The sequence below is a fragment of the Acrocarpospora catenulata genome, from assembly GCF_018476525.1.
GTDB lineage: Bacteria > Actinomycetota > Actinomycetes > Streptosporangiales > Streptosporangiaceae > Acrocarpospora > Acrocarpospora catenulata.
The window spans coordinates 216,065-270,904 of record NZ_JAHCST010000003.1; the positions used below are offsets into that span (position 1 = coordinate 216,065).

Sequence of the window (54,840 nt, forward strand, 5' to 3'; positions counted from 1 at the left end):
CTCTATCACCGAGAGGACGCCTTAAGCGATGGAGCTCTACGCGCCCATCCTGGTGCTCGCGGTCCTCGCGGCGGGATTCGCCGTCTTCTCCGTGAGCATCGCCCCCTTCACCGGGCCAAAGCGCTGGAACCGCGCCAAGCTGGACGCCTACGAGTGCGGCATCGAGCCCACTCCGCAGCCGGTCGGCGGCGGCCGCTTCCCGCTGAAGTACATGATCACCGCGATGCTTTTCATCGTCTTCGACATTGAGATCATCTTCCTCTATCCGTGGGCGGTGGCCTTCGACAAGCTCGGCGTGTTCGGGCTTGTCGAGATGGTGCTGTTCATCGTCACCGTGCTCGTGGCGTACGCCTACGTGTGGCGCCGCCGCGGCCTGGACTGGGACTAGTCATGGGTCTTGAAGAGAAACTCCCCAGCGGGTTCGCCCTCACCACCGTGGAGAAGGTGGCCGGGTGGGCCAGGAAGCGCTCCGTCTGGCCGGCCACCTTCGGCCTGGCCTGCTGCGCCATCGAGCTGATGTCCACCGGCGGCCCCACCCACGACCTGGCCCGGTTCGGCATGGAGCGGGCCTCGGCCTCGCCCAGGCAGGCCGACCTGATGATCGTGGCCGGCCGGCTCTCCCAGAAGATGGCGCCGGTGCTCCGCCAGATCTACGACCAGATGGCCGAGCCCAAATGGGTCATCGCGATGGGCGTCTGCGCCTCCAGCGGCGGCATGTTCAACAACTACGCGGTCGTGCAGGGCGTGGACCACGTGGTGCCCGTGGACATCTACCTGCCGGGCTGCCCGCCCCGGCCGGAGATGCTCATCGACGCGATCGTGAAGCTGCACGACAAGATCCAGAACACCAAGCTCGGCGCGCAGCGCGAGAAGCAGGTCCAGGAGCTCGAACTCCAGGCGCTGCGCACGCTGCCGCTGATCGACCAGGGGGCGGCCCAGTGACCGACAACCTGCCGCAGCACACCCCGGCCCCGCAGGACGAGCCAATCGCCAGGACCGGCATGTTCGGCGTCACGGGCACCGGCGACACCTCCGGCTACGGCCGTCTGGTGGTGCGCCGCGCGCCCCAGCTGGACACCCCCCGTCCGTACGGGGGCTACTTCGACGAGCTGGTGGACGGCCTCGGCGAGGACCTGGTGACCCGGGTGGTGGTGGACCGGGGCGAGCTGACCCTGCACGTGGCCAGGGAGCGCCTGGTGGAGGCGATGCGGAAGCTCCGCGACGACCCGGCGCTCCGGTTCGAGCTCTCGCTCGGCGTCTCCGGCGTGCACTACCCGGAGGAGACCGGCGAGGAGCTGCGCGCGGTCTACCACCTCTGCTCGATCACCCACAACCGCCGGGTGCGGGTCGAGGTGGCCGCGCCGGACAGCGACCGGCACATCCCGTCGACGGTCTCGGTGTACCCGACCCACGACTGGCACGAGCGCGAGACCTACGACTTCTTCGGCATCATCTTCGACGGGCACCCGGCGCTGACCCGCATCGAGATGCCCGACGACTGGGACGGACACCCCCAGCGCAAGGACTACCCGCTGGGCGGCATCCCCGTCGAGTACCGCGGCGCGGAGATCCCGGCGCCCGACCAGAGGAGGTCGTACGCATGACATCCCAGACCGAGGAGACACAGGCTCAGGCTCAGGCGAGCGACGCCACCGAAGGCCGGGTCTACGACGTCGCGGGCCAGGACTGGGACGCCATGGTCAGCACCGTGCTGGACGCGGACGAGGAGCGGCTGGTCATCAACATGGGCCCGCAGCACCCGTCCACGCACGGCGTGCTCCGGCTGGTCCTCACCCTGGACGGCGAGACGGTCACCGAGGCCCGCACGGTCATCGGCTACCTGCACACCGGCATCGAGAAGAACATGGAGTTCCGGACGTGGACCCAGGGGGTCACGTTCGTCACTCGCATGGACTACCTGTCGCCGATCTTCAACGAGACGGCGTACTGCCTGGCCGTGGAGAAGCTGCTCGGGATCACCGACCGCATCCCCGCCAGGGCCGAGGCGATCCGCGTCATGATGATGGAGCTCACCCGGATCTCCTCGCACCTGATGGCGATCGGCACCTACGGCATGGAGCTCGGCGCCACCACCCCGTTCCTGTTCGGCCTGCGCGAGCGCGAGATGGTGCTCGACGTGATGGAGTACATCACCGGCCTGCGGATGAACATGGCCTATATCCGGCCGGGCGGGGTCAGCGTGGACCTGCCCGCCGGAGCGATGGACAAGGTCGCCGAACTGCTCAAGGAGATGCCCAAGCGCATCAAGGACATGCGCAAGATCCTGGACGCCAACCCGGTCTACACCCGGCGGACCAAGGACATCGCCTACCTCGACCTGACCGGCTGCATGGCGCTCGGCATCACCGGGCCGATGCTGCGGGCCGCCGGGCTCCCCTGGGACCTGCGCAAGTCGCAGCCCTACTGCGGGTACGAGACCTACGACTTCGAGGTGCCCACCGAGGAGTCCTGCGACGTGTACGGGCGGTACCTGGTCCGGGTGGCCGAGATGGAGGAGTCGCTCAAGATCATTGAGCAGGCTCTGGAACGGCTGGCCGGGCCACTCAAGGCCGGCCCGGTGATGATCGAGGACAAGAAGATCGGCTGGCCCGCCCAGCTGGCCCTGGGTCCCGACGGCCTGGGCAACTCGCCCAACCACATCGCGCACATCATGGGCTCCTCGATGGAGGCGCTCATCCACCACTTCAAGCTGGTGACCGAGGGCTTCCGGGTGCCGGCCGGCCAGGTCTACGCCTCGGTGGAGTCGCCCCGCGGCGAGCTGGGCGCGCACGTGGTCAGCGACGGCGGCACCCGGCCGTACCGGGTGCATTTCCGCGATCCGTCCTTCACCAACCTGCAGGCCGTCCCGGCCACCTGTGAGGGCGGAATGATCGCCGACGTCATCTCGGCGGTCGCCTCGATCGACCCGGTCATGGGAGGTGTGGACCGGTGAGCTACGCACCCGAGGTCCGCGAGCGTCTGGAGAGCGACGCCAAGGAGATCATCGCCCGCTACCCGCGCCCGCGGTCGGCCCTGCTGCCGCTGCTGCACCTGGTGCAGTCGGAGGACGGCTACGTCTCCGACGACGGCCAGGAGTTCTGCGCGGAGCTGCTCGGCCTGACCAAGGCCGAGGTGGTCGGCGTCTCGACGTTCTACACCATGTACAAGCGCAGGCCCGCCGGTGAGTACCACGTCGGCGTCTGCATCAACACGCTCTGCGCGGTGATGGGCGGCGACCAGATCTGGTCGGAGCTGACCGAGCACCTGGGCGTCGGCCACGAGGAGGCCACCGCCGACGGCAAGGTCTCGCTGGAGCGGCTGGAGTGCAACGCCGCCTGCGACTTCGCCCCCGTGATGATGGTCAACTGGGAGTTCTTCGACAACCAGACCCCCGCCTCCGCCAAGCAGCTGGTGGACGACCTGCGGGACGGCAAGGACATCACGCCGACCCGGGGCCCCAAGCGGCTCTGCACCTTCAAGGAAGCCTCGCGGGTCCTGTCCGGTCACCCCGACGACCTGGCCGGCGAGGGCCCCTCGGCCGCCGGCCCGTCCCTGGAGGGCCTGCGCATCGCCAAGGCCAACGGCTGGGAGGCCCCCAAGTGACCACGTTGACCCCGGTCCTGACCAAGAACTGGGACCAGCCCAACTCCTTCACCTTGGAGGGTTACGGCGACTACGCCGCCGCCCGCAAGGCGCTGGGCATGGACCCGGACGCCGTCATCCAGGCGGTCAAGGACTCCGGCCTGCGCGGGCGCGGCGGCGCCGGCTTCCCCACCGGCATGAAGTGGGGCTTCATCCCGCAGAACGACGGCAAGCCGCACTACCTGGTGGTCAACGCCGACGAGTCCGAGCCGGGCACCTGCAAGGACATCCCGCTCATGATGGCCAACCCGCACGCGCTGATCGAGGGCATCATCATCACCTCGTACGCGATCCGGGCCAACCACGCCTTCATCTACGTGCGCGGCGAGGTCCTGCACGTGATCCGGCGGCTGCACGCGGCGGTCCGGGAGGCGTACGAGAAGGGCTATCTGGGCACCGGCGTGCTCGGTTCCGGCTTCGACCTGGAGCTGGTGGTGCACAGCGGCGCCGGGGCCTACATCTGCGGCGAGGAGACCGCGCTGCTGGACTCGCTGGAGGGCTTCCGCGGTCAGCCCCGGCTGAAGCCGCCGTTCCCGGCGGTGGCCGGCCTGTACGCGGCCCCCACGGTGATCAACAACGTGGAGTCCGTCGCCTCGGTGCCCTCCATCGTGGCCAACGGCGCCGACTGGTTCGCCGGCATGGGCACCGAGAAGTCCAAGGGCTTCGGCATCTTCTCGCTGAGCGGCCACGTCACCCGCCCCGGCCAGTACGAGGCCCCGCTCGGCATCACCCTGCGTGAACTGCTCGACATGGCAGGCGGCATCCGGGAGGGCCACCAGATCAAGTTCTGGACCCCCGGCGGCTCCTCCACGCCGATCTTCACCGACGAGCACCTGGACGTGCCGCTGGACTTCGAGTCGGTGGGCGCCAAGGGCTCCATGCTCGGCACCCGGGCCCTGCAGATCTTCGACGAGACCACCTGCGTGGTCCGCGCCGTGCTCCGCTGGACCGAGTTCTACGCGCACGAGTCGTGCGGCAAGTGCACCCCCTGCCGGGAGGGCACCTACTGGCTCAAGCAGGTGCTGAAGCGGCTGGAGGCGGGCCAGGGCTCCGAGGAGGACCTGACCACCATCACCGACATCGCGGACAACATCCTCGGGCGCTCGTTCTGCGCCCTCGGGGACGGCGCCACCAGCCCGATCCACAGCTCGGTGAAGCTCTTCCGCGACGAGTACCTGAAGCACTTCGAGATCGGCGGCTGTCCGTTCGATCCCGCACTGTCGACTGTGTGGGGGCCCAAGTGACCATCCAAGCAACACAGCCCGGCGAGCTGGCGGCCGTGGAGATGGTGACCCTCACCATCGACGGCTTCCAGGTCAGCGTGCCCAAGGGCACGATGATCATCCGGGCGGCCGAGCTGCTGGGGATCCAGATCCCCCGGTTCTGCGACCATCCGCTGCTGGACCCGGCGGCCAACTGCCGCCAGTGCCTGGTGGACATCCCCGACGCCGGGAACGGCCGCGGCTTCCCCAAGCCGCAGCCCTCCTGCGCCATCGAGGTGGCCGAGGGCATGGTGGTCAAGAGCCAGCTCACCTCCCCGGTGGCCGAGAAGGCCCAGCGCGGTGTGATGGAGATGCTGCTGCTCAACCACCCGCTGGACTGCCCGGTCTGCGACAAGGGCGGCGAGTGCCCGCTGCAGAACCAGGCCATGTCCAACGGCCAGGGCGAGTCCAGGTTCGAGGAGCACAAGCGCACCTTCGAGAAGCCCGTCCCGCTCTCCACCGAGGTGCTGCTGGACCGCGAGCGGTGCGTGCAGTGCGCCCGCTGCCTGCGCTTCTCCGACCAGATCGCCGGCGACCCGTTCATCGAGTTCTTCGAGCGGGGGGCCAAGGAGCAGGTCGCGGTGGCCGACGGCGAGCCGTTCCAGTCCTACTTCTCCGGCAACACCATTCAGATCTGCCCGGTGGGCGCGCTCACCGGCGCCGCCTACCGGTTCCAGTCCCGGCCGTTCGACCTGGTCTCCACGCCCAGCGCGTGCGAGCACTGCGCCTCCGGCTGCGCGCAGCGCACCGACCACCGGCGCGGCCGGGTCACCCGCCGCCTGGCCGGGGACGACCCGCAGGTCAACGAGGAGTGGAACTGCGACAAGGGCCGGTGGGCGTTCAGCTACGCCACCCAGCCCGACCGGCTGCGCGGCCCGCTGGTCCGTAACGAGGACGGCGTGCTGGTGCCCGCCTCCTGGCCGGAGGCGCTCTCCGTGGCCGCCGCCGGCCTGGCCGGGCGCCGCGCGGGCGTGCTGGTCGGGGGCCGGGTCACGGTCGAGGACGCCTACGCCTACAGCAAGTTCGCCCGCCTCGCCCTCGGCACCAACGACATCGACTTCCGGGCCAGGGCGCACTCCGCCGAGGAGGCCCAGTTCCTGGCGCACGCGGTGGCCGGGAAGGGCATCGAGATCTCCTACGCCGACCTGGAGAGCGCGCCCGCCGTGCTGCTCGCCGGGTTCGAGCCCGAGGAGGAGTCGCCCATCGTCTTCCTGCGGCTGCGGAAGGCGCACCTGAAGAAGGGGCTGCGCGTGTACGCGCTGGCCCCCTTCGCCACGCCCGGCCTGACCAAGATGGGCGGCACGCTCATCCAGACCGCGCCCGGCGCCGAGGCCGAGGCGATCGGCGAGCTGACCAACAGCGGCGAGGGCCTCCCGGAGGGCACGATCATCCTGGCCGGCGAGCGGCTGGCCGGGACCAAGGGCGCGCTCTCGGCGCTGCTCCGGCTGGCCCGCGCCACCGGCTCCCGGGTCGCCTGGGTGCCCCGGCGGGCCGGCGAGCGCGGCGCCCTGGAGGCGGGCGCGCTGCCCAACCTGCTGCCCATCGGCCGCCCGGTGGCCGACGCCGCCGCCCGCGCCGAGGTGGCCAGGATCTGGAACGTCACCGCGCTGCCGGAGACCTCCGGCCGGGACACCGCCGGGATCCTCCAGGCCGCGCTGGAGGAGCAGCTGGACGCGCTGGTCGTGGCCGGGGTGGACCCCTACGACCTGCCCGACCCCGAGCTGGCGCTGCGGGCGCTGGAGAACACCCCGTTCATCGTGAGCCTGGAGATCCGGGCCAGCGCGGTCACCGACCGCGCCGACGTGGTGCTCCCGGTCGCGGCGGTGGTCGAGAAGGCGGGCACCTTCGTCGACTGGGAGGGGCGGGGACGCTCCTTCGAGGCGGCCCTGCCGGTGCCGGGCGTGATGAGCGACCTGCGGGTGATCAGCGCGCTGGCCGACCACATGGACGTGCACCTGGCCCTGCCCGAGGTCGGCGCGGTCCGCCGCGAGCTGGGCGCGCTGGGCTCCTGGAAGGGCTCGCGGGCCCTGGCTCCCAACGTCACCGGCGGCTCGGGCAAGGACCCGCAGGCCGGTCAGGCCGTCCTGGCCAGCTGGCACCTGCTGCTGGACGACGGGCGGCTGCAGGACGGCGAGCCGTACCTGGCGGGCACCGCGCGGGAGGCGGTGGCGCTGCTCTCGGCGGCCACCGCGGCCGAGATCGGCGCGACGGAGAAGGTCACCGTGAACGGCGTGACCCTGCCGCTGCGCCTCGCGGACCTGCCGGACCGGGTGGTCTGGGTGCCGGCCAACTCCGGCGGAGTTTCGATCACCAGGGACCTGCGGGCCGCCGCCGGTGACCTGGTCAGCGTTGCCAACGAGGAGCGGTCATGAGCCCCGGACCCACGCTGGCGGATTTCGGCCACGATCCGCTCTGGATCAGCATCATCAAGGCCGTGTTCATCTTCGTCTTCCTGATGCTCGGTGTGCTGATGGGGGTGTGGACGGAGCGCAAGCTCATCTCCCGCATGCAGCACCGGTACGGGCCCAACCAGGCCGGCAAGTTCGGTCTGCTGCAGACCGTCGCCGACGGTCTGAAGATGGGCCTGAAGGAAGACCTGATGCCGCGCACGGTGGACAAGGTCATCTACTTCCTGGCCCCGGTGATCATCGCGGTGCCGGCCTTCCTGGCCTTCTCCGTCATCCCGTTCGGCCCGGTGGTCTCCATGTTCGGGGTGAAGACCCCGCTCCAGCTGACCGACCTGCCGGTGGCGGTGCTGCTCATCCTGGCCATGGCCTCGATCGGCGTGTACGGCATCGTGCTGGCGGGCTGGGCCTCCCGCTCGCCGTACGCGATCCTGGGCGGGCTGCGCTCCAGCGCCCAGGTGGTCAGCTACGAGATCGCGATGGGCCTGTCCTTCGTGGCGGTCTTCCTGTACGCGGGCACCCTGTCCACCTCCGAGATCGTCGCCAAACAGGCCGACGGCGGCACCTTCGACATCGGCGGGGTGACCATCCCGCTGCCGTCCTGGTACGCGGTGCTGCTCATCCCGTCGTTCCTGATCTACGTGCTGACCATGCTCGGCGAGACCAACCGGGTCCCCTTCGACCTGCCCGAGGGCGAGGGCGAACTGGTCGGCGGCTTCCACACCGAGTACTCCTCGTCGCTGAAGTTCGCCATGTTCATGCTCGCCGAGTACGTCAACGTGTTCGTCGTCTCCGGGGTGGCCACCACGCTGTTCCTGGGCGGCTGGCGGGCGCCGTGGCCGATCTCGCTCTGGGACGGCGCCAACGTCGGCTGGTGGCCGATGCTCTGGTTCTTCATCAAGCTGGTGCTGCTGTTCTGCTTCTTCATCTGGGTCCGCGCCTCGCTGCCCCGGATCAGGTACGACCAGCTGATGCACTTCGGCTGGAAGGTCCTGATCCCGCTGAACCTGGCCTGGATCCTGATGGTGGCCAGCTTCCGCGCCTGGCGGGTGAACCCGAGCGGGCCGGTGATCGTCCTGATGGCGGTCATCGTGATCGGCGCGCTGGCCGTGTACTTCCGCTTCGACACGGTGCTGCAGCGCCGCCGCGAGGCCCGCGCCGCGGAGGTCGAGGCCGAGTTCGAGCAGCTCCGCGACGAGCCTGAAGCCGGTGGGTTCCCGGTGCCGCCACTGGACCTGCCGCACTACCACGGGGCTAATCGCAAGGAGGTCCCCAGTGTCTAAATACACCGACTGGCTGAACCCCGTTAAGGGGTTCGGCGTCACCTTCCACCACATCTTCAAGAAGCCGATCACGGTCAACTACCCGCAGGAGAAGCGCCCCACGGCGCCCCGCTTCCACGGGCGGCACCAGCTCAACCGCTGGCCGGACGGTCTGGAGAAGTGCGTCGGCTGCGAGCTGTGCGCGTGGGCCTGTCCGGCGGACGCCATCTTCGTGGAGGGCGCCGACAACACCGAGACCGAGCGGTACTCGCCCGGTGAGCGGTACGGCCGCACGTACCAGATCAACTATCTGCGGTGCATCCTCTGCGGGCTGTGCATCGAGGCCTGCCCGACCCGGGCGCTCACCATGACCAACGAGTACGAGCTGGCCGACAGCAGCCGCGAGTCGCTGATCTACACCAAGGAGATGCTGCTCGCCCCGCTCACCGCGGGCATGGAGCAGCCGCCGCACCCGATGCGCCTCGGGGAGACCGAGGAGGACTACTACCGGTTGGGACGCGACAATGGGTGAGACAGTCACGTTCTGGGTGCTCGCCGTGGTGTCCGTGACCGCCGCGCTCGGGCTGGTGTTCAGCCGCCGCGCGGTCTACTCGGCGCTCATGCTCGGCGTGGTCATGCTCTCGCTGGCGGTGCTGTACGCGGTGCAGGACGCGCCCTTCCTGGCCGCGGTGCAGATCATCGTCTACACCGGCGCGGTCATGATGCTCTTCCTGTTCGTGCTCATGCTGGTCGGCGTGGACTCCTCGGACTCGCTGGTGGAGACCATCCGCGGCCAGCGCTTCTGGGCGATCGTGGCCGGTCTCGGCTTCGCCTCGCTGCTCGCCCTCGGGGTGGGCAACGCGGTCTTCACCGCGCCCAAGGGCCTGGCGGCCGTGAACCAGGTGGGCAACGTGCCGTCGCTGGCCGAGTCCATCTTCACCCGGTACGTCTTCGCCTTCGAGGTCACCTCGGCGCTGCTGATCACCGCGGCGCTGGGCGCCATGGTGCTGGCGCACCGGGAGCGGGCCGAGGCCAAGGCGACGCAGAAGGACCTGTCCCGGGCCCGCTTCGCCGCCTTCGGGGAGACCGGCACCAACCCGGCCCCGCTGCCCGGCCCCGGCACCTACGCCCGGCACAACGCGATCGACATGCCCGCGCTGCTCCCGGACGGGAAGATCTCGGCGCTCTCCGTCAACCGGCACATCGCCCGGCACGAGGCCGACGCCGGGACCATCGACCCCAAGGTCGCGGAGGTCTTGGAAGCGCAGATCCTGGAAGGGGACGACTCCAAGTGACCACCCACTACCTGGTGCTCAGCGCGCTGCTGTTCGCCATCGGCGGCATCGGCGTCCTGGTCCGGCGCAACGCCATCGTGGTCTTCATGTGCGTGGAGCTCATGCTCAACGCGTGCAACCTGGCGTTCGTCACCTTCGCGCGGCAGCACGGCAACATCGAGGGCCAGGTCATCGCCTTCTTCGTGATGATCGTGGCCGCCGCCGAGGTCGTCGTGGGCCTGGCCATCATCGTGACGATCTTCCGAACCCGCAGATCCGCGTCCGTCGACGACGCGAGCCTGCTGAAGTACTAAGAGGTGTCCGTTGGAACCCGCTGAGATCATCTCGCACACCGGGGGCGTGATCGGAGCCGGCTGGCTCCTGATCGCGCTGCCCCTGCTCGGCGCGGCGGTCCTGCTGCTGGGCGGCCGCCGTACCGACAAATGGGGCCATTTCCTAGGCGTGGCGCTAGCGGTCGCCTCGTTCGTGGTGGCTGTGCTGGCGTTCGTCCAGTTGCTCGGGTTCGCGCCCGGTGAGCGGCGGCGGGGCGTGGCGCTCTACGAGTTCATCCCCGGCGTCGCCAACATGGGGCTGCTGATCGACCCGCTGTCGATCTCCTTCGCCCTGCTGATCACCGGGGTCGGCTCGCTGATCCACATTTACTCGATCGGCTACATGTCGCACGACACCGACCGGCGCAGGTTCTTCGGATACCTGAACCTGTTCGTGGCGGCCATGCTGCTGCTGGTGCTGGCCGACAACTACGTCGCCCTGTTCATCGGCTGGGAGGGCGTCGGCCTCGCCTCGTACCTGCTGATCGGGTTCTGGCAGTACAAGCCGAGCGCCGCGACGGCGGCCAAGAAGGCGTTCGTGGTCAACCGGGTCGGCGACTTCGGCCTGCTGATCGCGATCTTCATCATGTTCTCCACCTTCGGCTCGGTCGCGTTCGCCGACGTATTTCCGAAGGCGGGCGGGGCTTCCGCCGGGACGCTGACCGCGATCGGCCTGCTGCTCCTGCTCGGCGCCTGCGGCAAGTCGGCCCAGCTGCCGCTGCAGTCCTGGTTGCTGGACGCGATGGAGGGCCCGACCCCGGTCTCCGCCCTGATCCACGCGGCCACCATGGTCACCGCCGGGGTCTACCTGGTGGTCAGGTCCGGCGCGGCGTTCTTCCCCGCCGACAGCACCGCCTCGCTGGTGGTCACCATCGTCGGTGTGGCCACGCTGCTGGCCGGTGCCATCATCGGTACCGCCAAGGACGACATCAAGAAGGCGCTGGCCGGGTCGACCATGTCGCAGATCGGCTACATGATGCTGGCGGCCGGCCTCGGCGTCGCCGGGTACGCCTTCGCCATCGCGCACCTGATCACCCACGGCTTCTTCAAGGCCAACCTGTTCCTCGGCGCCGGTTCCGTCATGCACGGCATGAACGACGAAGTGGACATGCGCAAGTACGGCGGCCTCCGGTCGCTGATGCCGATCACCTTCGTCACCTTCCTGATCGGCTACCTGGCGATCATCGGGTTCCCGCTGCTGTCCGGCTACTTCACCAAGGACGGCATCATCGAGACCGCGATGGAGCACAGCGCGATCCTCGGCTGGCTGGCCGTGATCGGCGCGGGCATCACCGGCTTCTACATGTCGCGGCTGGTCTTCATGACCTTCTTCGGCGAGCGCCGCTGGGCCGCCGACGCGCACCCGCACGAGTCGCCGAGCGTGATGACCTGGCCGTTGATCGTGCTCTCCATCGGCTCGATCGGGCTCGGCGGTTATCTGATCCTGAGCAACCGCCTGATGGTCTTCCTCGGCCCGGCCGTCGGCCAGCCCGAGGAACTCCCGGCCTTCCACTTCTTCAGCCCGGTCGGCCTGGCCACCCTGGCCCTGGTCGCCCTCGGCGCCGCCTACGCCTGGCTCAAGTACGGCCGGGCCGAGGTGCCCGCGGTCGCCCCGCGCGGCTCCTTCCTCACCACCTTCGCCCGGCGCGACCTGTACGGCGACGCCCTGAACGAGGCGCTGTTCATGCGTCCCGGGCAGTGGCTCACCCGGCTGGCCGTGTTCTTCGACAACCGCGGCATCGACGGCGTGGTGAACGGCCTGGCGGCGGGGATCGGCGGCACCTCCGGGCGGTTGCGGCGCATCCAGACCGGTTACGTCCGGTCCTACGCGCTGTCCATTTTCATCGGCGCCGCCGTACTGGCCGGTGCCTGGTTCGTCGTTGGGACACTGTGATGCCCTGGCTCTCGATACTGATGGGCGTGTCCGTGCTGGGCGCGCTCGGCGTGGCGTTCATCAAGGACGACCGGCTCGCCAAGCAGGCCACCCTGGTGGTCTCGCTGGTCGTGCTGGCGCTGACCGTGGCCATGGCGGTGCAGTTCAGCCCGAACGGCGACCGGTTCCAGTTCGCCGAGACCTACGACTGGATCCCGGCCTTCGGGGTGCACTACGCGGTCGCGGTGGACGGCGTGGCGCTGGTGCTGATCCTGCTGTCGGCGGTGCTGGTGCCGATCGTGGTGCTGGCCTCCTGGCACGAGGCCGAGGCGGGCAAGCGCTCGGTGCGCACGTACTTCGCGCTGCTGCTGGTGCTGGAAGCGATGATGATCGGCGTCTTCGCGGCGACCGACGTCTTCCTCTTCTATGTGTTCTTCGAGGCCATGCTGATCCCGATGTACTTCATGATCGGGTCGTACGGCGGGGCGCAGCGCTCCTACGCGGCGGTCAAGTTCCTGCTCTACTCGCTCTTCGGCGGCCTGCTCATGCTGGTCGCGGTGATCGCGCTCTACACGGTGGCCGGCAAGAACAGCTTCCTGTTCACCGACCTGCTCGGCGCGATCAAGGACCCGACCACGCAGAAGTGGCTGTTCCTCGGCTTCTTCATCGCCTTCGCGATCAAGGCCCCGCTCTGGCCGTTCCACACCTGGCTCCCGGACGCCGCCGCCCAGGCCCCCGCCGGGGCCGCGGTGCTGCTGGTCGGCGTGCTGGACAAGGTCGGCACGTACGGCATGCTCCGGTTCTGCCTGGAGCTGTTCCCCGAGGCGTCCAAGTGGGCCACCCCGGTGGTGATCGCGCTGGCGGTGATCGGCATCGTGTACGGGGCCATCGTGGCCATCGGGCAGACCGACATCAAGCGCCTCATCGCCTACACCTCCATCTCGCACTTCGGCTTCATCGCCATGGGGGTCTTCGCGATGACCACCAACGCGGCGTCCGGGGCCACGCTGTACATGGTCAACCACGGGTTCTCCACCGGCGCGCTGTTCCTGATCGCCGGGTTCCTGATCTACCGGCGCGGCTCGCAGTTCATCGACGACTACGGCGGCGTGCAGAAGGTGGCGCCCATCCTGGCCGGGACCTTCCTGGTGGCGGGGCTCTCCAGCCTCTCGCTGCCCGGTCTGTCGCCGTTCGTCAGCGAGTTCCTGGTGCTGACCGGGACCTTCCAGCGGTACGCCGTACCGGCCGTCATCGCCGCCACCGGCGTGATCCTGGCCGCCGTCTACATCCTGTGGATGTACCAGCGGACCATGAACGGGCCGACGGCGGAGGCCGTGCAGGGCATGAAGGACCTCAACCACCGGGAGCGGTGGGTCCTGATCCCGCTGATCGCCCTCATCATCGGGCTCGGCTTCTTCCCGAAGCCGATGCTCGACGTCATCAACCCCGCGGTCAAGGAGACGCTCACCAACGTCTCGGTGACCGACCCGGCTCCGGCCATCGCTAAGGAGGGCCAGTGATCACGGCTCCCAAAATCGAGTACCTCCAGCTCGCGCCGCTGCTGCTCGTCTTCGGCGCGGCCGTGCTCGGGGTGCTGGTCGAGGCGTTCACGCCGCGCTACCTGCGACGGGCCATCCAGATCCCGGTGACCCTGCTCTCCCTGGCGGGCGCCTTCGCGCTCACCATCGTGCAGACGCTCAAGGGCGTGCCCACCGAGCCGTCGGCGATGGGCGCGGTCGCGGTGGACGGGCCCACCCTGTTCATCTGGGGCACCATCCTGGTGCTGGCCTTCGTCTGCGTGCTGCTGGTCAACGACGAGGAACACTTCGTCGCCGCCGCCTCGGCGGTGCCCGGATCGGCGGAGGAGGAGCGGGCCTTCATCGAGGGCAACGTGCACACCGAGGTCTACCCGCTGGCCCTGTTCGCCATCGGCGGCATGCTGCTCTTCCCGGCGTCCAACGACCTGCTGATCATGTTCGTCGCCCTCGAGGTCATGTCGCTCCCGCTCTACCTGCTCTGCGGCCTGGCCCGGCGCCGCCGCCTCCTGTCCCAGGAGGCCGCGGTCAAGTACTTCCTGCTCGGCGCCTTCTCCTCGGCCTTCTTCCTGTACGGCACCGCCCTGCTCTACGGCTTCGCCGGCTCGGTGGACCTGGCCAAGATCGCCGCGGCGCTGGGTTCGGTGGCCGGGCAGAACGGCCTGCTCTACCTCGGCGCGGCGCTGGTGGGCGTGGGCCTGCTCTTCAAGATCGGTGCGGCCCCCTTCCAGGCCTGGAAGCCCGACGTCTACCAGGGCGCGCCCACCCCGGTCACCGCCCTGATGGCGGCCGGCACCCTGGTCGCCGCGTTCGGCGCGGTGCTGCGGGTGTTCTGGGTGGCGCTGGGCAACCTGATCTGGAGCTGGGAACCGGTCATGTGGGCGGTGGCCATCCTCACCATGGTGGTCGGCGCCATCCTGGCCATCACCCAGACCGACATCAAGCGCATGCTCGCCTACTCCTCGGTCGCGCACGCCGGCTTCCTGCTGGTCGGCGTGATCGCCATCGGCGACGCCAAGCAGAACTCGCTCGCGCTCGGCGCGATTCTGTTCTACCTGGCCGTCTACGGGGTGACCACGATCGGCGCGTTCGCGGTGGTGACCATGGTCCGCGACCCCGGCGGCGAGGCGTGGCACCTGTCCCGCTGGGCGGGCCTGGGCAAACGCTCGCCCAAGCTGGCCGGCCTGTTCGCCTTCTTCCTGCTCGCCTTCGCCGGGATCCCGCTCACCAGCGGCTTCTTCGGCAAGTACGCGGTGTTCCAGGCGGCGGTGGCCGACCACGCGACGCCGCTGGTGGTGGTAGGTGTGATCTCCTCGGCGATCGCGGCGTTCTTCTACGTCCGGGTCATCGTGCTGATGTTCTTCAGCGACCCGGCCGCCGACGGTCCCACCGTGGTGGTGCCGTCCTGGGGCACCGCGGCGGTCGTCGGGTTCTCCGCGTTGGCTACCGTAGTCCTGGGGGTTTTCCCGCAGCCTGTCCTGGATCTAGCGAAGTCGGCCGCGGGTTCGTTGTTCGTCGGATAGGAGCATTTTGATGGCCGCGCCGCCCGTTGTGGATCTACCTGTTGCCGACGAGCGGCTGGCCGAAGAGGTCGCCACGGGGCTCGCCGCGGTGGAACAGCAGCTCCGGGCCTGTGTCGAAAGCGAGGACGCCTTCCTCACGGAGGCGTCCAAGCACCTCATCGAAGCCGGGGGCAAGCGGTTCCGGGCCATGCTGGTCCTGCTGGCCGCGCAGTTCGGCACCCCGTCGGCGGCGGGGGTGGTGCCCGGGGCCGTGGTGATGGAACTCACCCACCTGGCCACCCTCTACCACGACGACGTGATGGACGAGGCGCCCGTCCGGCGTGGCTCGCCCTCGGCCAACGTCCGCTGGAACAACACGGTGGCCATCCTCACGGGGGACTACCTGTTCGCCCAGGCGGCCGACATGTTGGCGGATCTGGGGCCGGAGGCCGTACGGATCCAGGCCAGGACCTTCTCCCGGCTGATCCGGGGCCAGATCAGGGAGACCGTCGGCGCGGCACCGGACGCCGATCCCATCGAGCACTACCTGGGCGTGCTGGCCGACAAGACCGGCTCGCTGATCGCCACCTCCGGCCAGTTCGGCGCGCTGCTCTCCGGCGCCCCCGCCGAGATCGTCACCAGGGTCACCATCGCCTGCGAGGCCATCGGCGTGGCCTGGCAGCTCGGCGACGACATCATCGACGTGGCCTCCGACGCGGCCGGCTCCGGCAAAACCCCCGGAACCGACCTGCGCGAAGGCATCCGCACCCTGCCCGTGCTGTACGCGCTGGCGGCTACCGAGCCTTCCGAAGCCCGCCTCCGCGCCCTGATCGCCGGGCCGGTGGCCGAGGAGGATGTGCCCGAGGCCTTAGGGCTGCTTCGGAAGAGTGAGGCCCTTTCGCAGGCGCGTGCGGAACTGGCTCGCTGGGTGACTCGGGGGAAGAGCGAACTCGCCGGGCTGCCCGATATCCCGGCGCGCGCGGCGTTGCTGTCGCTCTGCGACTACGTGGTCGAACGTTCTGGCTGAGCATGTCCCAGGTGAAGACCGACAGCGCCAGCCAGACCACGACGAAGCCCGCCCATCTGCCGGCGGGCATCGCCTCCTTGGCGATCAGTACGCCGACCAGGAACTGAATCACCGGGGCGATGTACTGGAGCAGGCCGATGGTGCTCATCGGGACGCGGATGGCGGCCGCCCCGAACGCCAGCAGCGGCACCGCGGTGACCACGCCGCTCCCCACCAGCAGCAGGGCGTGCGCCGCGCCCTCGCTGCCGAAGGTGTTCTCCGGGCCCAGCGTGGCCAGGTAGACCAGGGCCGGGATCAGCAGCACGCCCGTCTCGACCGTCAGGCTCTCCGTGGCGCCGACGTTGGCCGTCTTCTTGAGCAGGCCGTACACGCCGAAGCTGAGGGCCAGGGTGAGGGCGATCCACGGGAGGCGGCCGTAGTCCACGGTCAGGATCACGACGGCGACGGTGCCGAGGGCCACCGCCGCCCACTGGCGGGGGCGCAGGCGCTCGCGGAACACCACGACGCCGAACAGGATGGCCACCAGCGGGCTGATGAAGTAGCCGAGGGCGCTCTCCACGACGTGGCCCGTGTTCACGGCGAAAATGTAGGTCACCCAGTTGGCGGAGATCAGGACTGCGGCGGCGGTGAGGAGGACGAGCTGGCGGCGGGTCAGCTCCTTCAACCACGCCCAGTGCCGGCGGACGGCCAGCATCGCGAGCACCGCGACCAGCGACCAGACCATCCGGTGGGCGAGGATCTCCATCGCGGTGGATGGCTTGAGGAGTGGCCAGTACAGGGGGAACAGTCCCCACATTGCATACGCGGCCGCCCCGTACCAGACACCGCGCCGAGATTCAGGCATGTCGCCCAGTTTGACTGCTTACCCGGCTTTATCACAAATAAGTAGAGCTCCCACCACTCTTAAGCACTGCTTACCGATGGGCTTGCCGATGGCTTACCGGTGGGCTTGCGGGCGGAACAAACCCTCGTCCCGTTCGGTTGCATCCGGCGACGGAAGTTGGAGCCCAGGAGGTTAAGCAATGGGTTGGATCTTCGGCACCCACAAGACCACCATGGTCACCCCCGACCGCGCCCTCTCCGGCCGCGCAACCCCCCTCCCCGTAGCCCCCCGTCACGCCGTCCTCGACGCCCCCCTCGCCTCGCCGTACCCACCCGGCACCGAGATCGCCGACTTCGCCCTCGGCTGCTTCTGGGGCGCCGAACGCAAGTTCTGGCAAACCCCCGGCGTCATCACCACCGCCGTCGGCTACCAGGGCGGCTACACCCCCAACCCCACCTACGAAGAGGTCTGCAGCGGCCAAACCGGCCACACCGAGGTCGTCCGAGTCGTCTACGACCCCACCCAGATCACCTACGAAGAACTCCTCAAACTCTTCTGGGAGTCCCACGACCCCACCCAGGGCATGCGCCAGGGCAACGACGTCGGCACCCAGTACCGCTCCGCCATCTACACCCACACCCCCGCCCAGGAAAAGTCCGCCCACGCCTCCCGAGACGCCTACCAGTCCGTCCTGACCACCGCCGGCTACGACCAAATCACCACAGAAATCGCCCCCGCCCCCGATTTCTACTTCGCCGAGGACTACCACCAGCAGTACTTGTGGAAGAACCCAAACGGCTACTGCGGCATCGGCGGCACCGGCGTCACCTGCCCAGTCGGCCTCACCACCGACGAGGCCTGACGCGGTCCAGGCTCGCCGGACTCAGGGTGATCTTTGACGCGGACACCTAGACTCATCCTGTGAGCGCGCAGCGTGAAGAGCTTCATCATCTGGTCGACGAACTGCCGGAGGAGCAGGTCGGACGAGTCCTTGCTCTGGTTCGGGGGAGTGTCCCCGGTCATGCGTCCAGGAAGGCCGTCCTCGACACTCTGGCTGCGGTACAGGAACGTATGACTGGCGTAACCGGTGTGGACGAGGAGCTTCAGCGTCTACGAGATGAGTCGCGTGACTGACGGGTACGTTGTCGACACTGGGGTGTTCCTCCGGTGGTTTGTGGACCAGGATGGTTACGAGCATGCCCGCGAGATTCAGCGGGCCTACCTGGCAGGTGGGTTGCGGTTGGAGACCGTCGACTTCGCCCGGGTAGAGGTGGCCGAAGTACTTCGTAAGAAGGGGCTGCGCGGGGGGCGACTGGACAGGGCGATGTTCCTGGCCGCGACCCGCGTCATTGATGATCTTGGTGTTGTCGTCCATGCCTGTGACGTCGACCGCATCCAGAGAGCCGCCAGCCTTGCAGCCGACTACTCTCTGCGCATGTTCGACGCCTTGTTCGTGCAAGCCGCGTTGGAGCGACAACTGCCGTTGCTGACGACTGACGTGAAGCTCACTCGTGCGGTCAACGCCCTCGTTCCAGTCGAAGTTCTTAGAGGAATATCGGTAGACCCTTCACGCCTGTGAGTGGTGTGAGCCGAAGGCGACTGAGTTGAGGCCGTTTTCGAGGAGCCCGCTTCCCGCCGGGTAGCACGCCTCGGGTACGGGTCAGCCCGGTAGGCCGAGGGTGCGGCGGCGGGTGTCGATGCCGTCGAGCATGCGCTGCAATCCGTACTCGAAGACGGTGTCCAGGTCGAAGTCGAACTGCTCTCGTACGACGTAGCCGAGTCCGGGATGAGTGGGGGACGACGCCCACCGCTGCAGGCTGCCGTCCTGGAGGCGCATCCAGTCGTCCGCGGACATTCCGGTGTCCTCCTCTGCCTGTGTCTCCACGAGACGGACCAGCGCCATGCTGCGCACGTGCCCGAACAGGTTGATGTGCGCGCACAGAATCTCGTGTGCGTCGAACCCCATCGCGCGCAGCGTGCTGAGCGACCACTCGGCGATCGGCAGCACGTTGGGCATGAGCTGCGGGCGGCTCAGCGAGAACACCTCGGCGGCCCACGGGTGGCGGCCGAGTACCGTCCAGAACAGGTGCGCGACCGCCTCGAGGCGTCGCCGCCAGGCCGTCGTCGGGATCTCGGGCATCCGGGCTCCGGCGAACACGTGGTCCGCCATCCGCACCGTCAGGTCACTCCTGTTCGGGACGTGACGGTAGAGCGCCATCGTGGACACGCCCAGGGACACGGCCACCCGCCGCATCGTGACGAGCGGCAGCCCTTCGGCGTCGGCGATCCGTACGGCGGCCTCGACGATCTCGCGCCGGGTCAGCCCGGCACGCCGGGATCGTTCACCGGCAACTCGCGGAGCCGTCCCGGCCGGCTGGCCGCCCTGCCGCTCGTCCTGCTGCCTGTCCTGCCGCCGCACGATGGTCCCGCTGCCGGGGATCGTCTCGACCAGGCCCTCCGCGCGCAGGGCGCTGATCACCTTGGTCGCGGTGGCCATAGCGACACCCCAGTCCCGGACGATCCGCCTGGTAGACGGCACCGGCCGGCCTTCCGTCAGCCGCCCACTCCGGATGTCGTCGGCGATCTCGTCGGCGATGCGCAGGTAGAGCGCTCGGTCGGTCATGACCCTCCAGGTGCACTAGTGCGGTCGGCTGATCGGCAGGTGACCGTACTACTCCATGTGCTGCCAGGATAGTTGAAGTGCACTACCTCGCGCGCTAATTCGTAGCCGGGTCCGGCGCCTCTGCGTACATTGTAAACGCAGCTCCGGGCGGGTCCGGGCAACGGGACAAACGAGAGCATCATGTCTGATCTGACCACCCAGATGGCGACATCGGCGGATGGCACGCCCGTCGAGTACCTCAGCACGGGGCACGGGCCTCACGTCATCGTGGTCCCCGGAGCGCTTGCCGTGGCGTCCGACCTCACCGCCTTCGCCGGGCTCTTGGCGACCCAGCACGCCGTGCACATCGTGCAGCGGCGCGGCCGTGGCGGCAGCGGCCCGCAGGGCGACCGGTACGGCATCGCACGGGAGCGCGAGGACATCGAGGCGGTGCGCGCGCGAACCGGTGCACGGCTGATCTTCGGGCACAGCTTCGGCGGCCTGGTGGCCCTGCGAGCCGCGTGCGGCAACCCGGCGTTCGACGCGGTCGCCGTCTACGAGCCCGGTGTGTCGGTCGGCGGGTCGATCCCGGTCGACTGGATCGATCGAGCGCGCCGCGAGGTCGCCGAGGGCGCAGACTTCGAGTCGTTTATCACCTTCGTCCGCGGCGTCAACCCAGACCAGTCGGGACGTGTTCCGCGCTGGCTCCTCCGGATCATCCTGCGCCATGCGATCCCCCCTGCCGAGATGCGGCAGAAGCGCGAGCTCATGCCCCAGGCCATCAGCGAGCACGCCGAGGTGGGGCGGTTCGACCACCGACTGGCCGACTACCGCGAGATCACCGCAGCCACCCTGATCATGCGCGGCAGAGGGCGTGAAACCGCCCGCCAGGCCGTCGCCCTCACCCAGCTGACCGAAACGATCCCCCGCTCCGAGACCGCGACCTTCCGCACACTCGACCACTTCGCCCCAGAGAAAAAGCCCAGCGAGATCGCGAACGCCGTCCTGCGGTTCTTCGCAGCGCACGCCCGGACGGGCATGCAGACCGGGGGATGACCCGGGCTCGTGGACGCCGGACTCAGGGTGATCTTTCACGCGGACACTTAGGCTCGTCCTGTGAGCGCGCAGCGTGAAGAGCTTCATCGTCTGGTCGACGAACTGCCAGACGTCCGGTGAGGCGTGAGCCGGTACTCGTACCGGGGACTGCGGGTTCTGTAATGGCGTGTTGTCTACCGCATCACCGAGGACAAGTCGGTGGAGATCTGTGAGGTGCGGGCCGTCGGTGAGCGGGCCGATGCGGAAGTGTACGCCGAGGCGACAACGAGGATTCGCGAGGCGGGCGCCGTCCGTCCGGAGATTGTCCGTCTCGGCCAAGTCATCGAGCGTCTCGGCACGATGGCCGATCGGATTCGGGTTGAGGAAGCGTCCCCCAGAGAACCGGTTCCAGACTGGCTCGCGGACCGGTTGATCTACACGGTCGGGATGGCTCGCGAGGACGTTGCCGCTCTTGGTCTCCAAGAGGCGGTCGACTTGTGGGCTGAGCACCGGTCGAAGCCCCATTAGATCGCACATCTATTGCCGCATCGCGTCAGGATGGGCGGATGGTGGAGAGGGAAGCGGACCTGATGATGTTGCTGCGCCGGCTTGACGACCCTGAGAGGCTGGAGTGGCCACGGGGCTATAACCGTCGCGAAGCTGCGGTGCTTCTCCAACGTCTGGTGGCGAGGCTGGAGGACGGCTTCGCGACCCTTTGCCCGACCGAGCAGGACACCCAAGACTCCAGTGAGTACGGTCGCGTCGTAATTCCTGCGGAGGCGACAGTGTGCGGGACGCGGATCGTCGTCTCCCTGAGCAAGTTCGGGTCTCTGGCTTTGGTGTCCGCCGACAACCCCGGAGCCTTCCTGGGCGTGGAGGAGGCGCAGGCGGAGGGCGAGTTGGATGCCGGAGATCTCGCAAAGGCGGTACAAGCACTCACCGAACTGGGATACGTGGTGGTCCCGGAAGAACTCCTCACGAGCCGGTACGACGGGCCGAGCCCGCTGAGATGGGACGGCCAGTGGCAACCCAGCTGGTGGGATCGCTTCTTCGGTACCTTTTGAGCTGCCGCCATGACCTTGGGCGGTCCGGGTCTGGGCTTGATCCAGTTTGACCGACACATCATCGGTGTTCGTCAAAGCGGAGCAAGCTCAGACAACATCTGTAATGCCTGGTACGGCCCAAGATTGCCACCAGGTGATCTCGGGCCGTCGGTGGCTTCTACGGATCTTGAAGGCCGGGTCTCAGTCCACGACCGGCCGGTAGTAGAGCAGTACGTTGCCCGATTTGAAGGTCCTGGTACGGGTCAGTTCGAGGGGGATTCTGTGCTCTGCGGTCTGACGACCCGGCCATCGCCGACAGGATGAACGCCTTGAACTCCTGGTCGACGTTGGGCCAGTCGAACTCCCCGTCGGGCCCCTCGTAGTATCCGTCGGCGGTCACCACGAAGAACGCGAAGATCTTTCTCATCGCCACTCCTGCGATCGTTGTACGGGCCTCCGCGGAGGCCGCTCGTACGTAGGAAGTCGGAGCTGGCGGCACCGTCTCGACATGGCCGGTGCAGAAGTTCCAGCCGTACCGTTCCGTGGCGACGGCGGCGGCCTGTTTTGCTACTTGAAGTAGTAAAGTGGCCTCATGGGTTCGCCTGAACAAGCCTTCCCGCCGGGGGAGGGGCCTGCGGCCAAGGTCAGCGTCTCGCTGCGGGCCGGAAACATCCGCGCCATCAAGGAACGCGTGGGCGCACGCGGCTTCTCCGCCTACGTCGATGCCGCTGTGGAACGCCAGATCGAGCGGGACCTGCTGGAGGAGGCCCTCCAAGCCAACGAGCGCGAGAGCGGGCCCATCCCGCAGTCGCTCCGGGACGAGGCGGGGGAACTGTTCCGGAGCGTCAAGTCCGCCCCGGAGTTGCAAGGGGATGGTGCATGGCACGCGCACGAAGCAAGCTGAGCGCCGGCACGGTCATCCTGGACTCCGAAGGACTCTCCAAATGGTGTGCGGCCGATCAGCGGGTGACGGCGATCGTGAGAGAGGCGCAGAGCAACGACTTCCGTGTCGTCGTCAGCGCCCTGACGCCGATCGAGGCCTTCGACAGCCGGGTGACGAACGACCGTCTGCGCTGGTATCTGTCCCGTTTGCGAGTCGAGCCGGTGACGGAGGAGGTCTCCGTCCACGCCCTTGAACTGCTCCGCCAGAACGGACTCCACGGCCACAAGTATGCGATCGACGCCGTCGTGGTCGCCACTGCGCTCCGCTCCACCGGGCCGGTCATCATCCTCACCTCGGACGAGGATGATATGAGGAAGCTGTGCGGCAAGGCGGTCCGTCTGGTAACCGTGTAGCCGGTCGCTGCCCAGGAATATGGATCTTGCGTAAACTGCAAGCTACGTTTCATTTTATGAAACAGCCGCCTTCGGGCCTGTCCGGGGTGGAGGAGGCGTACACCCCGGACCTCCTTGTCTGGCGTCACGCTAGTTGATAGCGGCTACCCTCGCTGACCTGCGCACTATCAAATAGTCGGATATCGAAGCAGCGCGGAGCAATCGTCAAGTGCTGTTGATCGAATCAGTGGTCCCGCCGTGCTCGCACGCTTGGACGAGCTCGCCGTCCACCCCGCCTAGGCGTCCGGCGGATCAGTACGGGTGGTGGTTCGGCTTGTTTGCCCAGGCGGCGTACGCCTGGGCGCCGAGTTCGGGATAGATCTGCTCGATCGGGATCTTGCGCTGGTCGAGGGGGCGCTGGAAGTCCTTGTACTGGAAGGCGTCGTCGAAACCGATCTTTCTCGTCGCCTCGAGGTCGGAGCTGAAGTGGACCGAGTCGATCCGCGACCAGTAGATGGCGCTCATGCACATCGGGCACGGAGCCCCGCTCGAGTAGAGGGAGTAGCCCATGAGCATCCGGGCCCGCTCGGGCAGGAGGTCGGGCGATCCTTCCGGGCGCGGCACGAGTTCGAGCGTCGAGGTGTTCAGGCGGTCCTCCGCAAGGGTGGGTGCCTCCGGGTTCAGGATCTGGATGGCCTTGCGGATGGCCTCGATCTCGCCGTGTGCGGTCGGGTCGCCGGTGAGCAGGACGCGGTTCTGCCCGCGGGCGAGAATCTCCCCGTCCTTGGTGATGACCGCGCCGAACGGGCCGCCCCAGCCGTTCACAACGGACTCCGTGGCGAGTCGCACGGCTTCGGCCATGAATTCCTTGGGTCCCATCTCCTCACCTCCGGCAGGTAAATTACGGCTGAAATTTCGTCATGATTGACTGCCGCGTCCGAGCAATTCCCGCCATGCTTCTCCCGGCGGCCGTGGACTATACTTGCCCAGGTGAAGCCTGGTTCGAACCGCGGGCCTTCGGATCGCGGCGTGACCGTGGTCATTTCGTCAAAGGTTCGCGAAGGCCGCGATGATGATTATCGCCGCTGGCAGCAGAAAACAAATGAGAGCATGCGCTCATTTGCTGGTTTCGAGGGGGCGGAGACTTATCCGCCGATTCCCGGTGAGCAACCCTCCTGGGTGTCTGTTTTTCGTTTCTCGGGCATCGCCCAGCTGACCGGGTGGCTGAATTCGGAGTCGCGTAGGGCGCTGCTCGACGAGGTCCGGCCGCTGCTGGAGGAGCCGCCGGCGCTGGAGGTCCTCGCGGGAAGGACGCCCGATATCGAAGCGGTCACGGCGGTGATCTCCCACAACGTGCGGCCAGGCCGCGAGGGCGACTACACGCGCTGGCAGGACAGGCTCCACAAGGCAGAGGAGAGGTTTCCCGGCTTCCTTGGATTCGAGACGTTCGCGCCAGTGCCGGGCGTACAGCCGCACTGGGTGGTCATGACCCGGTTCGACACCCGCGAACACCTTGAGAACTGGCTCGCGTCCGACACCCGGAGAAAGCTCCTGGACGAAGGTCGTGACTGCGTCGTCGACTTCGACGTGCGCACCGTCAAGTCGGCGTTCGGCGGCTGGTTCCGGTTCGGCGGCGGAGTTGCCGGGCAGGGCGCTCCGCCCAACTGGAAGCAGGCCATGTGCGTGCTGCTGGCCCTCTATCCGACCGTGATGGCGCTGAACCTGACGGTGAGCCGGGTGCTGACCGGCGCGCGCCTGCCCCTCTACCTCGTCCTGTTCATCGGCAACGTGCTGAGCGTCGCCATCCTCACCTGGGTCCTGATGCCGCTCGTCAACAGGGCCTTCGCGGCATGGCTGCGCCCCGATGTGTCCCGCTCGTTCCTCGCCGGCGCCGCCGGAGCGCTCGTGATCGTGCTGTGCTACGCGCTGTCCGTCGCCGCCTTCGCCGTGATCACCCGTTAGCGGCCGTGGCACGGAGGATGTCCGACATGGGGCTGGGCCGAGACCACGGATGCATGCTGATCGACCTCTCCCGGCTCGACGCGTGCGCCGTCGACACCGCCTCGGCCACGGCGAGCGCGCAGACCCCGAGGGCGTCTTCCAGCCCTACCTGCAACCATGAACTCCTGCGGTCTTGCCAGAAAGATCCAATTACGTCGCGGCTGTCCACATGGCGATCGGGAAAGCCTACTGTCCTGATATGAGTGATACCCGATACGCGGTTAATGGCATGGTTTGCACGATTGATCATCTGGCGTCGGCGGCGGCTGTTGCCGTGCTGGACAGAGGGGGCAGTGCTGCTGACGCGGCGGTCGCGGCCAATGCGGTGTTGGCGGTTACGGCGCCGCACATGTGTGGGCTGGGTGGGGATCTGTTCGCGCTGGTGCATGACGGGGCCGGGGTGAGTGCGTTGAATGCCTCGGGGCGGGCCGGGAGTGGTGCGGATCCGGAGCGGTTGCGTGCGGAGGGGCACGGAAGGATGCCTCACCTGTACGACGTCAGGTCGGTGCCGGTGCCAGGGTGTGTGGATGGCTGGCTCGCGCTGCATGGGCGGTTCGGGCGGCTTCCGCTTGAGGTGGTGCTGGCTGCTGCGATTCGTCTGGCGGTTGAGGGGTTTCCGGCCTCTCCGCTGCTCGCGCCGGGGGGACCGTTCATCGGGGCGCTGCCGGGGGCCGGGGACTTCGCCGACGTGCGGGCGGTCGGTGATCTCGTGCGGCGGCCCGGCGTGGGGCGGGCGCTGGAGGCGATTGCGGCGGGTGGGCGCGCGGGCTTCTATGAAGGGGAGTTCGGCCGTGGGCTGCTCGCCTTGGGCGCGGGTGAGTACACCGATGCCGACCTGGCCAGGGTCAACGCCGACTGGGTGACGCCGTTGCACGTGACCGCGTTCGGGCATGGTGTGTGGACGATTCCGCCGAACTCGCAGGGGTACCTGCTGCTGCTCGCGCTCGGCGTCCTGGAGGGGTTCGAGTTGCCCGGCGATCCGGACGACCCGCGCTGGGCGCACCTGCTCGTCGAGGCCGCCCGCGCCGCCGGGCACGACAGGCTCGACGTGTTGCACGAGGGCGGGCAGGCCCCGCTCGGCACGGCCGTCGAGCGCCGCGCGCTGGTCGACCCCGACCGTCGTACGGCCGGGCTGGGCGGTGCGGCGGCTCGTGGCGACACCACCTACCTGTGCGTGGTGGACGGCGACGGAATGGGCGTGTCGCTGATCCAGTCGAACGCCGCCGGGTTCGGCAGTTTGCTGTTCGAGCCGACCACGGGGATCAACCTGCACAACCGGGGCATCGGCTTCTCACTCATCCCTGGCCACCCCGCCGAGTACGGCCCCGGCCGCCGCCCGCCGCACACCCTCTCACCCGCACTGATCACCCGTCCGGACGGAACCCTGCGTACGGTGCTCGGGACGATGGGCGGTGACGCGCAGCCGCAGATCCTGCTTCAGCTCGTCACCCGCCTGCTGGCGTACGGCCAGAGCCCTGGCGAGGTGATCACCGCCCCGCGCTGGGCGCTCGGTGTCGACGCCAGCACAGGCTTCGACACCTGGCATGGCGGTGAGGTGGTCGTCGAGGTTGAGAAAGGCGCGACGTGGGCGCCAGGACTTGTCGAGCGCGGGCACACGGTCCGCCATGAACCCTATGGCGACAACTTCGGGCACGCTCATCTCATCGACGTCCTGCCCTCCGGAATGCTCGCCGGAGCCGCCGACCCTCGGGCCCGCATCGGCGCCGCCCTCGGCCGCTGACCACATTGTCCGTCGCCGGCGGCACGAACTCGAAGTGTCAGAGGGCGCTGAGAGTATCGCTTCCATGGCCGACCTTGTCTCCGCGATCAGCGACTACTGGAACGCCGCCGCACCGACCTTCGATGACGAGCCTGATCACGGCTTGCGCGCCGAGCGCACGCGGGCCGCGTGGGGGTGCCTGATACGTCGATGGGCGCCGTCCGCTCCGGCCGATGTCCTGGACGTCGGTTGCGGCACCGGCTCGCTTTCGCTGCTACGAGCCGCAGCCGTACGTGGCGGGAGCCGAATCGCTGCCCTGGGGAAGCGGCATCACCGCCGATGTCCTGGCTTCTGTGGTGCGCCCCCTGGTCAGAGAGGTGCATATCGAGTCGCTGAGCGGCGACGCCGACCTGTGGGGCCGCCCGGTGAGTGACGAACGCTATGCGATCATCGCCCACACCTGGACCAAGGGCACGCTCATTCAGTGGACACGGTGGCGATGACCGTTCGTACGGCCGCGACCGCCTGTTCTGCCGTGCCGTCGAGGCGGGCGACCTCGGCAAGGTAGGCGCGGGCGTGTTGTTCGATCAGTTCCGCTTGGGTGGTCTGAGGTTCGGGTTGCGGGAGAACGCGGGTGCCGCCGCCGCGCTTGCCGGTGACGTATCCGGCTCGTTCCAGTTCCTTGTACGCCCGCGCCACCGTCCCCGCCGCCAGGCCCACCCCTACCCGGAAGAGCAGTTCGGCCAGGTACCAGACCGCCGAGCAATAGTGGCTTCGAACGGGCACTTGTGGCAAGAGGTTGATACAAAGCTGGTTCAGAGGCGGTTGAGGTACAGGAGGACGGCCAGGACGCGGCGGTGGTCCTCCTCCGAGTTGGCCAGGCCGAGCTTGGCGAGGATCGAGCTGACGTGGGTTTCCACCGTTCGGTCGGTCAGCCAGAGGCGCCGGGCGATGCCGACGTTGGTGCGGCCCTCCGCCATGAGCGCCAGCACCTCCCGCTCTCGCGCGCTCAGCGAGGCCAGCGGATCGGCGGCCCGGCGTGCGCCGATGAGGCGCGAGACCACCTCGGGGTCGAGGGCGGAGCCGCCGGCCGCCACTCGCTGCAGCGAGTCGAAGAAGTCCTCGACGTCGAGGACCCGGTCCTTGAGCATGTAGCCGAACCTGCCGCGGGACACCAGGTCGACGGAGTGCCGGGTCTCGACGTGCTGGGAGAGCAGGACGATGCCGAGTTCCGGGTGCGTGTCGCGGATCCGCCGGGCCGCCCTGGCGCCGTCGTCGGTGAGGTCGGGCGGCATCCGGATATCGATGATCACCAGCTCGGGCTTCGCGGCGGCGACGGCTTCGATCAGCTCCGGGGCGTCCTGGGCCTTGGCCACGACCTCGTGCCCGGCGTCGGTGAGCAGGCGGGCCAGGCCCTCCCGGAACAGGGCGGAGTCTTCGCCGATCACGACGCGCACGGCAGCACCGCCTCGACCAGCGTGCCGCCGCCCGCCGGGCTGGACAGCCGCAACGCGCCACCGGCCGCCTGCACCCGGTCGGCCAGGCCCGCCAGACCGGTCCCCGGACGTATCTCGGCACCTCCGGGCCCGTCGTCGCTGACCCGTACGGTGACCCGATCGCCGGCCCGGCTGACGCGAACGCCGATCGTGGCGGGTTCGGCGTGCTTGACCGCGTTGGTCATCGCCTCGCTCGCGACGTAGTAGGCGGTCATCGCCACGTCCTCGGGCAGGTCGTCGGCGGCCACGTCCAGCGCCACGGGGACCGGCACCTTGCCGGCCAGCATGACCAGCGCGTTGCCGAGCCCGTCGTCGAGGCTGCTCGGGCGCAGGCCGTGCGCGATCTGCCGCAGTTCGGCGACCGCGACGGCCAGCTCCGCCACCCACTCGTCCAGCAGGGCGTCGACCTCGACCGTGCTGTCGTCGAGGTGGCGCTGCGCCAGCCGGATCGCCATGCCGAGGGAGACCAGGCGCTGCTGCGCCCCGTCGTGCAGGTCGCGTTCGAGCCGCCGCCGCTCCTGGTATCCGGCGTGCAGCAGCCGAGCACGGCTGGCCTCGGCCTCGTCGAGCGCCCTGCTCACCTCGATGCGCAGCCGGACCACCTCGATGAGCAGCGCGCTGGCGGCGGCCACCTCGCGCAGCAGCTCCCGGGTGCCGGTCCCGCCGCGCACGATGGCGCCGATGTCATGGCCGCCGAGCCGGACTTGCGCGACGGGAGCGTCGCCGGGGTCGACCGGAGCGCCGGTCGCGTCCACCAGCCCGGAGGTGCCCGGCAGCCGGTAGCCGACGCGCAACTCCGGGTCGCGCAGCGCGGCGCGCAGGGTCGCCTCCAGCTCCTCAGGCTGCGCCTGACCCGCGTGCGTACGGCCGCGCAGTTCCTCGACAGCGGTCAGTACGGCCTGCCGCGCCGGGTAGAACCGGCGGTCGACCCAGCGCTGCAGGCGGCTGCGCAGCGGGGACAGCGCGGCGGCGCAGATGGCCGTGCCGGCGGCCGCGGCGATGGGTGAGCTCCGACCGGCGCTGAGGCCCACCAGGAACGAGGCGGCCGTGTAGAAGCCGAGCAGCATCGCGGTCACCAGGCCGTAGGTGACGGCGGCGCTGATCGCGCGGTCGATGTCGTAGAGGTCGTGGCGCAACACGGCGATCGTGGTGGCCACCGGAATCGCCAGGGCGGTCGCCGCCAGACCGGCGAGCCCCAGCTCAGGCCCGCCGAGGAACAGGTAGCTCGCCCAGCAGAGCAGCAGCGCCAGCGGCAGGCAGGCCGCGCCGAGCGCGAACCACTTGAGCTGGGCCCGCTTCACCTCCTCGGTCGCCCTGCGATAGCGGAGCACCACCGCCGTTGTGGACGCGATCAACAACCCGAGGAAGACCGGCAACAGCAGCAGGCCCGCCACCTCCACCGCCGGCAGGTAGGACGCGGGGACCGGGAAGAAGTGCGGCGTGGTTTCGAACGGCGGCCGGTAGGGACGGGGATCGAACGCCGCGATCAGCAGGAAGAGCACGGGAACGACCACCAACCCGATGGCCGTCCAACGCCACCGCCGGCCCGGCGGGCGTCCGTCCGGGAACACCAGCATGAGCAGGGCCGCCGGGACGTACAGGAACATCCAGTCGCCCTGGGACAGGGCCACGTACAGCTCGGAGAACGGCAGGTCCGGCCGCCGGCTGATGGCCGAGGCGTACAGGTCGCCGACGGTGACCCAGAGCGCCGTCCCGCCGACCAGCATGAGCAGCGGGCCGACCACGCTGTCCGTACGCCGGACGGCGACCACCAGCCCGAGCACCACGGACGGCAACGCCAACGTCGCGCCTATCGCGAACTCCGCCGTGGCGCCGCCGTCGCCGCCGATCACCGCGAGCACCACACCGGCACCCGCCAGCACGCTCAGCACCGCAGCCAGGGCGTACGCGAACAGACGGGGGGCTATCACGCCTCCACGGTAGGGGGCCGGGGATCGCCCGGTGAATACGTGCCAGTACGGAGATCGGTCCCGTGCCGGCCCGGATCCGCGGACCGTGCCCGCGCGCCGAGACTGCGGGAGCGGGACATCCCCCCGCCCCACTCACAGGAGAACCACATGCAACGCTCCCGTCTCGTCGTCGCCGGGCTGATCCTGGGCGGCCTGCTCGGCCTTATCGATGTGGTCACGCTGCCGCTCGGCGACGGCGAGCATCCCCCGTTCGCGGTGGCCGCCGCAGGGGCCGTACTCGGGCTGATCACCTTGGTCGGCTGCGTGCTGGGCTGGCGCGGTAGCCGGGCCGGGGCGATCGCCGTGATCGTCACCAGGCTGCTGTCGGGGCTGACCGCCGTGCCCGCGTTCTTCGCCGACGGGGTCCCCGCCGAGGCGATGACCGCGGCCGCGGTCGGCATCGTGCTCACCCTCGGCTGCATCGCCCTGGTCGCGCCGGGGCTGCGGTCCCGCAGCTGATCCCATCTGAAGGAGAACCCATGGAAACGTCCGTTCCGCCGTCCGTCGTGTCCGCGCCGGCCGGTCCGCCGCACACCCGCAGCATCCCGCTCGCCCTGGCGCTGTTCACCGCGCCATGGGGATTCGCCGTCGCCAACAGCGCCTACGCGTGGGCCACCCGCGCCGGAGGAAGTGACAGCACAGGCGCGGAGACCCTCGCCCTGGCGGCGGCCCACCCCGGCCTCTATCGCCTCGCCACCGTCGCCGCGATGCTGGGGAGCCTGCTCATGGTTCCGGCGGTCCTCGGCGTCAAGCGACTCGTCGCGGACCGCAGCCGCAAGCTCGGGTCCTTCGGCGCGGTACTGACGGCCAGTGGGTACATCGGCTACTTCGCGATCGTCTTCACCGGCTTCATCAGCCTCGCCATGGCCGAGCGCGGCGGCCCCGTCGCGGACTACGCGGCCGTGCTCGACAGCGGCCAGAGTGACCTGGCGGCCGTGTGGGTGTTCCTGCTCTTCGTGGCGGGCAACCTGGTCGGGACGCTGCTGCTCGGCTCGGCCCTCCTCCGTAGCCGCGCGATCCCGCTCTGGGCAGCCGCCGCGGTCCTGGCCTGGCCCCCGCTGCATGTGATCGGGCTCGTGGCCGGCACCGAGTGGTTCGAGGTCGCCGGCGCCGTCGCACAGGCGATCGGCTTGGCCGTCGCCGGTCGGCGCCTCCTACGCTAAGTTCCCTGAGTGTTCTCGTTGCACGAACCTCCGCTGTTCACCCGGCTCAAGCAGGCTGACCGGATTCTGGTGGCCGGAGCCGGGGGAGGTTTCGATGTGTTCGCCGGGCTTCCGCTCGCCGTGGCGCTGTGGGAGACGGGCAAGCAGGTCCACCTGGCCAATCTGTCGTTCAGCCGGCTGCACGGGCTGGATCTTGAGGCCTGGGTGGCGGAGGACGTGGCCGAGATCGGGCCGCACACGGCCACCCGGGACTGGTACTTCCCCGAGCTTTCACTGGCTCGCTGGCTCGACGCCCACGACCTGCCCTCCACCGTGTACGCGTTCCCCAAGGTCGGAGTGGATCCGCTGCGCGCCGCCTACCAGGTGCTGGTGGACCGGCTGGACCTCGACGCCGTGGTCCTGGTCGACGGGGGAACCGACATCCTGCTGCGCGGCGACGAGGCGGGGCTGGGCACCCCGGAGGAGGACATGGCCAGCCTCGCCGCCGTACACGGCCTCGGGGTACACGAGAAGATCGTCGCCTGCCTGGGTTTCGGCGTGGACGCCTACCACGGCGTCAATCATGTCCAGGTCCTGGAGAATCTGGCCGCCCTGGACCGCGACGGGGCGTACCTGGGCGCCTTCTCCATCCCCCGCGCCAGCCGGGCGTCCCAGCTCTACCTGGACGCCGTCGCCCACGCCCAGGCCGACGCACCCGCCCGTCCGAGCATCGTCAACGGCTCGATCGCGGCCGCCCTGCACGGCGAGGTCGGCGACGTCCAGTTCACGACGCGCACCAGCGGCAGCGAACTGTTCATCAACCCCCTCATGACCATCTATTTCGCCGTGGACGCCGACGGCCTGGCGCGCCGCTCGCTCTACCTGAACCGCCTCGAAGGCACCACCCTGATGCGCCAGATTAGCTCGATCATCGAGCACTTCCGCATGGAGATCACCCCACGCGCACCCAGGGCATTTCCGCACTGAGGGGATTTGGTGGGGGCAGTCGGGATGATCCTCCGCGGCGGAGATGTTGGGCGAGGCAGAGTTCAAGCGGCTGCATGGAGGACAGGATGGCCGAGCCGGCGGATCAGACGATCAAGGCGTTGCGGGCGGAGTTCGAGGAGCTTGCCGCGTTGGTGCGGGGGTTCGGGGAGGATGAGCTCGCTCGGCGGTCGGGGGCCGTGGAGTGGGACGTTTCGCAGGTGTTGAGTCATCTGGGGAGTGGGGCGGAGATCGGGCTCGCGGCGCTCAACGGGGCGGTGGACGGGAGCGGTGCTCCGGAGCGGGAGTTCATCCAGGGGGTGTGGGCGCGCTGGGACGCGATGTCGCGGGCGCAGCGCGCCGAGGAGTTCCTCAGCGCGAACGACGCGCAGCTTCGCCGGTTCGAGGATCTGGACGCGCAGGCGAGGGAGGAGCTTCGCATCCCGGTCTGGTGGCCGGGTGATCCGGCGGATGTGGCCACCTTCGGGGGGATGCGGCTCAACGAGCTCGCTCTGCACGCCTGGGACGTCAAGGTCGCCTTCGACGGTGCGGCCACGCTGACGCCGGAGGTCGCCGAGCTGCTGCTCCCGCGTGCCGAGGCCGCCATCGCCTGGGTCGGCAAGGCCGCGGGGCTCGGCGGTCGCCAGGCGAGCGTGGCCGTGCACCTGACCGCCCCGGAACAGTCTTTCGGGGTGGAGATTCGTGACGCGGTGAGCATCACGGAGGTTCCGTCCACGCCGGACGGGGTTCTCACGGCTCCGGCGGAGTGGTGGGTACGGCTGGCCTCCGGGCGTCACTCCCCGGAGCACACCCCGGCCGGGGTGGAATTCACCGGGGAGACGCTCACTCTCGACGACCTGCGCCGTGTCTTCCCGGGGTACTGAGCGAGTTCAGACGGTGATGACGACCTTGCCGGGCGCGTGTCCCGCTTCCAGGTAGCGGATCGCGGCGGGGATCTCCTCGAAGGAATAGCGGCGGTCGATTACCGGGACGACCTGTTTGCCGTCGATGAAGGTGGTCAGGGTGCGCAGGTTCTGTTTGGGGCTGGGGCACTTGAGCGCGTCGGCCAGGGCCATTCGCTGGGAGACGAAGGGGGACACGCCGAGGGTGGAGAACACGTGGCCCATCGGTTGCAGCCAACGCCCCGGCTGGCCGCCGACCACCACGTAGGCGCCCTTGGGGACCAGGGTGCGGCGGGAGGCGAGTACCGAGCGGCTTCCCGCGATGTCCACGAACAGGTCGTAGCGGCGGGCGTCGCGGGTGAAGTCCTCGGCGGTGTAGTCGATGACCTTGCTCGCGCCGAGGGAGCGCACCAGGTCCAGGTTGCGGGTGCTGCACACGCCGGTGACCTCGGCGTCGAAGGCGCGGGCGAGCTGCACGGCGAAGGTGCCCACCCCTCCGGAGGCGCCGTTGACGAGAACCCGGTGACCCGGCTTGATGCCGCCGTCGTCGCGGAGGGCGATCAGCGCGGTGTTGGCGGCCATGGGCACCGCGGCGGCCTCCTCGTGGGACAGGTGCTGCGGCTTGGGGGCGAGATCGGTTTCGCGGACGCAGACGTACTCGGCGAAGCCGCCGCCGGTGATGACGGCGAACACCTCGTCGCCGGGACGGAACTCGGTGACGTTTCTGCCGACGGCTTCGACCTGGCCGGAGATGTCGGCGCCGAGAATGGGGATCTTCGGGGCGCGGAGGCCGAGGCTACCGGGCATCACCCGGGCCAGGTACGGCTCGCCGCGCATGTGGTGCCAGTCGTACGGGTTGACGGAGGTCGCGCATACCCGGACCAGGACCTCATCGTCCCGGGGGACGGGAACGGGGATGTCGGTAAGGGTCAGGACATCCGGTGGGCCGTACGAGCGCTGGACGAACGCCTTCATCGCCTTCTCCTCATGTGGTGTGCGGTCGCTCCACGCTAAAAAATCCGCCCCGCCCGCCGAATCAGCCGAAAGTACGCCTGATCGGTGGATGATCGGCTGAGTTGGATCGGGCCTTTCGCGCGATGAGCGGATACCGGCAGAGAAGTCACGATCGGCTCATGACCGAGAGCAGCGCGAGAAGCCGGAGTACGCGACCGGCGGGCAAACGGACTTCCGCCGGATGGGCAGTACCCGCCGGCCTGATCATTCTCAGCCTCGTACCGGTGATCGCCGGCGCGGCCCGCCTGGGGCAACTGGCCGGTGGCGCGGCGATCACGCCGGAGAACGCGCGATTCTTCGCGGTGCCCATCCCCGTGGTGCTGCACATCGTCGGCGCCTCCTGCTACGGCATCCTGGGCGCCTTCCAGTTCGCGGCGGGGTTCCGCCGCCGCAGGCCGGGCTGGCACCGCGCGGCGGGGCGGCTTCTGGTGGTCTGCGGACTGGTCACCGCGCTCACCGGCCTGTGGATGGCCGTGTACTACCCCCGTCCCGTGGGCGACGGTGATCTCGTCGAGGTGTTCCGGCTCGTGTTCGGCACGGCGATGACGGTCTCCCTGGTGCTCGGGTTCGCCGCGATCCGGCGGCGCGAGATCCTGCGCCACCGCGCCTGGATGATCCGCGCGTACGCGATCGGCATGGGCGCCGGCACCCAGGCGTTCACCCACGTTCCCTATTTCGTCCTGGTAGGGACCCCCGGCGAGTTCGCCCGAGGCCTGCTCATGGCCGCCGGATGGGTGATCAACCTGGCCGTGGCGGAATGGATCATCCGCAGGCGTTAGTGCCGCACCCGGCGCGTCTCGTACGCCCACATGGCGATTTCCACGCGGTTCCGGGCACCGAGCTTGGCCATCAGGCTGGCGATGTGCGTTTTCACGGTGCTCAGCGAGATGTGCAGTTCATCGGCGATCTCACTGTTGGTACGCCCCCGGGCCACGGTCACCAGAATCTGCTCCTCCCGATCGGTGAGCGCCTCGAAGGGAGGGGCCGACGGCGAGGCGGGCCCGGCGTGGGCGAAGGCGTTGAGCAGGCGGGCGGTCACGCTCGGCGCGATCAGGGCGTCGCCGCCGGCCGCGGCGTGCACGGCCTGGGAGAGCAGTTCCGCCCCCGCGTTCTTGAGCAGGAACCCCCGGGCCCCGGCGCGCAGGGCCGCGTAGACGTACTCGTCGAGGTCGAAGGTGGTGATGACCACGACGGCGAGCGGGTCGGCGACGGCGGGGCCGGCGAGCAGGCGGGTGGCCTCGATGCCGTTCAGGACGGGCATCCGGATGTCGAACAGGCAGACGTCGGGGCGGAGCCGCTGGGCGAGTTCGACGGCCCGCCGCCCGTCGGGGGCCTCGCCGACCACCTCGATGTCCGGCTGCGCGTCGAGGATCATCGCCAGCCCGGTACGGACGATCTCCTGGTCGTCGGCGACCAGCACCCGGATGCTCATGTGGCCACCCCGGCACGGGGCAGCACGGCGGTGACGCGCCACCCCCGGTCAGGGTTGGGGCCGGCCACACAGGTGCCGCCGAGCAGTTCGGCGCGCTCGATCATGCCGGTGATCCCGTATCCGGGGGATCCGGCCGGGCGTACGGGATCGCCGTCGTCGTCCACGTCCAGTTGTATGGAGGTGCCGTCGGCGATGACCCGTATCTGGACGCGGGTGGCGTGTCGCGCATGCCGCCGGGCGTTGGTGACCGACTCCTGGGCGAGACGGTAGATCGCGGCCTCCACCGAAGGGGAGAGCCCGGCGACGTCGTCCGCGACCTCCACCTGGACGGACGGGCCGGAGGGTCCCCCGCTTTCGAGCTGGGAGAGATCGGCGAGGCCCCGGCCGGGGGTCATGTCGGCGGGCTCGTTCCGGCGCAGGACGTGCACCATGGCGCGCATCTCGGCGAGGGCCAGGGCCGCTTCGGCCTCGATCACCTTGAGCGCCTCGGTGGCGGCGTCGGGCCGCGAGGCCGCCGTGGCCAGGCCCGCCTGGGCGCGGATCGCCATGGCCGAGACGTGGTGGGCCACGGTGTCGTGCAGGTCCCGGGCCAGTTGCTCCCGTTCGAGCAGTTTGGCCTGGTCGAGTTCGCGCGTACGGGCCCGGGCCCGGTAGCGGAACGCGGCGCCCACCGCCGTCACCGTGAGCACGACGGCGAAGGCGGCGGCCGTGTCGGCCGGGCCGGGATAGTCGAAGATCACGGAGCTCGCGGCCTTGGCCAGGATGATCGCCAGCCCGATGACCGCCTCGCGCCCCGACCCCCACCGGAACAGCGCGTACGGCAGCAGGAGCAGGTAGACCATGGTGTTCAGCTCGGGCGACACGCCGCCCGCCAGCACCTGGCCCAGTCCAGAGGCGCCGAACGCGATCACGACCATCGGCAACGGCTTGGTCCGCCGCCACAGCAAGGTGGGCGTCAACCCGACCGCGAGGACCACCGAGAGCACCCGCGACGGCAGGTCGGGCCGCACCACCCCTTCGAGCAGCGCGACCGGTATCAGCACTCCCACCAGCACCCAGTCCCGCCACACCCGCCGCGGGGCGCCGGGGGGACGGGGCTCGTGCCACACGGAGCGAATGAGGCCGTGCACGACGTCATGGTACGTTGCGATCCTCGGCCATCCCGGGGGTGACCGCCAAACTTACGCGGATGTCCTCTGAAGCAGCAGGGTAACGAAGCCGAGGACGCCGCGGTAGCCGTGGAGCCACATGTCCCGGTGTTCCAGGGCCGCCGCGCGGGCGACGGCGGCGTCCGGGCCCGGGTTCTCGTTGGCCCAGCGGAGCAGGGTGCCGGTCCAGGACCACTCGTACTCATCCCATTCCGACAGGTCGCTGGTGTACGCGTAGACGGTGGTGAAACCGGCGGACTCCGCGAGGGCCACCGTGCCGGGCAGGTCGCGGTAGTCGTCGGGTTCGGCGCCCAGCCGGGCGAGCGCCTCCGGGGTGGGCTCGCGTTCCCAGAAGGCTTCGCCGATCATCGCCAGCCCGCCGGGGCGCAGGTAACGCCGGACGTGTTCGGCCGTCGGCAGCAGCCCGCCGAACGCGTGGGTCGCCCCGACGCAGAGCACCAGGTCGTACTGCTCCGCCACCGGGAAGTCGGCGGCCGGCGTCTCGTGCAGCCGGATGCGTTCCCAGACGCCCTGCGCGTCCGCCGCCTGTTCGGCCGACTTGAGCCCTTCGGCGGAGATGTCCACGCCGTCGGCGGTGGCGTCGTGGTAGAGCGCCAGCGCGCGCAGTGTCCAGGCGGCTTCGCCGCAGCCCAGGTCAAGGATGCGCGCCCCCTCCGCGAGTCTGGCCCGGCGGAGCAGCCGGGTTATGTGCGCACCGGAGACCGGGGCGGCGACAGGGTGGTCGCGGTGGGCGAGATGGCTGATGAACTGGCGATCCATGCGCCTCAATGTGTCCTATCGTCCGGCGGTGCACCAGACACTAGCGGAGGGTGGTGAGTTCGGCGTCGTCCAGCACCTCGATGCCGGCGATCGAGGTTCTGCCCGGGTCGAGGCCGAGCCAGATGACGTCGACTCCCTCGCGTTCGAGGGTGCGTACGGCCGGGCCCTGGGCGCCTTGGGGCGCGGTCAGCAGGGTGGGGCAGGTGGGCGTGCAGGTGCATCTGCCGAAATAGGGGAGATCGCCGACGGTCGCCGCCAGGGGGTCGGTGTCGAGCAGGGTGACGATGTTGGCGGCCAGTCGCGGGTAGACCTCCGAGAGGCGGAGCCGCGTGATGATCACAATGGTCCTTTCTTTCAGGGTTATCGCAGGTATTCGAGGATCATTACGGTGAGCGTGGCGACCGCGAGAAAGGCCCCGCCGGCCGCGAGGACGGCCGCGGACGGGGGCATGCCGGAGTGCACACTGAGGATGTAGCAGCAGAGCGCCAGCACGGCCGAGACCAGGCCGGCGATGGTTAATGACGTTATTCGGGACACGATCGCAGGCTCTCTTCGTCCGGGGAATTCCGCGACGGGTCGCGCATGACAATTGCTTCCGTGGATGCGCGAGAATACGCTCGTGAGGGCGTCGCGGGGTGACTGGCGATGTTTCTACCAGGCGGGTGATGGCGCGGTCCACACATCCCCCGAATCCGGATTATCTTCCCCATTCCGTGGATGCCTCCGGACGTAGCCGGACATCCCCGGACGGGCCCGGATGCCCTCGAACTGGCGCGGATTTATCGCGATATCGACTCCGATGTCGGGGTAAATGATGAAATTTGGATTTAATGGTGCAGGGGGTGGGGGGAGCGGCTAGCCTCACCTGTGACACCGGATGTGCCGGTGGGGTTGATGGGGAGTACGGGCCCAGTGGGTCTCCGGTTCACTCGCCGTCTGACCGTTGTGGTCGCGACCCGGGATGGACCTGGCCATGAGCGAAGCGAGCCGGCACTGTCAGCACCGCCTACTTGAGCTGGCCCAGCGTCTCCACCTGGACGCGGGCCACCCCACCCTGGCCACGATCGAACGGGTGGCGGGCGACCTCATCGACGAGAAGCAGCGCGCGGGGGTGGAGGACGCCTGGAAGCGCCTGCCCACCTCCACCGTGTCGGAGTACCTGAGCGGCAAGTCCAGGCTGCCCGACTGGCAGTTCTTCCACACCTTCGTGGCCGTCTGTCACCGCATCGCCGTACAGAACGACCTGGACGTCCCGCCGCCCAGCGAGCTCATGGCGGAGTTCGGCGCCCTCTGGAAGGCCGCCAAAGCCGAGACCGGCAGCGCGCCCGGGTACGTCGCCTCCCCGCGCTGGACGCCCGGTGACATTCTGGAGCCCACTGTCCAAGAAGTACGGATGGAGCCGCTTCCGGCGGTCGGCTTCCGCATGCCGCGCGCCTGGGGGCGGAGTGGGGCCGCCATCCTCCGGCGGGCCGCGATGGGTGACGCCAACGCCGCCTACCAGGCCGCCATCCTGCTCGCCTGCGAGGCCGCCATCAAACCTGAGGACGCCTGCGACAGGAAGGACCTCCTCTCCATGGCCGCCTTCTATCGCGGCAAGGCCACCGGCAAGGTCGAACAGGCCGCCACCCTCCGCCTCGCCGGCCCGCCCCTCCACAACGCCGCCAGATCCCTGGCCCTCGGCCACAAACGCTCCGGAAAACCCTGCGTCATCTTCTTCCGCGCCTTCCTCCAGGTCGAAGCCGCCCTCCGGCCCGTCCACGCGACTTTCATCGTCAGCGCCGACCTTTGAGGGTGTCCAGGGCTTTTGACTCGAATATGGTTGAGGATGGAATGGATTTCTGGATGGGGAGAAAAGTCTGGAAATGGCTATTTCCGCTCGGTAGGTCATCCGATCGGGTCTCGTGCGATGTCTGGACGGGCTTCTAGCATGGGCGCATGGGTGTTCGGGAGCTTCGGGTTGTGGTGACTGCCGAGGATTATGAGGCGGCGCTGCGGTTTTATCGGGATGTGCTGGGGATGGGGGAGCTGGCGGATTTCTCGTCCGAGGAGGGGCGGGTGCGGTTGCTCGACGGAGGGCGGGCGACGCTGGAGATCATTGATGCGCGGCAGGCGGAATTCATCGATCGGGTTGAGGTGGGGCGGCGGGTGGCGCCGCATATCCGGCTGGCCTTCGAGGTGGCTGACACCGTGCGGGTGACCGGGGAACTCGTCGCGGCAGGGGCCGAGGTGGTGGCGGAGCCGACGCGTACGCCGTGGGGGTCGTTGAATGCGCGGTTGCAGGGCGCGGCGGGGGTCCAGCTGACGTTGTTCGAGGAACTGGGGTCAGCGTAGGCGGCTGCGTAGGGCTCTGATCCCGGCCGCCAGGACGGGCGGCACAGTGATGATCAGGACGACCGCGTCGGTCAGGTTGGTGGCGGCGGTTTCGATGGCCATCCAGATGAGCAGCGGGGTGAGCGCGGTCCAGGCGCGAAGGTCGGAGGCGAGGATCCAGCGCAGGAGAGAACGGGCGCGGCCGCCGGCCGGGGGATGGACGCGGTAGAGGGTCGCGGCCATTTTCGGCATGTGGAGCAGGAGCCGGAGGGTGAAGCGTGACCGGCTGCGGCGGTCGGGGAGGGTGCGCAGGTCGGCGTGCCATTCGGCCAGCCAGCGTTGGCGGGTGGCCGGAGGGAGAAGGAATGCGCCGATACGCAGGACCCGGTTCGGCGAATGCGCGGCCTCGTCCAGGTCGGCCGTGAGGGTGGTGCGTGCGAGGGTTTCGAGCTCTTCCCGGATGGACGGAAGGCCGAGGCGGTCGGCGAGCGGGGCGAACACGGCCAGGGTCTCGTGGGATTTGCTGCGACGCTTCTCGGGCGGCAGGTGCTGGATCGTGCGCTGGTTGTGAAGGCGGTCCAGGAGCTTGAGGATCAGGACGTTCTCCGGGGCGCTGGTCGGCCAGTCCGATTCCAGGTGCCGCAGGTGGCGGAGGATGGTGGTGATCTCCTCGCCGAACTCCTCGGTGAGGGTGGATTCGGGGCAGTCGGTGTCTTCCAGCAGGTCGTGCAGCAGGGCCGCGCAGCGGAGTTCGAGGCCCAGGCTGAGTTCGGCGGTGGCGGTGGCGACGGCCACCGGGTGGGTGATGTACGGCTCGCCGCTGTGGCGTCGCTGGCCGCGGTGCCAGTAGGCGGCCACGGCGTAGGCGCGTTCCAGGAGGTCGCGCTGGGCGGGTGGCAGGGTGCCCAGGATCGGTTCGATCATGCCGGGTCCAGGTGGGGGGTGAGCCAGGCGGGGAGTCGCTGGCGGCGGGAGTGGTACGTGGCGGCGATCGCGGCGGGGGCCTGGGTGGCGCCCTCGCCGGTGAGGGTGTAGTAGCGGCGTGGCGGGCGGCCGTGGTCGGTGCCGGCGGGCTCCCAGGTGCTCGTCACCCAGCCGAGTCCTTCCAGCCGGGCCAGGATGGGGTAGATCGTGCCGGTGGCCAGGGGTGGTTCGGTGGTGTCGCTGATCTCCAGGCCGTACCACTGGCGGGTGGGGTCGGTCAGGAAGACCCGGAGCACCGCTTGGGTTTGTACGGTGATGCGTTGGTTGGGCGACATAGCTCGGACTCTATATAGCCCGTGAGCAGGAGGATGTCGCTGCGGAGTGAGAGCTGGGTTACCAGGTCTTCGCCCAGTCTGGGGCGGGGCCGGGGGCAGGCTCCAGAGGGTTGAGATCTTCGGACCAGGTTGGGGTCCAGGTTTCCTTGCGGCGTTCGTGGATGGCTATCGTGCCGTCGCGGTTGGCGAGGAGGAGGCGGCCGTGGTGGTCCCAGTCGGCCCAGGCCGCTTCGGGGAGTGGGGTCAGGGTGCCGTCGCGGTCCTGGCGGAAGTATTCGAGCTGTACGCCTTCGATGCTGGGGCGTTGGAAGTCGACGCCCTGGTGGACCAGGATCAGGGACGCACCCCGGGCGCCGGGCTGGCGGCGTTGGATGATGACCGCGTCGGGTTCCGTGGTGATTCCGGTGGGCGGGTCCGATAGGGGGCGCCAGCCGCGTTTTAGTTCGTTCTGGAGGTCGCGGCGGATCCAGTTGGTGTGCATGGGCTCGACTGTGGTCGCGTGGGGGTAGCTGCCGTGGAAAGGCTGGTTGTTCATCGATCCGATGATCGTCAACTCACCGTTGGATTGGAACCGGCAGCCGGTCGTGTACGTGCCATAGGTCTGCCAGGCGGTGAGCGCGGTCAACCAGGGCGCCTGGGAAACCGCGAAATACGAGTGCCACGGCGCGTCCCCCGGCCCCAGCGCGAAATACCCAAATAACTTCCCATCGGGGGAAATATCGGACCGGCGAGGATACAAGGTCCCACCAAACCACGCCCCCGACTCAACCGTCCGCCCCTCCAAATCCCACCGAAGCAGATGCCACCAGTTACTCGGCCCCCGCCGAACAATCAACGCAACAGGCGCTTGAGCAGCCACTAACACATATAACCGACAAGCGGGACCAGACACCCCATACCCCTTCCAGTCGCACACCCACCCACAACCTAGCGCCCTCAAACCCTCAATTCCCACAAACCAAAAGGGCCGTACAAGGAATGGAAAGCCGTGGGCCTCCCCAGAGGCCCACGGCTGGTTTAGGTGGCTATGCCCGTCAGGGGTAGGAGACCACCTTGGCGGGGATGGTGGCGGTGCCCTGGGCGGGGCCGCCGGTGTCGTTGATTACGTGGTTGATGATGCCGTTGCCGCCGAGGGAGACGGCCAGGAGGCTGTGGAACTTCACGCCGGCCTTGATGGGGACCTCGAAGACGCGGTCGACCTGGATGGTGGGGTCGACGTTGAAGTAGCAGTAGCTGCCCAGGCCCCAGCCTTCGTGGACGTTCACGTTGGGGCCGACCTTGTAGGCGGCCCAGCCCTTGACGGTGCCGTTCATGTAGGCGGCCTGGTTCGGCGGGTCGTAGGCCTTCTCGTTCTGGAAGAAGATGGTCCGGCCCCGCTCGCCGTACCACTCGACGTCGTACTTGCGGTAGTGCTCGACGAACAGGCCGGTGGCCAGCACGTCGTCGCCGTTCACGATGAGGCCGGTCTCGGCGGTGTTGACGTTCCAGCCGATGCCCTCGCCGTGGTCGCCGCGCCACAGCCAGGTGTGGTCGATGATCACGTCGTCGCTGTTGACCACGACGCTGGTGGTGGCGTTGCCGGCGAAGGCGCCGCCGATGCGGACGAACACGTCCTGGAGGGAGGTCGGGTTGGCCGCGTGGTCGGCGCTGGCGTTGGCGGGGCCGACCTCGATCAGGACATCGGACTTCTGCGGACCGGCGTCGATCAGGAAGCCGGCCAGCTTGACCCCGTCCACGTCCGCCACCTTGATGGCCGTGGCGGCGTTGTCGGGGATGATGGTGGCCAGGCCGAGGCCGAGCACGACGGTGTTGGCCCGGGTGACGTTGATGGGCGCGTTGACGTGGTAGATGCCCGGGGTGAGCAGCAGGTTGAGGCCCTGGGCGAGTGCCGCGTTGATGGTGGCCGCGGTGTCGGTGGGCTTGGCCACGTAGAAGTCGGTCAGCGGGAGCGAGGTGCCGGGGGTGGGGCCGTTCGCCCAGCTGTGGCCGCGCGCGTTGGTCCGCAGCGAGGGCACGAAGACCCGGTAGTTGCCGCCGGAGTCGACGTACAGGTACGGCTTCTCGCGGGCGATCGGGGTGTTCTGCAGGGTGGTGTAGACGGGCTCGGGGAAGGAGTTGGCGGGCGCGCCGACGACGCCGGAGAAGACCATGTTCCAGACGCCGTTGACCCAGCCGCCGATGGTGCTTTCCCGGGTGTACCACTGCTGCTGCGAGTACGGGCCCACGCTGCCGTCGATCTTGCTGTCCGCGATGTAGCCGCCGCTGGCCCAGCCGTACCCGGTGGGCGCCAGGTTGAGGTTGCCGCGGATGTGCATGCGCCGGAACGGCGCGGCCTGGGAGACCGCCCAGCGGTTCTCGCCGCCGGTCGGGGTGATGGACAGGTTCTCGGTGGAGCGCCAGAAGTTCTGGGTGGCGTTGCCGCCGAACCAGCCCGCGTCCACGGTCACGCCGCCGTTGATGGTGACGTCGTCGGGGTTCTGGCCGAGGCCGTAGATGGAGGTGTAGAAGCCGACCTTGGCGTTGACGTTGTAGGTGCCGGGCTTGAACAGGAACGCGTGCCGTCCGGTGCCGAACTGGGCCGACTCCTGCTGGGTGAAGACCGTGTCCAGGGCGGACTGGATGCTGGCGCTGGACATGCTCGGGTCGAAGACGTGCACGTTCGGGCCGAGGTCGCCGCCGCCGGGGACGGTCGGGCCGCCGGTGGTGCGGACGGTCATCTCCCAGAGCGAGTAGCCGTAGCCGGTGCCGCGGGCGGTGCCGTACATCCGGACGTACCGGCCGGTGCCGGACACGTCATGGGACTGTACGCCGCCGGTGGACCCGGTCACCGACTTCAGGGTGGTCCAGGTGGTGCCGTTGTCGGAGACCTGGAGCTGGAAGGCGCTGGCGTAGGCGGCCTCCCAGTTCAGGCCGATGTTGCAGACGGTCTGCGAGGAGCCGAGGTCCACCTGGAGCCACTGGGGGTCGCTGGCCGCGCTCGACCACCGGGTTCCGGTGTTGCCGTCGAAGGCCGCGGAGGCGGGGAAGCCGGCGCCCTGGAGGGAGGAGGCGGTGGCCGTCTTGTTCAGCGCGGCGTTGGTGGTCGGGCAGGGGCCGGGGTCGGTGGGGCCGGTGTCGGCGTAGACCTGGAACTCCCAGAGCGAGTAGCCGTAGCCGGTCGCCCGGGTGACGCCGAGCATGCGGACGTACCGGCAGGTGCCGGTCACGTCCCAGGTCTCGATCCCGCCGGTACGCCCGGTGACGCTCTTCAGGTCGGTCCAGGTGGTCCCGTTGGCGGAACATTGGATCTTGTACGCGGTGGCGTACGCGGCCTCCCAGTTCAGGATCACGCGGGTGAGCGACTGCGACGAACCCAGGTCCACCTGGAGCCACTCGTTGCCGGTGTGGGCGCTGGACCACCGGGTGCCGGTGTTGCCGTCGACCGCGTTCGCGGCCGGGAAACCGGCGTTCTCGACGGAGGAGGCGGTGGCCGTCTTGCCCTGCGACACCAGCGTGTCGGCGAAGGCGGGGCTGGCCGGTAAGGCGATCAGGGCCGCTACCACCACCGCGGATGCGGTGAATAACGCGGCAGTTCTGGACAGACCTCTCATGCTGGTCTCCACAAACGGAAGGGGGGTGGAAGGTCCAAGTCCGACTTACGACAGGCCGTAAATCAAAACTTATTTCGATCCTTGATTTAACTTATCCGGAACATCCCCGTCAAGGGCCCCCCTTTCGTTCACGTTCCGTGAGCAGCCCCGGTAACCCCGCCAGCTGGGCCGACCCCACAAGGCCAGATATTTCGATCTATGGGCGTTACGCTGGGTGCGCCCGATCCCTGTGCTTCCCCCCGAGGACCGGCAATGCCCGAGAACAACCTGTTACCCGCGCTGATGTCCGCCGCCGCGCGCTTCAACGAGGCGGGCCGGGAGCTCTACCTCGACTTCCTGCCGGACCTGCGACGCTGGGAGACCATCACCGACCTGGTCGGCGCGGTACGGCTGGGCATGTGGTTCCGCCTCCCCGACGGCCGGGAGATGGTCTTCGAGGTGACCCTGCGCCCCGGCGAGGACCACCGCTGGACGGCCGGCGCCGCGATCACCCTGGACGACGACCTGCTCCGCCTCCCCGACGTCGAGACCACGGACCCGGCGGCCGTGTTGGACCGTTACGTCGACCAGCTACTCCAGCCCGCCCGCTGGCACCTGTCCCAGGCGATAACCGGTTAGAGCGCGTTCAGCCCCTGGATGACCTCGCGCAGGACGCGCTCCTCCGGCAGTTGCGCCACCGTGGCCGGCGGCCGGGCCGCGATCAGCTTCTGCTCCCGCAGGTCGCCCAGGAGAATGCGCACCACGTTCAGTGAGAGCCCCACGTCGGAGGCGATGTCGGCGACCGAGGCCGGCACCTGGCAGGCCCGCAGGATGCGCAGCTGCTCGGGCGGCAGCCCCACCACGTTGCTGGCGGGCAGCGCCCGCACGATGGTGACCAGGTCGAAGTCCGGCCCGCTCACCCGGGTCCGTCCCCGGGTGAGCGTGTACGGCCGGAGCAGGGGACGCTCCTCGCTCACGACTGGTCCCCCGGCGTACGCAGCTGCGGGGCCATGCTGGCCTGCTTCACCCGCCGGGGCAGTCCGGCGCCGCCCGACCCGGGCACGGGCGCGAGCGCGGGCTGCGGTGAGACGATCTGCTCCACCGTGTACGGCTCCGCGACGCCCTCCACCACGATTTCCTTGGGCAGCAGCACGATCGCGGTGGTCCCGCCGTACGGGGAGGGCCGCAGCGACACCCGGATCTGGTGGCGCTGCGCGAGCCGCCCGACCACGAAGAGGCCGAGCCGGTCGCTGTCGGCCAGGTCGAACTCCGGCGGGTCGGTCAGCCGGTGGTTGAGGTGGGCCAGCTCCTCGGCGGATATGCCCAGGCCCCGGTCCTCGACCTCCAGCACGAACCCCCGGGCCACCAGCTCGCCCCGGACCAGCACCTGGGTGTTGGGCGGGGAGAAGATGGTGGCGTTCTCCACGAGTTCCGCCACCAGGTGGATGACGTCGGTCACGGCCGGACCGGCCAGCGCTATCTCCTGCGGCACGTTGACGCTCACCCGCAGGTAGTCCTCGACCTCCTCCACGGCGGCCCGGACCACGTCGTAGAGGGAGACCGGGTCGCGCCAGCCGCGCCCGGGGGTGGCGCCGGACAGGGTGATCAGACCTTCCGCGTGCCGCCGCATGCGGGTGGTCAGGTGGTCCACGGCGAACAGCTGGTCCAGCACGGCCGGGTCCCGCACCTGCCGCTCCAGCCCGTCCAGCAGGTCCAACTGGCGGTGGAGCAGCGACTGGTTGCGTCGGGCCAGGTTGAGGAAGACCAGGCCGACGCCCTTGCGCAGCCGGGCCTGGCCGACCGCGGCCTGTACGGCGGTGCGCCGTACCGAGTCGAACGCCTCGCCGACGCCGTCGATCTCGGCGCTGTCCCTGGCCACGGCCAGCGGCGGGGTCTCGGCCGTGACGTCCACGTCCTCCCCGCCGCGCAGCCGCCGCACGATGTCGGGCAGCCGCCGGTCGGCCAGTTCGAGCGCGCTGTGCCGGAGCCCGGCCAGGTCGGCGGTGAGCTTGCGGGCGAACCGGAAGGAGAAGAAGACGCTCACCGCGACGGCGATCAGGCCGAGGCCGCCGATCAGCCCGACCCGCCAGAAGACGACCTGGGCCAGTGGTTCCGCCCGCGCGTTGATCTTCGCGGTGGTCTCCCCGGCGAGCTTGTCCAGGGTGATGGAGATGGCGGCGACGGTGGTCTGCCACTTGGCCGTCTCGAAGGCCGGGGTGCGGACCGTGGGCTCGGCGGCGCTCTGCTCCAGGGCCAGGTAGTCGGCGTAGATCGGGGCGGCGTTGAGTCCCGCGTACGGGAGGCGCAGCTCGCTGTCCAGCTGGTTGACGCCCAGCTGGTAGAGGAGCCTGCGCTTGCCCACCAAGTCGGCGAAGGCCACCCGCTCCCGCTCGGTCATGCGCCCGGCGCCGATGGTCCCGGCGAGCAGCGCCGACTGCTGGCTGATGATCTCGCGGCCGCGGTCCACCAGGATGATCGCCTTGGTCTGGGAAACCAGGTCCAGGTCCGGGGAGATCATCAGGCGATCGTAGACCTGGAACCCCAACTCGGCGAGCGAGCTGTACTCCTCCAGCGCGTCCAGCCGGGAGATCTCCCGGTTCTCCACCTGGCTGCGCAGCGTGTCCAGCCGGGCCAGCTGGTCGAGCAGCTCGCGCACCCGCTCGGCCATGGCGGGCGGCGTGGCGCTCTCCGCCTCGGCCACGCCCGCCTCCAGCGCCTTGGCCGCCGCGTCGGTGGTCTGCTGCTGGGTGTCCAGGTCCGCCCGGAAGGGCGAGGTGTTGCCCAGGTAGGAGAGCGAGTGCATGCGCTCGTTCTGCAGCTCGGTCAGCACCGTCCGGGCGCGGGACACGACGTGCTCCTGGACCGTGCCGATGCGCACGTACTCCAGTCCGGTCTGCACGCTGATGGCGGCGGCGAACCCCCAGATGACGGTCAACGCGATGACCGGGACCAGGAGGATGGCGAAGATCTTGACGCGGACGGAACGTTTGCGGCCAGCCATGGGACCTCGGAGGTGCTGTGTCACATGCGTTAACAGTGGCGAAACACTAGCAATGGGGGTGCTAGGCCACCAGATGACTTTGCTAACGATACGAGTCCTATCGCATATAGGAGTGCGATCATTGTCAGGTTGTAAGACAATCAGACCATGCGCCTCGCCATCATCGCCGCCGCCGTCCTGTGGGGGACCGCCGGTACCGCAGCGACCTTCACCACCGCCGGATCCGTCCCCCTGGCCGCCGCGCGGCTGGTGATCGGCGGCGCCATCCTCGCCCTGCTGGCCCGCCCGTTCCGGTTCCGGGCCGACCTGCTCTTCGGCGCCCTCTGCGTGGCCGCCTACCAGCTCTGCTTCTTTCTCGCGATCGGCCGCACGGGGGTCGCGATCGGCACCGTGGTCACCATCGGCAGCGGCCCCGTGTTCACCGGGCTGCTCTCCTGGGCGATCGACCGCACCCTCCCCTCCGCGCGCTGGGCCTACGGCACCGCGGCGGCCGTGGCCGGCTGCGCCGTGCTGGTGCTGGGCGGCGGCGGGGAGGGCGGCGCCGACCCGGTGGGCATCGGGCTGGCCCTGATCAGCGGCCTGATCTACGCCACCTACGCGGTGATCGCCGCCCGGGCCATCGGCCGGGGCATCGCGTCGGACACCGTGATGGGCGTGATGTTCGGCGGCGCGGCCCTGATCATGCTGCCGGTGCTGCTGTTCACCGGCCCCGGCTGGCTGGCCGAACCCGCCGGCCTGCTCACCGCCCTCTACCTGGGCGCCGCCACCACCGCCCTGGCCTACGTCCTGTACGGCCGGGGCCTGCGCACCACCCCCGTCGCCACCGCCGCCACCCTGGCCCTGGCCGAACCCGCGGTGGCCGCGCTGCTCGGCGTGGCCGTCCTGGGCGAGCGGCTGGCCGGCGCGTCCTGGGCCGGGCTGGCCCTGCTGGCGGTCAGCCTGCTCGTGGTCGCCCTCCCGGACCGCCGCGTCCCCGTAGGCTCGGCGGCGTGAAACTGCGCCCCGTTTCCACCGTCGAGGCCCTCACCACGGCCCTGCGCACCCGAGTGATCTCCGGTGACATCGTCCCCGGCACCCCCCTGCCGGAACAGGAGCTCTGCGAGTCCTACGGGGTGGCCAGGCCCACCGTGCGGGAGGCGCTGGCCCTGCTGGTGCACGAAGGGCTGCTCCGCCGGGAGCGCAACCGCAGCGCGTACGTGCCGGAGATCACCGAAGCCGACCTGGCCGACCTGATGCTCGTCCGGCGCCCGCTGGAGGAACTGATGGCCGAGGCGCTGGCCGGGCGGCGGGCGCCCGAGGCGGAAGCCGCGCTGGAAAGGCTGGCCGCGCTGCCCCCGGACGAGCACTGGGCGGGCGTGGTGGCCGAGCACATGGCCCTGCACGCCGCGCTGCTCGCGGCGGTCGGCAGCCCCCGGCTGGACCGCATGTACGCCTCGCTGGCCGCCGAGTCCCAGCTGGCCCTGATCCGGCTGAAGCACGTTTACCAGGACCGGGAGGAACTGGTCACTGAGCACCGCGAACTGCTGGACGTGATCGCGGCGGGCCCGGTGGAGGCGGCCCGCAGGGCTGTCCGGGAACACCTGGAATGGCGGAGTTAGGCGGCAATTGGGCAGCGGTTGGGCCCGAGTTGTTGCGGTCTCTTGCCGGGACCGCCCGGAAGTCGTCAGAATCGCGGCCATGCACGGCAACTCAGTGCCCAACTCAGTGCCAGAGCCGGGCACGGACGCGCACGTGCCTGATTCCTATGTGTACGTCACAGAAGAAGGCGTGACGCGACACTACGCCGACGGCAGCGTGGAAGCGCTGGCCTGGGAGGACGTGGTCGAGGTCCGGGTCGGCGGCGCCGCCGACGCGGACGTGCTGATCGTCCTGCTGGACCGGGAGGGCGAGGGCTGCGTGGTGCCCAGGTCCGCCACCGACGCGACCTTCCTGGCCCGGCTGCGCTATCTGCCCGACTTCGACCTGGACCGGCTGAGCACCGCCGCCGAGACGGCCAACGACGGCTACGTCGTGGTCTGGCGCAGCCCGGAGCCGCCCTCCCCGCTGCCGGACCTCGAATACGACTAGCCTCCGTGCCGGCCCTCGCCGGATCGGAACCTTTCCACGCCGTCCAGGCCCGCCTGGAGGGTGGCCAGGCCGTACCGGTACTCGTCGGCGAGGTCGGCGGACTCCAGGAGCGAGAGGCGGTCGTTGCGCAGACAGGACTGGGGGAAGGCGGCGAGCGAGGCGGCCAGTTCCTGCGCGTTTTCCCTGGCGGTTCCGGACGGCACCACGCGGTTCACCAGACCGATGTCCAACGCTTCCTGTGCCGGGACGGCACGCCCGGTGAGGATGAGGTCCATGGCGCGGCTCTGTCCGATCAGGCGCGGGAGTCTCACCGTGCCGCCGTCGATGAGTGGTACCCCCCAGCGACGGCAGAAGACACCGAAGACGGCGTCCTCGGCGGCGACCCTGAGGTCGCACCAGAGGGCGAGTTCCAGGCCGCCCGCCACCGCGTACCCCTCGACGGCCGCGATCACGGGCTTGGACAGGCGCAGCCTGGTCGGGCCCATCGGGCCGTCGCCCTCGGGATCGAGCCGGTTGCCGCGCTCGGTGCCGATGGCGTGCAGGTCGGCGCCGGAGCAGAAGGAGCCGCCCGCTCCCCAGAGCACCGCGACCGAGGCGCTCTGGTCGGCGTCGAAGGCGCGGAAGGCGTCGGCCAGCGCGGCGGCGGTCGGGCCGTCCACCGCGTTCCGCACTCCGGGCCTGTTCAGGACCACGGTGGTGACGGGTCCGTTGCGTTCACTGACGACGGTCATGTACCAAAACCTAGTTCTGGTCGGGAGATCCGGACAGCTTTGGACCGTTCCGTCAAGCCGTAGCGGTGCCGGTTTGCGGCCGATTGTGGACAGTTTCCCCAGTTCCCCAGCAGGGTCGGGGATCTTTAACATTTACTTGGGTACCCACCGCTCCTGGTGCAACAGAGAAATAGGTCAACCAACCGGACGGGGTGCGCGTCTTGTTTCTGCGAACACAAGGCAGCAGGTGGAGTGTCATGAGGGTGGGGCTTCAGGCGTCCGCTATGGGCGCGCACCAATCGGCGGTTCGTACCTCGCCGAGCATCTGGACGCGGACGTATGCCCGCGTACTACTCGCGGGGGACTTGGCGTGCGCGATGATCGCGTGCGAGACGGTGATCGGCGTACGCCTCTGGCTGGGTGCGTGGATCCCGAAGTATGAGGCGTTTCTTGGGTTATCACTGGCCCTGGCCTGGCCGGTCGCCATGGCGATCGCGGGGGCCTACCGGAAGCGGGTGCACGGCGAGGGCACCGAGGAGTTCCGGTCGGTCTTCACCGGCGGGATGGGCCTGACCGCCTCGGTGGCGATCGGCGCGTACGCCACCCAGACCACCATCGCCCGCAGTTTCGTCATGGCGATGTTCCCGCTCGCACTGATGCTGACGCTCTACTTCCGCTACCGCATGCGCAAGCACCTGCACCGCCGCCGCAGCGACGGCCACTACGTGCGGCACGTGGTCGCGGTCGGGCACCGCGAGGCCGTGCTCGACCTGGTCATGCAGTTCCGCCGGCAGCCGCACCACGGCATGCGCATCGTGGCCGCCTGCCTGCCCACCGAGAGCACCATCGACGTGGACGGGGTGCCCGTGCTCGGGGACTTCACCAACGTCGACGAGGTCGTGCTGAAGACCGACGCCGACTCGGTGGCCATCCTGGCCTGCCCCGAGCTGGACGGCTCGGCGCTGCGGCGGATGGCCTGGAGCCTGGAGACGTCCAAGACCGACCTGTTCGTGGCCCCCGCGCTGATGGACGTGGCCGGGCCCCGGATCAGCATCCGCCCGGTGGCCGGCATGCCCCTGCTCCACGTCGAGCACCCGGAGTTCGAGGGCACCAAGCAGATCATGAAGAACCTGTTCGACAAGGTTCTGGCCAGTGCCGTGCTGCTGGTGGCCGCGATCCCGATGCTGGTGATCGCCGTACTGATCCGGACCACCAGCGAGGGACCCGCGCTGTTCCGCCAGTCCCGGGTGGGCCGCGGCGGCCAGGAGTTCCAGGTGCTGAAGTTCCGCACCATGGTGCGGAACGCCGAGCAGCTCAAGACCCGGCTGCACGACGACAACGAGTTCGACGGCGTGCTCTTCAAGATGCGGAACGATCCACGGGTGACCAGGGTCGGCGGCGTGCTCCGGCGCTTCTCGCTGGACGAGCTGCCGCAGCTGCTGAACGTGCTCCGGGGCGACATGTCGCTGGTGGGCCCCCGCCCGCCGCTGCCGGAGGAGGTGGCCCAGTACGGTGAGGACGTGCGCCGCCGCCTGGTGGTCAAGCCCGGCATGACGGGCCTGTGGCAGGTGAGCGGCCGCTCCGACCTCAGCTGGGAGGAGTCGGTCCGCCTGGACCTGCGGTACGTGGAGAACTGGTCCCTCATCCTGGACCTGCAGATTCTGTGGAAGACCTGGTCAGCGGTGCGCAGCGGAGAAGGGGCCTACTAGCGTGAAGGCGCTCGTGCTCGCCGGAGGATCGGGGACCCGGCTCCGGCCGATCACCCACACCTCGGCCAAGCAACTGGTCCCCGTGGCCAACAAGCCGGTGCTCTTCTACGGCCTGGAGGCGATCGCCGCCGCCGGGATCACCGAGATCGGCATCGTGGTCGGCAGCACCCACGCCGAGATCGAGGCGGCCGTCGGGGACGGCTCCCGGTTCGGCGCCCAGGTCACCTACCTGCGCCAGGAGGCGCCGCTCGGGCTGGCGCACGCGGTGCTCATCGCCCGGGACTTCCTGGGCGAGGACGACTTCGTGATGTATCTCGGCGACAACTTCATCGTGGGCGGCATCAACGGCCTGGTCGAGCGGTTCGTCACGGAGCGCCCGGCCGCCCAGATCATGCTCACCCAGGTGCCCGACCCCCGCCAGTTCGGGGTGGCCGAGCTGGACGCCACCGGCCGGGTGGTCGGCCTGGAGGAGAAGCCGCGCCGGCCCAAGAGCGACCTGGCGCTGGTCGGCGTCTACCTGTTCACCCCGGACGTGCATGAGGCGGTGGCCGAGCTGAAGCCGTCCTGGCGCGGCGAGCTGGAGATCACCGACGCCATCCAATGGCTGATCGACCGCGGGCGGCGGGTGGAGTCCTCGGTCATCTCCGGCTACTGGAAGGACACCGGGAACGTCGCCGACATGCTGGAGGTCAACCGGCTGGTGCTGGAGTCGGTGGAGCCCCGCGTCGAGGGCAAGGTGGACGACGCCAGCGAACTCATCGGCCGGGTGGTGGTGGAGCGGGGCGCGGTGGTCGAGCGCTCGCGCATCGTCGGCCCGGTCATCATCGGTCCCGACGTCCAGATCAGGGACAGCTATGTGGGGCCGTTCACCTCGATCGCGGCCGAGTGCGCGCTGGCGGGCAGCGAGATCGAGTACTCGATCGTGCTGCCCAGGGCCTCCATCTCCGGGGTGCGCCGGATCGAGTCCTCGCTGATCGGCCACGACGTGGTGGTCACCCCGGCGCCCAGCACGCCCCGGGCGCACCGGCTGGTGCTCGGCGACCACAGCCAGGTCCAGATCAGCTCCTGAGCACACGGGAAGGCCCCCGGACGGAACTCCGTCCGGGGGCCTTCCCTTATGGGCTCCGAGGCTAGCCGCCGCAGTCCAGCTGGCTGACCGTGGAGGTCACGTTGTAGTTGTTGTCGATGGTCACCAGCTTGTTCCCCGACCAGGACGTGTTCCGGCAGTCCACGTTCAGCGGGCCGTAGGTCCAGCTGTTGTTGACGATCGCGTTGTTCTTGGCGATGGCGCCGGGGGCGGTCCTGATCTGGAGGGTGTAGGTGCCGCCGATGAGCAGGTTGTCGGTCACGGTGACGCCCTGGGTGGGGTCGACCAGGAAGACCGGGGCGGTGCGGGAGGGCGCGTCGCGCTGGTCGACGGTGTTGTGGTGGAAGGTGAGGTTCTTGCTGGCGCCGACGGTCTGGATGCCGTCGGAGTGGTCGCCGGGGTTGGAGCAGAGTTTCACGTAGGAGTCGGTGACGGAGACGTTGTCGCCGGACACGGAGAATCCGTCGCCGTGGCCGCGGATGTGCACGCGGGTGGCGGTGAACTGCGCGTCCAGGATGCCGGGGGCGGTGTCACACCGGTTGGTCGGGCCGACCGTGGAGTCCGACACGTTGAACGAGTACCGCTTGCCGGCGTAGACGCCCATGATCTGGCCGTCGATCTGGCTGTTGCGCACGGTCACGTTGTCCGCCGTGATCAGCAGCGTGCCCGGGATGTGCACCCCGTCGAGCACCGTGCCCGCCTGGGTCACCCGGTAGGAGTCGCCGTCGAAGTTCAGCGCCAGCTTCTTCAGCTGGACGCCGGACGGCACGCCGGTGCAGGCCGGGGTCGGGAAGCCGCCGCAGGTCCGGTTACCGGTGTCCGGCGGCAGCGGGGACGCGGAGAAGGTCGGTGTCACCTTCGGGGTCGGCGTCACCTTCCGAGTGGGCGTCGGCGTCGGGGTCGGCGTCGGCGTCACGGTCGGGGTGGACGTCGAGGGCGGGACCACGACCGGGGTCTCGCTCACGGTCGCGTTCGGCGTCGGGGTGGGCGTCTGCGGCGGCGTGGGCGTCTCCACCGGGGTGGTCGCGGGTGCCTCGGTCACGGGCGCCTGCGAGGCGGGGGGAATGTCCACCGGCCTCGTCTTCCACTCCGTCCAACGGAAGATCGGGTCCACGTAGTAGTGGTACTTCTTCGGGTTGGACGACTTGGGGAAGCCGCTCTTGCCGTACCGGTAGACGGCGTTGCGGGTGGCGGCGGTGGTCATCGGGCCGGACTTGGCGCCGGTGAAGCCGCTCTGGCCGACGTAGGTGCCGTTGGTGCTGTGGTAGGAGATCGTGTACGTGGCTCCCGGCCGCACCCGGACGGGGGAACCGAACCTGGCCTCCTGCCAGCCGGTGGCCGACTCGGCGGTGAACCGCACGCTGGCCAGCTTGACGCCGGCGGCGTTCCAGAGGTTACCGGTGTGCTTGCCCTTCTCGCCCTTGGCCTTGTAGAAGCGGACGCCGGTCACCCAGCCCTCCCGCGCCACGGTGAACCGGGTGCCCAGCTCGACCGGGGCCTTGTCCTTGTGCTGGGGGGCGGTGACGTCGTCGGCGGTCGTCCAGAAGCTGACTTCCTTCGTCTCCGGGGTGGCCGCGGGAGCCGCGGCCAGCCTGACGGGTTGCTCTCCGGTGCTCTCCTCGCCGCCGGCGGTGAAGAACACCACGG

59 protein-coding genes and 1 pseudogene (1 of these 60 running past the window's edge) are annotated in these 54,840 nt (G+C 69.2%); 39 read left to right on the top strand and 21 right to left on the bottom strand.

What is annotated here, in order from left to right; translation table 11 throughout:
• Positions 1 to 28 precede the first annotated feature (28 nt).
• The 15 genes from KIP79_RS04675 (at position 29) to KIP79_RS46475 (ending at position 16,114) form a co-directional block, all read left to right on the top strand.
• The gene (locus tag KIP79_RS04675) at positions 29 to 388 is read left to right on the top strand and encodes an NADH-quinone oxidoreductase subunit A (RefSeq protein WP_214103390.1); all 360 of its coding nucleotides are present in this window, start codon (positions 29 to 31) and stop codon (positions 386 to 388) included.
• Between the two features lie 2 nt (positions 389 to 390).
• Positions 391 to 942 (top strand): NuoB/complex I 20 kDa subunit family protein, encoded by a 552-nt coding sequence (locus tag KIP79_RS04680; protein ID WP_214103391.1) that lies wholly within the window; start codon positions 391 to 393, stop codon positions 940 to 942.
• Positions 939 to 1,604, top strand: a complete 666-nt coding sequence (locus tag KIP79_RS04685) for an NADH-quinone oxidoreductase subunit C (RefSeq protein WP_308169563.1) — start codon at positions 939 to 941, stop codon at positions 1,602 to 1,604. The genes KIP79_RS04680 and KIP79_RS04685 overlap by 4 nt, the downstream gene beginning before the upstream one ends.
• 92 nt (positions 1,605 to 1,696) lie before the next feature.
• Positions 1,697 to 2,953, top strand: a complete 1,257-nt coding sequence (locus KIP79_RS04690) for an NADH-quinone oxidoreductase subunit D (RefSeq protein WP_372453525.1) — start codon at positions 1,697 to 1,699, stop codon at positions 2,951 to 2,953.
• Positions 2,950 to 3,603: an NADH-quinone oxidoreductase subunit NuoE gene (gene nuoE / locus KIP79_RS04695; protein ID WP_214103393.1), complete on the top strand. Its 654-nt coding sequence runs from the start codon at positions 2,950 to 2,952 to the stop codon at positions 3,601 to 3,603. Before KIP79_RS04690 ends, nuoE begins: the two co-directional genes overlap by 4 nt.
• Positions 3,600 to 4,886: an NADH-quinone oxidoreductase subunit NuoF gene (gene nuoF / locus KIP79_RS04700; protein WP_214103394.1), complete on the top strand. Its 1,287-nt coding sequence runs from the start codon at positions 3,600 to 3,602 to the stop codon at positions 4,884 to 4,886. Before nuoE ends, nuoF begins: the two co-directional genes overlap by 4 nt.
• Positions 4,887 to 4,927: 41 nt before the next feature.
• Entirely contained in the window at positions 4,928 to 7,276 is a 2,349-nt protein-coding gene (locus tag KIP79_RS04705) for an NADH-quinone oxidoreductase subunit G (protein WP_250212691.1), read from the top strand.
• Positions 7,273 to 8,592, top strand: coding sequence for an NADH-quinone oxidoreductase subunit NuoH (nuoH, locus tag KIP79_RS04710; protein WP_214103396.1), 1,320 nt, complete (start codon positions 7,273 to 7,275; stop codon positions 8,590 to 8,592). Before KIP79_RS04705 ends, nuoH begins: the two co-directional genes overlap by 4 nt.
• The gene (nuoI, locus tag KIP79_RS04715; RefSeq protein ID WP_214103397.1) at positions 8,585 to 9,103 is read left to right on the top strand and encodes an NADH-quinone oxidoreductase subunit NuoI; all 519 of its coding nucleotides are present in this window, start codon (positions 8,585 to 8,587) and stop codon (positions 9,101 to 9,103) included. The genes nuoH and nuoI overlap by 8 nt, the downstream gene beginning before the upstream one ends.
• On the top strand, positions 9,096 to 9,866 hold the full coding sequence (locus KIP79_RS04720; RefSeq protein ID WP_214103398.1) for an NADH-quinone oxidoreductase subunit J: 771 nt from the start codon (positions 9,096 to 9,098) through the stop codon (positions 9,864 to 9,866). Before nuoI ends, KIP79_RS04720 begins: the two co-directional genes overlap by 8 nt.
• Entirely contained in the window at positions 9,863 to 10,159 is a 297-nt protein-coding gene (gene nuoK / locus KIP79_RS04725; RefSeq protein ID WP_214103399.1) for an NADH-quinone oxidoreductase subunit NuoK, read from the top strand. The genes KIP79_RS04720 and nuoK overlap by 4 nt, the downstream gene beginning before the upstream one ends.
• A 10-nt stretch (positions 10,160 to 10,169) precedes the next feature.
• On the top strand, positions 10,170 to 12,071 hold the full coding sequence (gene nuoL / locus KIP79_RS04730) for an NADH-quinone oxidoreductase subunit L (RefSeq protein WP_250212649.1): 1,902 nt from the start codon (positions 10,170 to 10,172) through the stop codon (positions 12,069 to 12,071).
• Positions 12,072 to 12,091: 20 nt separating this feature from the next.
• Complete coding sequence (locus tag KIP79_RS04735) at positions 12,092 to 13,570, top strand: NADH-quinone oxidoreductase subunit M (RefSeq protein WP_250212694.1); 1,479 nt, start codon at positions 12,092 to 12,094, stop codon at positions 13,568 to 13,570.
• The gene (nuoN, locus tag KIP79_RS04740) at positions 13,567 to 15,108 is read left to right on the top strand and encodes an NADH-quinone oxidoreductase subunit NuoN (protein WP_214103401.1); all 1,542 of its coding nucleotides are present in this window, start codon (positions 13,567 to 13,569) and stop codon (positions 15,106 to 15,108) included. The genes KIP79_RS04735 and nuoN overlap by 4 nt, the downstream gene beginning before the upstream one ends.
• 10 nt (positions 15,109 to 15,118) lie before the next feature.
• Positions 15,119 to 16,114, top strand: coding sequence for a polyprenyl synthetase family protein (locus KIP79_RS46475; protein WP_250212650.1), 996 nt, complete (start codon positions 15,119 to 15,121; stop codon positions 16,112 to 16,114).
• Between the two features lie 97 nt (positions 16,115 to 16,211).
• On the opposite strand, the pseudogene rarD reads toward KIP79_RS46475, so the two are convergent.
• A pseudogene (gene rarD, locus KIP79_RS46480) lies at positions 16,212 to 16,958 on the bottom strand (EamA family transporter RarD); the annotation flags it as partial.
• A 178-nt stretch (positions 16,959 to 17,136) separates the two neighbouring features.
• On the opposite strand from rarD, the gene msrA reads away from it, so the two are divergent.
• From msrA to KIP79_RS04760, 3 genes are read left to right on the top strand one after another with little or no spacing between them, the layout of a single operon-like run.
• Positions 17,137 to 17,799, top strand: coding sequence for a peptide-methionine (S)-S-oxide reductase MsrA (gene msrA, locus KIP79_RS04750; protein WP_214103403.1), 663 nt, complete (start codon positions 17,137 to 17,139; stop codon positions 17,797 to 17,799).
• Between the two features lie 59 nt (positions 17,800 to 17,858).
• Positions 17,859 to 18,071, top strand: a complete 213-nt coding sequence (locus KIP79_RS04755; protein WP_214103404.1) for a hypothetical protein — start codon at positions 17,859 to 17,861, stop codon at positions 18,069 to 18,071.
• Positions 18,064 to 18,516, top strand: coding sequence for a type II toxin-antitoxin system VapC family toxin (locus KIP79_RS04760; protein ID WP_214103405.1), 453 nt, complete (start codon positions 18,064 to 18,066; stop codon positions 18,514 to 18,516). The genes KIP79_RS04755 and KIP79_RS04760 overlap by 8 nt, the downstream gene beginning before the upstream one ends.
• 81 nt (positions 18,517 to 18,597) lie before the next feature.
• Here KIP79_RS04760 and KIP79_RS04765 read toward each other — a convergent pair whose 3' ends face one another.
• Positions 18,598 to 19,560 (bottom strand): TetR/AcrR family transcriptional regulator C-terminal domain-containing protein, encoded by a 963-nt coding sequence (locus tag KIP79_RS04765; protein WP_214103406.1) that lies wholly within the window; start codon positions 19,558 to 19,560, stop codon positions 18,598 to 18,600.
• A 180-nt stretch (positions 19,561 to 19,740) separates the two neighbouring features.
• Between KIP79_RS04765 and KIP79_RS04770 the strand changes: the two genes are divergently transcribed.
• The 3 genes from KIP79_RS04770 to KIP79_RS04780 all read left to right on the top strand — a co-directional run bounded on the left by KIP79_RS04770 (position 19,741) and on the right by KIP79_RS04780 (position 21,638).
• Entirely contained in the window at positions 19,741 to 20,595 is an 855-nt protein-coding gene (locus tag KIP79_RS04770) for an alpha/beta fold hydrolase (RefSeq protein WP_214103407.1), read from the top strand.
• A gap of 198 nt (positions 20,596 to 20,793) precedes the next feature.
• Positions 20,794 to 21,102, top strand: a complete 309-nt coding sequence (locus KIP79_RS04775; protein ID WP_214103408.1) for a hypothetical protein — start codon at positions 20,794 to 20,796, stop codon at positions 21,100 to 21,102.
• Positions 21,103 to 21,140: 38 nt separating this feature from the next.
• Positions 21,141 to 21,638: a hypothetical protein gene (locus tag KIP79_RS04780; protein ID WP_214103409.1), complete on the top strand. Its 498-nt coding sequence runs from the start codon at positions 21,141 to 21,143 to the stop codon at positions 21,636 to 21,638.
• Between the two features lie 157 nt (positions 21,639 to 21,795).
• Here the strand turns inward: KIP79_RS04780 and KIP79_RS04785 are convergent, their stop codons facing one another.
• The gene (locus KIP79_RS04785; RefSeq protein WP_214103410.1) at positions 21,796 to 22,044 is read right to left on the bottom strand and encodes a dihydrofolate reductase family protein; all 249 of its coding nucleotides are present in this window, start codon (positions 22,042 to 22,044) and stop codon (positions 21,796 to 21,798) included.
• A gap of 165 nt (positions 22,045 to 22,209) precedes the next feature.
• Between KIP79_RS04785 and KIP79_RS04790 the strand changes: the two genes are divergently transcribed.
• Together KIP79_RS04790 and KIP79_RS04795 are read left to right on the top strand one after the other, a co-directional pair.
• Positions 22,210 to 22,521 (top strand): hypothetical protein, encoded by a 312-nt coding sequence (locus tag KIP79_RS04790; protein ID WP_214103411.1) that lies wholly within the window; start codon positions 22,210 to 22,212, stop codon positions 22,519 to 22,521.
• Complete coding sequence (locus KIP79_RS04795; protein WP_214103412.1) at positions 22,497 to 22,913, top strand: type II toxin-antitoxin system VapC family toxin; 417 nt, start codon at positions 22,497 to 22,499, stop codon at positions 22,911 to 22,913. Before KIP79_RS04790 ends, KIP79_RS04795 begins: the two co-directional genes overlap by 25 nt.
• Positions 22,914 to 23,204: 291 nt before the next feature.
• Here KIP79_RS04795 and KIP79_RS04800 read toward each other — a convergent pair whose 3' ends face one another.
• Positions 23,205 to 23,771: a nucleoside deaminase gene (locus KIP79_RS04800; RefSeq protein ID WP_214103413.1), complete on the bottom strand. Its 567-nt coding sequence runs from the start codon at positions 23,769 to 23,771 to the stop codon at positions 23,205 to 23,207.
• Between the two features lie 150 nt (positions 23,772 to 23,921).
• Between KIP79_RS04800 and KIP79_RS04805 the strand changes: the two genes are divergently transcribed.
• The 3 genes from KIP79_RS04805 (at position 23,922) to KIP79_RS04815 (ending at position 27,116) form a co-directional block, all read left to right on the top strand.
• Complete coding sequence (locus tag KIP79_RS04805; RefSeq protein WP_308169564.1) at positions 23,922 to 24,854, top strand: antibiotic biosynthesis monooxygenase; 933 nt, start codon at positions 23,922 to 23,924, stop codon at positions 24,852 to 24,854.
• Positions 24,855 to 25,122: 268 nt separating this feature from the next.
• Positions 25,123 to 26,634, top strand: a complete 1,512-nt coding sequence (locus KIP79_RS04810) for a gamma-glutamyltransferase family protein (RefSeq protein ID WP_250212697.1) — start codon at positions 25,123 to 25,125, stop codon at positions 26,632 to 26,634.
• Between the two features lie 212 nt (positions 26,635 to 26,846).
• The gene (locus KIP79_RS04815) at positions 26,847 to 27,116 is read left to right on the top strand and encodes a hypothetical protein (RefSeq protein ID WP_214103415.1); all 270 of its coding nucleotides are present in this window, start codon (positions 26,847 to 26,849) and stop codon (positions 27,114 to 27,116) included.
• Here the strand turns inward: KIP79_RS04815 and KIP79_RS04820 are convergent.
• Genes KIP79_RS04820 through KIP79_RS49195 form a run of 3 tightly spaced genes read right to left on the bottom strand, consistent with a single transcriptional unit; the run spans position 27,091 to position 30,040 of the window.
• Complete coding sequence (locus KIP79_RS04820) at positions 27,091 to 27,399, bottom strand: GntR family transcriptional regulator (RefSeq protein WP_214103416.1); 309 nt, start codon at positions 27,397 to 27,399, stop codon at positions 27,091 to 27,093. The two genes, KIP79_RS04815 and KIP79_RS04820, sit on opposite strands and share 26 nt — an antisense overlap.
• 29 nt (positions 27,400 to 27,428) lie before the next feature.
• Complete coding sequence (locus tag KIP79_RS04825; protein ID WP_214103417.1) at positions 27,429 to 28,070, bottom strand: response regulator; 642 nt, start codon at positions 28,068 to 28,070, stop codon at positions 27,429 to 27,431.
• On the bottom strand, positions 28,058 to 30,040 hold the full coding sequence (locus tag KIP79_RS49195; protein ID WP_214103418.1) for a sensor histidine kinase: 1,983 nt from the start codon (positions 30,038 to 30,040) through the stop codon (positions 28,058 to 28,060). The genes KIP79_RS04825 and KIP79_RS49195 overlap by 13 nt, the downstream gene beginning before the upstream one ends.
• 147 nt (positions 30,041 to 30,187) lie before the next feature.
• On the opposite strand from KIP79_RS49195, the gene KIP79_RS04835 reads away from it, so the two are divergent.
• The 4 genes from KIP79_RS04835 (at position 30,188) to KIP79_RS04850 (ending at position 33,089) form a co-directional block, all read left to right on the top strand.
• Positions 30,188 to 30,538, top strand: coding sequence for a hypothetical protein (locus KIP79_RS04835; RefSeq protein ID WP_214103419.1), 351 nt, complete (start codon positions 30,188 to 30,190; stop codon positions 30,536 to 30,538).
• Between the two features lie 20 nt (positions 30,539 to 30,558).
• A complete protein-coding gene (locus tag KIP79_RS04840; RefSeq protein WP_214103420.1) occupies positions 30,559 to 31,242 on the top strand; it encodes a hypothetical protein in 684 nt (227 codons plus the stop codon).
• Positions 31,243 to 31,251: 9 nt separating this feature from the next.
• Positions 31,252 to 32,208 carry a DUF1152 domain-containing protein gene (locus KIP79_RS04845; RefSeq protein WP_308169565.1) on the top strand — a complete coding sequence of 319 codons (957 nt, stop codon included), beginning with the start codon at positions 31,252 to 31,254 and terminating at the stop codon, positions 32,206 to 32,208.
• Positions 32,209 to 32,294: 86 nt separating this feature from the next.
• Positions 32,295 to 33,089: a maleylpyruvate isomerase family mycothiol-dependent enzyme gene (locus tag KIP79_RS04850; protein ID WP_214103421.1), complete on the top strand. Its 795-nt coding sequence runs from the start codon at positions 32,295 to 32,297 to the stop codon at positions 33,087 to 33,089.
• A 6-nt stretch (positions 33,090 to 33,095) separates the two neighbouring features.
• On the opposite strand, the gene KIP79_RS04855 is transcribed toward KIP79_RS04850, so the two are convergent.
• Positions 33,096 to 34,082 carry an NAD(P)-dependent alcohol dehydrogenase gene (locus KIP79_RS04855; RefSeq protein ID WP_214103422.1) on the bottom strand — a complete coding sequence of 329 codons (987 nt, stop codon included), beginning with the start codon at positions 34,080 to 34,082 and terminating at the stop codon, positions 33,096 to 33,098.
• 263 nt (positions 34,083 to 34,345) lie between these two features.
• On the opposite strand from KIP79_RS04855, the gene KIP79_RS04860 reads away from it, so the two are divergent.
• Positions 34,346 to 34,900, top strand: coding sequence for a DUF2306 domain-containing protein (locus tag KIP79_RS04860; RefSeq protein WP_308169566.1), 555 nt, complete (start codon positions 34,346 to 34,348; stop codon positions 34,898 to 34,900).
• Here the strand turns inward: KIP79_RS04860 and KIP79_RS04865 are convergent.
• The 5 genes from KIP79_RS04865 to KIP79_RS04885 are packed head-to-tail and all read right to left on the bottom strand — an operon-like array spanning position 34,897 to position 38,018.
• Positions 34,897 to 35,553: a response regulator gene (locus KIP79_RS04865; RefSeq protein WP_214103424.1), complete on the bottom strand. Its 657-nt coding sequence runs from the start codon at positions 35,551 to 35,553 to the stop codon at positions 34,897 to 34,899. The genes KIP79_RS04860 and KIP79_RS04865 overlap by 4 nt on opposite strands.
• Positions 35,550 to 36,683 (bottom strand): sensor histidine kinase, encoded by a 1,134-nt coding sequence (locus tag KIP79_RS04870; RefSeq protein WP_308169567.1) that lies wholly within the window; start codon positions 36,681 to 36,683, stop codon positions 35,550 to 35,552. Before KIP79_RS04870 ends, KIP79_RS04865 begins: the two co-directional genes overlap by 4 nt.
• Before the next feature lie 51 nt (positions 36,684 to 36,734).
• A complete protein-coding gene (locus KIP79_RS04875; protein WP_214103425.1) occupies positions 36,735 to 37,481 on the bottom strand; it encodes an SAM-dependent methyltransferase in 747 nt (248 codons plus the stop codon).
• Positions 37,482 to 37,521: 40 nt separating this feature from the next.
• Positions 37,522 to 37,821: a hypothetical protein gene (locus tag KIP79_RS04880; RefSeq protein WP_214103426.1), complete on the bottom strand. Its 300-nt coding sequence runs from the start codon at positions 37,819 to 37,821 to the stop codon at positions 37,522 to 37,524.
• A 20-nt stretch (positions 37,822 to 37,841) separates the two neighbouring features.
• The gene (locus tag KIP79_RS04885) at positions 37,842 to 38,018 is read right to left on the bottom strand and encodes a hypothetical protein (RefSeq protein WP_214103427.1); all 177 of its coding nucleotides are present in this window, start codon (positions 38,016 to 38,018) and stop codon (positions 37,842 to 37,844) included.
• Between the two features lie 436 nt (positions 38,019 to 38,454).
• Here KIP79_RS04885 and KIP79_RS04890 point away from each other — a divergent pair, with 436 nt between their 5' ends.
• Both KIP79_RS04890 and KIP79_RS04895 read left to right on the top strand, forming a co-directional pair.
• Positions 38,455 to 39,270, top strand: a complete 816-nt coding sequence (locus KIP79_RS04890; protein ID WP_214103428.1) for a hypothetical protein — start codon at positions 38,455 to 38,457, stop codon at positions 39,268 to 39,270.
• Between the two features lie 146 nt (positions 39,271 to 39,416).
• Positions 39,417 to 39,812, top strand: coding sequence for a VOC family protein (locus tag KIP79_RS04895; protein ID WP_214103429.1), 396 nt, complete (start codon positions 39,417 to 39,419; stop codon positions 39,810 to 39,812).
• On the opposite strand, the gene KIP79_RS04900 is transcribed toward KIP79_RS04895, so the two are convergent.
• From KIP79_RS04900 to KIP79_RS04915, 4 genes are all read right to left on the bottom strand, one after another.
• On the bottom strand, positions 39,804 to 40,715 hold the full coding sequence (locus KIP79_RS04900; protein ID WP_214103430.1) for an HD domain-containing protein: 912 nt from the start codon (positions 40,713 to 40,715) through the stop codon (positions 39,804 to 39,806). The genes KIP79_RS04895 and KIP79_RS04900 overlap by 9 nt on opposite strands.
• Positions 40,712 to 41,050, bottom strand: a complete 339-nt coding sequence (locus tag KIP79_RS04905) for a PadR family transcriptional regulator (RefSeq protein ID WP_250212652.1) — start codon at positions 41,048 to 41,050, stop codon at positions 40,712 to 40,714. The genes KIP79_RS04900 and KIP79_RS04905 overlap by 4 nt, the downstream gene beginning before the upstream one ends.
• Before the next feature lie 58 nt (positions 41,051 to 41,108).
• Positions 41,109 to 41,675 carry a hypothetical protein gene (locus KIP79_RS04910; protein WP_214103431.1) on the bottom strand — a complete coding sequence of 189 codons (567 nt, stop codon included), beginning with the start codon at positions 41,673 to 41,675 and terminating at the stop codon, positions 41,109 to 41,111.
• 409 nt (positions 41,676 to 42,084) lie between these two features.
• Positions 42,085 to 44,595, bottom strand: coding sequence for a pectate lyase-like domain-containing protein (locus KIP79_RS04915; protein ID WP_308169568.1), 2,511 nt, complete (start codon positions 44,593 to 44,595; stop codon positions 42,085 to 42,087).
• A gap of 297 nt (positions 44,596 to 44,892) precedes the next feature.
• On the opposite strand from KIP79_RS04915, the gene KIP79_RS04920 reads away from it, so the two are divergent.
• Positions 44,893 to 45,258, top strand: a complete 366-nt coding sequence (locus tag KIP79_RS04920; protein ID WP_214103433.1) for a hypothetical protein — start codon at positions 44,893 to 44,895, stop codon at positions 45,256 to 45,258.
• Here the strand turns inward: KIP79_RS04920 and KIP79_RS04925 are convergent.
• Positions 45,255 to 45,596 (bottom strand): DUF742 domain-containing protein, encoded by a 342-nt coding sequence (locus tag KIP79_RS04925; RefSeq protein ID WP_214103434.1) that lies wholly within the window; start codon positions 45,594 to 45,596, stop codon positions 45,255 to 45,257. The genes KIP79_RS04920 and KIP79_RS04925 overlap by 4 nt on opposite strands.
• Entirely contained in the window at positions 45,593 to 47,620 is a 2,028-nt protein-coding gene (locus KIP79_RS04930) for a sensor histidine kinase (protein ID WP_214103435.1), read from the bottom strand. The genes KIP79_RS04925 and KIP79_RS04930 overlap by 4 nt, the downstream gene beginning before the upstream one ends.
• Before the next feature lie 147 nt (positions 47,621 to 47,767).
• Between KIP79_RS04930 and KIP79_RS04935 the strand changes: the two genes are divergently transcribed.
• The 3 genes from KIP79_RS04935 to KIP79_RS04945 all read left to right on the top strand — a co-directional run bounded on the left by KIP79_RS04935 (position 47,768) and on the right by KIP79_RS04945 (position 49,687).
• Positions 47,768 to 48,613 carry an EamA family transporter gene (locus KIP79_RS04935; protein WP_214103436.1) on the top strand — a complete coding sequence of 282 codons (846 nt, stop codon included), beginning with the start codon at positions 47,768 to 47,770 and terminating at the stop codon, positions 48,611 to 48,613.
• Entirely contained in the window at positions 48,610 to 49,218 is a 609-nt protein-coding gene (locus KIP79_RS04940; protein ID WP_214103437.1) for a GntR family transcriptional regulator, read from the top strand. Before KIP79_RS04935 ends, KIP79_RS04940 begins: the two co-directional genes overlap by 4 nt.
• Before the next feature lie 169 nt (positions 49,219 to 49,387).
• Positions 49,388 to 49,687: a hypothetical protein gene (locus KIP79_RS04945; protein WP_308169569.1), complete on the top strand. Its 300-nt coding sequence runs from the start codon at positions 49,388 to 49,390 to the stop codon at positions 49,685 to 49,687.
• Here KIP79_RS04945 and KIP79_RS04950 read toward each other — a convergent pair.
• Positions 49,684 to 50,418, bottom strand: coding sequence for a crotonase/enoyl-CoA hydratase family protein (locus tag KIP79_RS04950; RefSeq protein WP_214103439.1), 735 nt, complete (start codon positions 50,416 to 50,418; stop codon positions 49,684 to 49,686). The two genes, KIP79_RS04945 and KIP79_RS04950, sit on opposite strands and share 4 nt — an antisense overlap.
• A gap of 236 nt (positions 50,419 to 50,654) precedes the next feature.
• On the opposite strand from KIP79_RS04950, the gene KIP79_RS04955 reads away from it, so the two are divergent.
• The gene (locus KIP79_RS04955) at positions 50,655 to 52,106 is read left to right on the top strand and encodes a sugar transferase (RefSeq protein WP_214103440.1); all 1,452 of its coding nucleotides are present in this window, start codon (positions 50,655 to 50,657) and stop codon (positions 52,104 to 52,106) included.
• Position 52,107: 1 nt separating this feature from the next.
• Positions 52,108 to 53,175 carry a glucose-1-phosphate thymidylyltransferase gene (locus tag KIP79_RS04960; RefSeq protein WP_214103441.1) on the top strand — a complete coding sequence of 356 codons (1,068 nt, stop codon included), beginning with the start codon at positions 52,108 to 52,110 and terminating at the stop codon, positions 53,173 to 53,175.
• Positions 53,176 to 53,236: 61 nt separating this feature from the next.
• Here the strand turns inward: KIP79_RS04960 and KIP79_RS04965 are convergent, their stop codons facing one another.
• On the bottom strand, positions 53,237 to 54,840 hold the 3' portion of the coding sequence (locus tag KIP79_RS04965; protein ID WP_214103442.1) for a DUF4082 domain-containing protein. It continues 109 nt past the right edge of the window; only the last 1,604 of its 1,713 coding nucleotides appear in the window; the start codon falls outside the window, past its right edge; it ends in the stop codon at positions 53,237 to 53,239.

Excerpts from the sequence above, each read along its gene's own strand:
- KIP79_RS04675 (WP_214103390.1), top strand. The coding sequence starts at position 29 with ATGGAGCTCTACGCGCCCATCCTGGTGCTCGCGGTCCTCGCGGCGGGA.
- KIP79_RS04680 (WP_214103391.1), top strand. The coding sequence starts at position 391 with ATGGGTCTTGAAGAGAAACTCCCCAGCGGGTTCGCCCTCACCACCGTG.
- KIP79_RS04690 (WP_372453525.1), top strand. The coding sequence starts at position 1,697 with ATGGTCAGCACCGTGCTGGACGCGGACGAGGAGCGGCTGGTCATCAAC.
- KIP79_RS04705 (WP_250212691.1), top strand. The coding sequence starts at position 4,928 with ATGGTGACCCTCACCATCGACGGCTTCCAGGTCAGCGTGCCCAAGGGC.
- nuoH (WP_214103396.1), top strand. The coding sequence starts at position 7,273 with ATGAGCCCCGGACCCACGCTGGCGGATTTCGGCCACGATCCGCTCTGG.
- KIP79_RS04720 (WP_214103398.1), top strand. The coding sequence starts at position 9,096 with ATGGGTGAGACAGTCACGTTCTGGGTGCTCGCCGTGGTGTCCGTGACC.
- KIP79_RS04735 (WP_250212694.1), top strand. The coding sequence starts at position 12,092 with ATGGGCGTGTCCGTGCTGGGCGCGCTCGGCGTGGCGTTCATCAAGGAC.
- KIP79_RS46475 (WP_250212650.1), top strand. The coding sequence starts at position 15,119 with ATGGCCGCGCCGCCCGTTGTGGATCTACCTGTTGCCGACGAGCGGCTG.
- msrA (WP_214103403.1), top strand. The coding sequence starts at position 17,137 with ATGGGTTGGATCTTCGGCACCCACAAGACCACCATGGTCACCCCCGAC.
- KIP79_RS04765 (WP_214103406.1), bottom strand. The coding sequence starts at position 19,560 with ATGACCGACCGAGCGCTCTACCTGCGCATCGCCGACGAGATCGCCGAC.
- KIP79_RS04770 (WP_214103407.1), top strand. The coding sequence starts at position 19,741 with ATGTCTGATCTGACCACCCAGATGGCGACATCGGCGGATGGCACGCCC.
- KIP79_RS04780 (WP_214103409.1), top strand. The coding sequence starts at position 21,141 with ATGGTGGAGAGGGAAGCGGACCTGATGATGTTGCTGCGCCGGCTTGAC.
- KIP79_RS04785 (WP_214103410.1), bottom strand. The coding sequence starts at position 22,044 with ATGAGAAAGATCTTCGCGTTCTTCGTGGTGACCGCCGACGGATACTAC.
- KIP79_RS04790 (WP_214103411.1), top strand. The coding sequence starts at position 22,210 with ATGGGTTCGCCTGAACAAGCCTTCCCGCCGGGGGAGGGGCCTGCGGCC.
- KIP79_RS04795 (WP_214103412.1), top strand. The coding sequence starts at position 22,497 with ATGGCACGCGCACGAAGCAAGCTGAGCGCCGGCACGGTCATCCTGGAC.
- KIP79_RS04800 (WP_214103413.1), bottom strand. The coding sequence starts at position 23,771 with ATGGGACCCAAGGAATTCATGGCCGAAGCCGTGCGACTCGCCACGGAG.
- KIP79_RS04810 (WP_250212697.1), top strand. The coding sequence starts at position 25,123 with ATGGTTTGCACGATTGATCATCTGGCGTCGGCGGCGGCTGTTGCCGTG.
- KIP79_RS04815 (WP_214103415.1), top strand. The coding sequence starts at position 26,847 with ATGTCCTGGACGTCGGTTGCGGCACCGGCTCGCTTTCGCTGCTACGAG.
- KIP79_RS04835 (WP_214103419.1), top strand. The coding sequence starts at position 30,188 with ATGCAACGCTCCCGTCTCGTCGTCGCCGGGCTGATCCTGGGCGGCCTG.
- KIP79_RS04840 (WP_214103420.1), top strand. The coding sequence starts at position 30,559 with ATGGAAACGTCCGTTCCGCCGTCCGTCGTGTCCGCGCCGGCCGGTCCG.
- KIP79_RS04850 (WP_214103421.1), top strand. The coding sequence starts at position 32,295 with ATGGCCGAGCCGGCGGATCAGACGATCAAGGCGTTGCGGGCGGAGTTC.
- KIP79_RS04855 (WP_214103422.1), bottom strand. The coding sequence starts at position 34,082 with ATGAAGGCGTTCGTCCAGCGCTCGTACGGCCCACCGGATGTCCTGACC.
- KIP79_RS04865 (WP_214103424.1), bottom strand. The coding sequence starts at position 35,553 with ATGAGCATCCGGGTGCTGGTCGCCGACGACCAGGAGATCGTCCGTACC.
- KIP79_RS04875 (WP_214103425.1), bottom strand. The coding sequence starts at position 37,481 with ATGGATCGCCAGTTCATCAGCCATCTCGCCCACCGCGACCACCCTGTC.
- KIP79_RS04890 (WP_214103428.1), top strand. The coding sequence starts at position 38,455 with ATGAGCGAAGCGAGCCGGCACTGTCAGCACCGCCTACTTGAGCTGGCC.
- KIP79_RS04895 (WP_214103429.1), top strand. The coding sequence starts at position 39,417 with ATGGGTGTTCGGGAGCTTCGGGTTGTGGTGACTGCCGAGGATTATGAG.
- KIP79_RS04900 (WP_214103430.1), bottom strand. The coding sequence starts at position 40,715 with ATGATCGAACCGATCCTGGGCACCCTGCCACCCGCCCAGCGCGACCTC.
- KIP79_RS04905 (WP_250212652.1), bottom strand. The coding sequence starts at position 41,050 with ATGTCGCCCAACCAACGCATCACCGTACAAACCCAAGCGGTGCTCCGG.
- KIP79_RS04920 (WP_214103433.1), top strand. The coding sequence starts at position 44,893 with ATGCCCGAGAACAACCTGTTACCCGCGCTGATGTCCGCCGCCGCGCGC.
- KIP79_RS04930 (WP_214103435.1), bottom strand. The coding sequence starts at position 47,620 with ATGGCTGGCCGCAAACGTTCCGTCCGCGTCAAGATCTTCGCCATCCTC.
- KIP79_RS04935 (WP_214103436.1), top strand. The coding sequence starts at position 47,768 with ATGCGCCTCGCCATCATCGCCGCCGCCGTCCTGTGGGGGACCGCCGGT.
- KIP79_RS04950 (WP_214103439.1), bottom strand. The coding sequence starts at position 50,418 with ATGACCGTCGTCAGTGAACGCAACGGACCCGTCACCACCGTGGTCCTG.
- KIP79_RS04955 (WP_214103440.1), top strand. The coding sequence starts at position 50,655 with ATGAGGGTGGGGCTTCAGGCGTCCGCTATGGGCGCGCACCAATCGGCG.